Origin of the sequence: Micromonospora sp. WMMD1076 (genome assembly GCF_029581475.1) — a bacterium.
GTDB classification, from domain to species: domain Bacteria; phylum Actinomycetota; class Actinomycetes; order Mycobacteriales; family Micromonosporaceae; genus Micromonospora; species Micromonospora aurantiaca.
Genome location: NZ_CP120862.1, coordinates 1682741 through 1739668, shown reverse-complemented (window position 1 = coordinate 1739668; position 56928 = coordinate 1682741). Strand labels below are relative to the sequence as shown.

The window sequence follows — 56928 nt, the reverse complement described above, 5'->3', positions numbered from 1 at the left end:
AGCGCGACATCCGGGTCCGGACCACCGCCAGGTCGTACCCGACCAGGTCGGGGTTGGCCACCGCGACGGTGGCGGCCAGCGGCGTGCCCTCGACCAGGTGGGTGTCCCCGACGCCGAGTTCCAGCTCGGGCAGCGCGGCGGGGCGGCGGCGCAGCGCGTACGCGGTCCCGAGCGCGAACGGTGTGGCGAGCACCACCAGGTCGATGCGGCCGAGCAGGACGGCGGCGACGAGCAGCACACCGGTGAGCAGCACGGCCCGGCCGAGCGCCCACGTGGGCGCCCAGCCGCCTGCCGCGTCGGCCCGGTCCATCAGCGTCCGGCGGCGTAGCTGGGCAGCGCGCCGCTCGCCGGGGCGGGCGTGGACTCCAGCACCTCGCCGACCACGAACGAGGGGTCGACGCGGCGCAGCCACATCTCCGGCCGCAGCGTGATCCGGTGCGCCAGCGCGGGCGCCGCCACCGCCTTGACGTCCTCCGGCACCACGTAGTCCCGGTTGGCGAGCACCGCCCGCACCCGGGACAGCAGCAGCAGCGCCAGCGAGCCGCGCGGCGACGCGCCGACGAGCACCGACGGGTGCTCCCGGGTGGCAGCGGTGAGCGCCACGATGTACCGGCCGACCGAGTCCTCGACCACCACGTCCTCCAGCGCGGCCTGCATGGCGCGCAGCGTGGCGGCGTCCACCACCGGCTTGATCTCCGCCTCCTCGCGGCGGCGGGCGATCCGGCGGCGCAGCACGTCCCACTCCTCGTCGTGGGTGGGGTAACCGAACGACACCCGCAGCAGGAACCGGTCGAGCTGCGCCTCCGGCAGCGGGTACGTGCCCTCGTACTCGATGGGGTTGGCGGTGGCGAGCACGTGGAACGGCTCGTCGAGGCGGTAGGTCACACCCTCCACCGAGACCTGCTTCTCCTGCATCGCCTCCAGCAGCGCCGACTGCGTCTTCGGCGGCGTCCGGTTGATCTCGTCGGCGAGCAGCAGGTTGGTGAACACCGGCCCGGCCCGGAAGGCGAAGTCGCCGCTGCTCTGGTCGTAGAGGAACGAGCCGGTCACGTCGGCGGGCAGCAGATCCGGGGTGAACTGGAGCCGCCGGAAGTCCAGCCCGAGCGCCTGCGCGAAACAGCGCGCGGTGAGCGTCTTGCCCAGGCCGGGGAGATCCTCCAGCAGCACGTGACCACCGGCGAGGATGCCGGCCAGCACCAGCTCCAGCGCGTCCCGCTTGCCGACCACGACGGTGCCGACCGCCTCCAGGACGGCCCGGGCGAGCCGGCCCACCTCGGCGGGGGCCATGCTCCGGTCCACGTCGTTCATCAGATCTTCTCCAGTTCGGCGACGATCGCCGCGAGGTCGCGCGGCGACGGAGGGCGGCGGACGGGGGTGGCGAGGAACGTCCACAGTGGCTCGCCGAGCACCGCCCGGGCGCGGGCCGGGTCGGACTCACGGGTGACGCCGTGGCGCTGGCGCAGCCGTTCGTCGGCCAGCTCGCCGAGGCGGGGCAGGATGCGTTCGGCGAACCGCTCCTGGTTGCCGGCGCACCAGTCCAGCGGGCGCTCCCAGCCGTTGATCGCGGTGCGCAGCGCGTCCCGCGCGGACCAGTTCCAGGTGCCGGGCTCCTCACCGGCGGGCGCCCGGGCGCCCGCGCGGGGCGGTGGCGGGGGTGACAGCGCGGTGGTGACCCGGCGTACGGCGAGCACGGCGAGCACACCCGCCACGATGATCCAGATCGGCACCTTCAGGCCGACCGCGCGCAGCCCGACCACGACCACCACGACGACGGCGGCGGTGACCGCCGCGGTCCGCAGCAGCAGACGCGCCCGGCCGCCGCCCGAGGGGCGGACGTCCTCCCCGGCGGGCTCCTCGCCGAACGACAGCAGGTCGTCGATGCTGGTGCTCACGACGCCTCCCCCGCCAGGCTGGTCAGCTCACCGCGTAACCGGCGCAGCGCGGCGCGGGCCTGGTCCCGGGTGTGCTCGTCGACCGGGTGCGTGGCGTACCGGGCCTCCCGGTAGACGTGCGCGAAACCGTCGAGCACGTCGGCGCTGGCGATCGCCGGGATGCCGGCCGCCGGGTCGCCGCGCAGCAGCCGGCCGACCAGGTCGGTCGGGGTGTCACCGGTGTGCCGGGGCACACCCGCGTCCTCGGCGGCCTCCTCCAGGCGTACCCAGCAGGCGATCACAGCGGTCCGCGGGTCGGTGGAGCGGTCGTCCAGTTCGACGAGTCCGGCGTCGAGCGCGGCCACCACCTCGCGGGCGGTCCCCTCGGCGGTACGCCTGGTGCGCCGCACCGGCACCGCGCGAGTCGTGCGCCGCAGCGCGCCCCGCAGCACGTTCCACAGGACGTACCCGACGGCGCCCAGCACCACCGCGGACAGCAACACCACGGCGGCGGAGGCCAGCCAGCCCGGCACACCGCCCGAGGTGGACTCACCGACGGCGCGGGGTTCCACAGGGATCGACGGCACCGCCTCGGGCGACGGGTAGTCCGGCACGTACGGGATGGTGTCGGCGGCGGGCGGGATCCGGCTGGCCCCGATGGCGGAGTGACCGGCGGCGAACGCGGCGAGCGCGAGCAGCATCGTCACCGCGGCGACCGGCCACCACCTGCGCAGTACGCCGAAATCCATCCCACCGCCTCAGGTGCTCCTCAGTCCACCCCGGCCAGGTCCTTCGCCCGGGTGAACACGTCGTCCAGCATCGCCGGTGTGAGCCGGCCGGTGAACGTGTTCTGCTGGCTGACGTGATAGCAGCCCAGCAACGCCGGCACCGACTCGCCGGACCAGTGTGCCCCATGACCGAAGGCCGGTCGCGGTGTGGGCGGTCGCTGCCCGTACACCTGGCGTAGCACCGGCCACCACGCGGCCCACGCGAACGCGCCCAGCGCGACCACGACGCGCAGCGTGGGCCGGATCAACTCGACCTCGCGGTGCAGCCACGGCGCGCAGGTGTCCCGCTCGGCCGGGGTGGGTTTGTTGTCCGGCGGCGCGCACCGCACAGCAGCGAAGATGCGGGTGTCGTACAGCGTCAGGCCGTCGTCGGCGGACACGCTCGTCGGCTGGTTGGCCAGCCCGGCGCGGTGCAGCGCGGCGAACAGCACGTCACCGGACCGGTCCCCGGTGAAGATCCGGCCGGTGCGGTTACCGCCGTGCGCCGCGGGCGCCAGGCCGAGAATCGCGATCCGGGCGTCCGCCGGACCCAGGCCGGGCACCGGCCGTCCCCAGTAGTCCTGGTCGCGGAAGGCCGCCCGCTTGACCCGGGCGACCTCCTCCCGCCACGCCACCAGGCGCGGGCAGGCGAAGCAGTCGCTGACCGCGCCGTCGAGGTCGGCCAGGTCGGTCGCCCGCGCGGCGCGGGCGACCACGTCCTGCGGGGTACGCGACTCAGCCAAGCTTCGCCCGGAACAGTTCCAGCGTGCGGGCCCAGGCGGTGGCGGCCGCCCGCTGGTCGAAGTGCTCCGGCCGGTCCTCGTTGAAGAAGGCGTGCGCGGTGCCCGGGTAGTCGAACGTCTGGCAGGTGCCACCGGCGGACTCGATGGACCGGCGCACGCTCTGCACCCCGTCGGCGGCGGACAGGCCGTCCGCCTCGGAGCAGTGGATGAGCGCGGCCTTCCCGGCGTAGCCGGCCCAGTCGGTGCGGCCGGCGTTGTCCGCCGCGCCGACGGCCATGCCCTCCCAGGGCAGGCGCGGGTAGAACCCGGCCGTTGCCACGATGCGCTCGGAGAACGTGCCGGACCACAGCGCCAGGCTGGCGCCCGCGCAGAACCCGGCACAGCCCACCTTGCCGGCGACCTCGGACCGGCTCGCCAGGTATTCGGCGGCGGCGGCGATGTCGCTGGCCGCCTCGTCCATCTGGGAGCTGTTCAGCATCAGCCGCGGCTCGGTCGGCTTCACGGCCGGCCCGCCGTGCCGGAAGTCGGGCGCGAGGGCGACGAACCCGGCCTCGGCGAAGCGGTCCACCACGGCCCGGACGTGGGGCACCAGTCCCCACCAGTCCTGGATGACGATGACCGCCGGGCTGGCCGCACCGCCGGAGGGTATCGCGAGATACCCCTCGCTCGTCCCCCCGTTGCCGGTGAAGCTCACCATCTCGCCCATGGGCCCGTCCTCCTAGCGGTCAGTCATCATTGGCTGGTCGCCCAGTTGGCTGCTACGTGCCGGTAGCGTGCCACGCGGTCACCGGCGCGGGGAAGATGGAACAACAGTGGCATTCACCTCCTGTCGACCTCACAGACGACCGCCGGACGCCTCGTGGCGCAGGCCAGCGAGATCTTGGACGATTCCGGCCCCTACGAGGGACCTTTCGTACCAAGATCTCGCGGGATCGCGCGTGTTCTAGCGCGTTGACGTGGGTTCCGGGGAAGCGCTGGTGGTGGGCGCGGTCGGGGCGGGCGCGGTCGGGGCGGCACTGTCTGCGGGTGCGGGCGGCGGGGCGATCGACGGCGAGGCCGGCGCGCCGAACGGTGCCAGCTCGGGGCAGTACGGGTAGGCGTTGCGGGGTGCGGGCACGGCGCCGGACGAGTCGAGGCAGTTCGGCCAGCCGAGCCGGATCGGCACGCCGTTCTGGTCGAACAGTTGCGCGTCGCGGATCAGCCGCCCCTGCTGGTCGTAGACGAAGACGTCCTCGATCCGGTCGTACCGGTGGTCCACCGACGTCTGCTCGTAGCCGCTGTATACGTCGGTGTCGGCGCGTTCGTCCACCTGCGCCAGCACGGCGAACGAGAACAACAGCAGCGCGGCGGTGGCGATCTGGTGCAGTTGCCGCCGCCACCCGGTGATCCCGGCCGAGCGGCGACCCCACCACATCGACACGACGATCGCGCCCATGAGCAGCAGCAGCCCGCTGGAGCTGTTGCCGTCGAGCCGGGGCACCAGACCGGAGCGGCCGTCCACCATCCACGCCACGAGCAGGGCGGCCAGCCAGCCGCGCATCAGCCACCAGGCCGGGCGCAGCGGACGCAGGAAGTCGCTCACCGTCTCGTGCCCGAGCACCGGGCCGAGCTGACGATCCAGCAGACGTAGCTGAGTGGCCGCCTGAGCCCGGGCCTCGGCCAGGCGGTGGAAGCGCGCCGGTCGCCGACGCGGCTGGGCACCGGCGGCGGCGCGCAGCTCGACCGCGTACGCCTCGGGGGTGCCCAGCCGGTCCACGAGCGCGCCATCGCCCTCGGCGGCCACCTCGGCGAGGTGTTCCGGCAGGTCCTCGGTCAGCTCGTCGCGCATCTCGGGCGGCAGGTCGGCGAGCGCCGCGCGTACCCGGTCGACGTAGTCAGTGATCTCCTGCCCAGTGACGGTCATGCCGCCATCCCCCGATCGTCGAGCAGTGCGTCCATGGTGGTGGCGAACGAGCGCCAGGTCTTGCCGGAGCGGGTGAGCTGGTCACGCCCGGCCGTGTTCAGCGAGTAGTACTTGCGGTGCGGCCCGGACTCGCTGGGCACCACGTACGTGGTGAGCAGGCCTGCGGCGAACAGCCGGCGCAGCGTGCCGTAGACCGAGGCGTCGCCGACCTCGGTCAGGCCGGCCTCGCGCAGCCGCCGCAGGATGTCGTAGCCGTATCCGTCCTCGTCCTTGAGCACGGCGAGCACCGCCAGGTCGAGCACGCCCTTGAGGAGCTGCGTGGTATCCACGCTCCGCACACTAGTTCGCAATCCACACTACCGTCAATCACACAGCACCTACAGGCGGGCGGTCCACCCGATGAAACGGTCGAACAGGTCGGCCGGGTTCGGGTTGGTGCGCAGCAGGTCGGCGGTGGCGTCGAACAGGCAGCCCGCCATGTGGATCGACAGGGCGACGCGGTCACGGCGGTAGTCGAGGAGCAGCAACAACCGCGCCGGCTGGCACGGCCAGGGGGCCGCGCACACCCGGCACAACCACAGGGGCCGCATCGGTACGTGCGGCAGCACGGCCCGCCGACTGCGATCGGGTACGGGAGAACAGTTCCTCACGGTCATCCCCCGATCGTGCCGCTTTCTATTGTCACCGTCAATAGTCTCCGTAGTTGTCGCTGTTCGACGACGCCGACGCTGCCATCGTCAACGTGTGGAGCTGGTAGGCGTGTCGGAGATCCGGGCGATGCTCGGCAACGTGTCGCGTCAGCGCGCATCCGTGATCGCCAACCAACGCAACTTCCCGGAGCCGATCGCCGTGCTGGCGATGGGCAAGGTCTGGCGGAAGTCCGACGTCGAGAAGTGGATCAGGGAACACCGCCCCGACCTCGCGTCGGACTGACGCGGCCCTCGCCGTCGACCAAGGAGTTGGCGTCCCCGGAGGCGCCCGGATCAGGCACGAACTCCTTGATCACCGCCTGAGAAGACAGCGGGACGAGGCTAGGCGAGACTCCAGGCGATGCCGTCGAGGATGTCGTGCTCGGAGGCGACCACCGACGGCATTCCGGCCCGCTCCATGATGATCCGCAGCACCAGCGCGCCCGCGCCGATCACGTCGGCCCGCCCCGGGTGCATCACCGGGTACGCCAGCCGCTGCTCGCTGCTCTTGCCGAGCAGGTCGGCTGTCACCTCGGCCACCTGCTCGTACGAGACGCGGGCGTGGTGGATGCGGCTCGGGTCGTACTCTCGGAGCCCTTCGGCCAGGGCGACCACTGTGGTGACCGAACCGGCGAGCCCGACCAGCGTGGCGGCCTCGCGGCCGGGCACGGCGGCGAGCGCGCGGTCGACGGCGGCGGCGATGTCGGCCTCGGCGGCGGCGATCTGCGGCGCGGTCGGCGGGTCGTCGTGCAGGTGCCGTTCGGTCATCCGGACGCAGCCGATGTCCACCGAGATCGCGCCGCGCACCCCGTCGGCGCGGGTGCCGACGACGAACTCGGTCGAGCCGCCGCCGATGTCGACCACCAGGTACGGCGGTTCGGCGTCGGCGGGCAGGCCGCGCACCGCGCCGGTGAACGACAGGCGTGCCTCCTCGTCGCCGGTCACCACCTCGGGTGGTACGCCGAGCGTGCGCTCGACCATCGTGCGGAAGTCGGCGGCGTTGGAGGCGTCGCGGGAGGCCGAGGTGGCACACATGCGTACCCGGTCGGCGCCGGACTTCTCGATCTCTGCCGCGTAGTCGGCGAGCGCCACCCGGGTCCGCTCGACGGCCTCCGGCGCGAGCATGCCGGTCTGGTCGACGCCCTGCCCCAGCCGGACGATCTCCATCCGCCGGCTGACGTCGGTCAGCGGCGCCGAGGCCCCCGCGGATGCCTCCGGCAGGTCCGCGATCAGCAGTCGGATCGAGTTGGTCCCGCAGTCGATGGCGGCCACACGCGCACTCACGGCGCCCACCCTACGGCAGGCAGGGCGGGCGCGCGGTCAGAGGCGCAGCAGCATTCGGGTGTTGCCCAAAGTGTTGGGCTTGACCCGTTCCAAGTCCAGGAACTCCGCCACGCCCTCGTCGTACGAGCGCAGGAGCTGCTCGTACACCGGCTGCGGGACGGGTGCGCCGTCGATCTCGCGGAAGCCGAACGAGGCGAAGAAGCCGGTCTCGAACGTGAGCACGAAGATCCGGGCGATGCCCAGCTCCCGCGCCGCGTCGATCAGCCCGCCGACGATCCGGTGCCCGATCTTGTGGCCCCGGCAGGACGGGTCGACCGCCACCGTCCGGATCTCGGCCAGGTCCTCCCACATGACGTGCAGCGCGCCGCAGCCGACCACTGTGCCGTCCGACGTCACCGCGACCCGGAACTCCTGCACGTCCTCGTACAGCGTCACAGTCGCCTTGCTGAGCAGCCGCCGGTCGTCGGTGTAGGTGTCCACCAGCCGCCGGATGCCGCGCACGTCGGTGGTGCGGGCCCGGCGGACCGTTATCTCGTCGGCGCTCATCTCACTCCGCCGGCGGCACGTCCACGCAGGGGCCGGCCGCCCACCACTTCTCCACAAGCGCCAGCGTCTCGTCGCCGAACGGGTTGACCCCCGGCCCGGCCGCGAGCGCGTGCCCGAGGTGCACGTGCAGGCACTTCACCCGCCCCGGCATGCCGCCGGCCGAGATCCCGGCGATCTCCGGCACCTCCCCGATCGACTCCCGGCGGGTCAGGTAGTCCTCGTGCGCCGCCCGGTACCGCGCCGCCAGCTCCGGATCCTCCGCGAGCCGCTCGGCCATCTCCTTCATCAGCCCGGCCGACTCCAGCCGGCTGCACGCCGCCGTGGCACGCGGGCAGGTCAGGTAGAACAGCGTCGGGAACGGCGTGCCGTCGGCCAGCCGGGGCGTCGTCTCCACCACGTCGGGCAGACCACAGGGACACCTGTGGGCCACCGCGCGGGTGCCGCGCGGCGGGCGTCCGAGCTGCGCGGCCACCGCGGCCAGGTCGGCCTCGGTGGCCGGCTGGCGTTCCGGCGGGGGTACGGAGTCCGCCGCCGGCTCCTGCGGTGGTACGACGCTCAAGGAAGTGCCTTTCGTGTGGTGCTCTACTTGTCCCCGCGGTCGGCGTTGGCCGCCTGCACGCTCGACCACAGGGTGTCGTACCAGGGCTCGGGCGGCTTCGGCGCCCCCGGCTTCGCGTCAGTGCCGGCGTCCTTGGCGGCGCCCTCCGCGTCGGAGAGCACCACCAGCAGCGTCTCGCCGGGCTTGCCCATGAAGAACCGTTCCCGGGCCCGCGTCTTGACGTACTCCGGGTCCTTCCACTTGGCCGCCTCGGCGGTGAGCCGCTCGATCTCGGCCCGCTGGGCGGCCTGCGCTGCTTCCATCCGCTCGATGTCGGCCTGCTGGTCCAGGTAGAGCCGGACCGGATAGGTGTACGCCAGGGCGAGCGCGATCAGCACCGCGAACAGCACTGTGGCGCGCCCGGTGAAGCGCCGGGGTTGGGGTGCGGTGAGCCGCTTGACGGGGCCACCGGCGGCGGTACGCCGGGCCGCTGCGGGACGGCTCGCGGAGCGTACGCCGTCGGTGGCACGGGACGCGCCGGATGACCGGCCGGCGGCGCGCGCCTCCGCGCGGACGCCGTTGTCGCGTGCCGTGGACCGGACCCGGGCGCCGCCCGTCCGGCCGGGCTGACCCGGCCGGCGGGCGGGCCGCCGGCCATCCGGTGTGCGGCGCTGCTGCATCGTCACACCCCTCCCCCGGAGCGCTCGCTCAGGCCGAACGGTAGCGCGGGAACGCGCCCGCACCGGCGTACCGCGCCGCGTCGGCCAGCTCCTCCTCGATCCGCAGGAGCTGGTTGTACTTGGCCACCCGGTCCGAGCGGGCCGGCGCGCCGGTCTTGATCTGCCCGCAGCCGGTGGCGACGGCCAGGTCGGCGATGGTGGTGTCCTCGGTCTCGCCGGAACGGTGGCTCATCATGCACTTGAAGCCGGCCCGGTGGGCCAGGTCGACGGCGTCGAGCGTCTCGGTGAGCGAGCCGATCTGGTTGACCTTCACCAGCACCGCGTTGGCGGCCTGCTCGGCGATGCCCCGGGCGATGCGCTGCGGGTTGGTCACGAACAGGTCGTCGCCGACGATCTGGATGCGGTCGCCGAGCGCGGCGGTGAGGGTGGCCCAGCCGCTCCAGTCGTCCTCGGCCAGCGGGTCCTCGATCGACACGATCGGGTAGTCGCCGGCGAGCTTGGTGTAGTAGTTGCTCATCTCCTCGGCGCTCTTGGCGCTGCCCTCGAACGTGTAGGTGCCGTTGTCGAAGAACTCGGTGGCGGCCACGTCGAGCGCGAAGACGATGTCGGTGCCGAGCCGGTAGCCGGCCTTCTCGACGGCCTCGGCGATCAGGTCCAGCGCGGCGGCGTTGGTGGGCAGGTTCGGGGCGAAGCCGCCCTCGTCGCCCAGGCCGGTCGACAGGTCCTTCTTCTTCAGCACCGACTTCAGCGCGTGGTAGACCTCGGCGCCCGAGCGCAGCGCGTCCCGGAACGTCGGCGCGCCGATCGGCGCGATCATGAACTCCTGGATGTCGACGTTCGAGTCGGCGTGCGCGCCACCGTTGAGGATGTTCATCATCGGCACCGGGAGCAGATGCGCGTTCGGGCCGCCCAGGTAGCGGAACAGGCTCAGCTCGGCGCTGCCGGCGGCGGCCTTGGCCACGGCCAGGGAGACGCCGAGGATGGCGTTCGCGCCCAGCTCGCCCTTGTTGTCCGAGCCGTCGATGTCGATCATCTTCTGGTCGATCAGCCGCTGCTCGCTGGCCTCGTAGCCGATGAGCTGGTCGACGATCCGGTCCTCGATGTTGGCGACCGCCTTCTCGACACCCTTGCCCAGGTAGCGATCCTTGTCACCGTCGCGCAGCTCGACCGCCTCGAAGGCGCCGGTGGAGGCGCCGGACGGCACCGCGGCGCGGGCGATCGTGCCGTCGTCGAGCCCGACCTCGACCTCGACCGTCGGGTTGCCCCGCGAGTCCAGGATCTCCCGGGCGACGATTCCCTCGATGGTTGCCACTGAGTCGCTCCTCGTTTGTGTGGTTCCGGTCCGTATGGGCCGCGACGGTGCGGCTGAGGCAGGTGTTGAACGCAGCGTATCGGTCCCCGCCCTGCCGCACCCCGCTCGGGGCGGCCCCCGAGGCGCTTGCTGAGACGGACATTCCCGGATTACCGGTCGTCAACCGGCAACCGGTTTGCGAGACGTTGCGTCGATCGACAAGGCTGGGCATCATGCCTGCCGCCTCGACGACTCTCCGCGTGCTCGCCGCCTCGGTCATCGCGTCGCTCTCGGTCACCGGCTGTCAGGCCCTGGACGACGCGAACGTCGCGCTCGGTCGCGCCGACCTGGTCAACGACCTCGCCGCGCGGATGGACCGGGCACTGGAGCAGACCTGGGCCGCCGACTACCAGATCGACGGCGGCCGGACCGCCTCGATCGCGCAGACCACGAAGCCGCTGCGGTCCACGTACACCTGGCCCGGCGGCAAGATCACGGTGACCCAGGAGTCGGTGACCCGGTGCGCGAGCACGGCCGCCCGCACCTCCTGCACCGTCTCGCCGCCCGTGCTCACCGCCGGGAAGCCGTCGGTGATCGTCTACGACGAGGCACGCAAGCAGGGCCTGGTCACGCCGCCCGCGGTGATCCGGCTGCTCACCGAGGCGGCGCTGGCGCCGGAGGCGGTCATCGAGCAGAGCGACACCACGCTCGCCGGACGCCACGCCACCTGCGTCGACGTCACCCACGACGGGGAGCGCTTCAACGCCTGCGTGACGAACGAGGGTGTGCTGGGAAGCTTCTCCGGCACGCTCGACGGCAAGCCCGCCGAGGTGACGCTGAGCCGCTACACCGAGAGCGTCGAGGCGGCCGCGTTCGCGGTCCCGGACGGCGCCGGCGTGGTGGACCGCCGCCCGTCCACGTCGTGACCCCGCCCGGGTTCCGGCCTGCCGCCGATCACGAGCGGCCGCCGGAGCCGGACGACCTGGCGCTGCCGGTGGCCGGACGGAAGCTGCTGACCGGCCCGGACGAGCAACCGCTGCGGATCGGCGCGCTGCCCGGCGACCTCGCCTGGCCCCCTGGAACCCGTAGTCGACGGACCGAGCTGACCGAGGCGCGCTGGTTCCCGGCCGACGCGCTGCCGCCCGCGTACTCCCCTCCCTGTCCCGCTGGCTGATCGACGCGGTCGCCGCCGGGCGGTGATGCGGGCCGGGTCGCCGCCGGGGCGGTGGGCCGTCCGGCGGTGGGCGTCACACCCCCAGCAGCGTGCGCAGGTGGCGCGGCGGCGGGCAGTCGTGCGCCAGCATGGCGTCGTGCCAGTCGCGCACCGTCACGCCGTCCGGCCGGGCGGCGGCGATGTCGGCCATCTCGCTGTAGCCGACGAAGTACGTGGACAGTTGCGTCGAGGTGAGCAGCGCCCGCCGCCACTTGCCGGCCGCCTCGCCCTCCTCCTGGAAGCCCCGCCCGGTCATCAACGCCATCGCCTCGGACTCGGGCAGGTCGTCGCAGTGCACGAGCTGGTCCAGCAGAGCGTTGATGGTCATCCGGAGCTGCATCTTGAGCTGCTGCAACCGCACCGGCAGCCCGCCGAAGCCGAGCCCGGCCATCAGCTCCTCGGCGTAGACCGCCCAGCCCTCCACGAACACGCCCGACTCGGTGAGCGCGCGTACCCGGGTCGCGCCGTCGTAGCGGCGGGCGTGCGCGAGCTGGAGGAAGTGGCCGGGCATCGCCTCGTGCACGGTCAGGTTGCGGATCATGTGGTCGTTGTACTCGCGGTAGAACGACTCGACCCGCTGCGCCGGCCAGTCCGCCGGGGTGGGCGAGATGCAGTAGAAGGTCGGCACGTCGGCCGTCTCCAGCGGGCCCGGCGAGTCGCAGTAGGCCACCGCCACACCCCGCGCGAACTCCGGCATCTCCTGGATGACGCACGGGTCGCCGACCATGCTGACCAGGTCGTGGTGGTTGACGAAGTCACTCGCCTCGTCCAGCGTGACCGAGGCGAGGTCGACGATCGTGGCGTCGTCCGGGTGCTCGGCGGCGAGCAGGTCCAGCGCCCGGCGTACCGTCTCGTCGTCGGCCGGACCACCGACCAGCTCGACCGATGCCGCGCGGATCTCCTCGGTGACCCGGTCGAGGTTGGCCCAGGCGCGGCGCTGCACCTCGGCGGCGCTCAGCTCGGTGTCGAGCGTGTGCCACAGCCGCGCCTCCCACCGCCGCCGGCCCAGCCGCGGGTCGCGCCCCGGACCGGCGTCCGCGGCCAGGCCCTGCCGCAGCCAGGCCACGAACTCCTCCAGCGCGACGATCGCGTCGGTGGCCGCCGGACCGACCCGGTCACGCATCGCCGGCGCCTCGGCGAGCAGCCCGGGCACCTCGTCGCGGATCAGCGCCGCCGTGCCGGTGAACTGCCCGACCGCCGTCTCCGCGTGGACCCGCGGCATGTCCCGCAGCGTCGCGCGCGCCGTCGACAGCGCATCGGGTACGGCCGACAGGCGCCCGGCCAGGCTGGTCAGGCGCTCCTCGGCCGGGGCGAAGGGACGGGCCAGCAGGGCGTGCAGCAGCGGCCCAGGGTTGTGACGCAGCGGATCCCACTCGTGGCCGCGGATCTCGGTGGCCTCGAACAGTCCCCGGTCGACGAGGCTGGTGAGCAGCGCGTGGTCGACGCTCTCCGCCACGTCGAGCGCGTCCGGGTCGATCTCCGCGAGCGCGTCGGCGGCGTCCTTCAGCATCGCCTGGTCGGCGGCGAGGGCGTCGGCGGAGAGATCGGGCAGCCGGTCGTCGTAGCGGTGATCCCCGGCGGAGGTGGCCAGCCCGGGCCGGCTCTCCAGCAACGCCTCCACGATCCGCTCCGCAAGCGGCCCGAACGACTCCATCCCCCGACCCTACCGATCATCCCGCCCACTCTCCCGCCTCGCCGCCCCCGTTGATCAAGGAGTTCGTGTCCCGGCCGGAGCCCGCACCCGGCCCGAACCCCTCGACCACCGCCGCGAGTCCGCTGGAAGGCCGGTGCCTGCCCGGGTGCCGGTTGGTCGGCCCGCGAGCGCGCCTCCGCCCGAGGCCGGCGCAGATCGTGGACGGAAACGGCCCCTACCGGGACACCTTCGTACCAAGATCTACGGCGATCCCGGGATGCAGACGACGAATCTCGACCGTCGGGAGGCCGTGGCCGAGGAAGGCCGTGCTGGGCACGGCTGGGCTGGGCACGGCTGGCGAGGTCCGGCCCGCCAGTCGACTCGACGATCTTGCACTTTGCGCCCGGGCAGATGGGGCATTTGCGGCACCGCTAGGGCCGAAAGTGCAAGATCGCGGGGAGGGGGTGGGGGCAGGGTGGGGGCGCGGGGGGAGGGTCTGGAGGGCGGCGGGAGGGGCGTTAGGTGGGGGTGGGGCGTTCGGCGGCTCGGATCGCCTCGGCGTATGCCAAGGTGGCACGGCGCAGGGCGGCCTCCGGGTCGATGCCGGCCTGCCGGGCGGCGGCGACAGTGGCCAGCAGGCTCGCGCCGAGCCGGGCCTCCGGGTCCACCTGCGACTCGGCCAACGGCGGCGGTACGGCGAGGCCGACCCGACCGGCCCGGTCCAGGATCTTCGCGGCCAGGGAGAGCGCGGGCTGGCTCAGCGCGATGCCGTCCAGCACCGAGTCGCGGGTCTTCTCGGCCCGCTTGATCCGTTCCCAGTTCGCCTCGATCTCCTCGATCGAGCCGGCCGGCTCGCCGGAGAACACGTGCGGGTTGCGCCGCACCATCTTGTCGACCAGCGTGCCCGCGACGTCGTCGACGGTCCAGCTCTCGCCCTCCGGCAGGTTCTCCGCCAGCCGGGCGTGCAACAGCACCTGGAGCAGCACGTCGCCCAGTTCCTCGCGGAGCGCGTCGGTGTCGTCGGCGCTGATCGCGTCGTACGCCTCGTAGCACTCCTCCAGCAGGAAACCCGCCAGGCTGCGGTGGGTCTGCGCCCGCTTCCACGGATCGCCGCCCGGGGAGGCCAGCCGGTCCATCACCTCGACCGCGTCGAGCAGCCGGGCACCGGGCGGGTCCCACGAGCCGTACATCAGCTCCAGCTCGGCCAGGCCGGGCTCGCGGGCCAGCCGCAACCCCAGCTCACGGGCCAGCGTCTCGTCGCCGGCCGGACCTGCCAGCCACACCGCCCCGCCGTGCGCGGCGGCGGCATCGAGCAGCGCCTGGGTCGCACCCTCGGCCACCACGCTCACGTCGGCGCCGGCCATCCGGACCGCACGGGTCAGCTCGCTCTCCGCACCGGCGAGGACCGGGGCGGAGCGTACGGCGTCCCAGGCGGCCGAGGTCAGCAGGCCGGCGGGCAGCCGGGGTGAGGTGACGAGCAGGACGATCCGCGCGGTCATGCGGCTCCGGGAGCCGGGGAGCCGGAGGCCGGCGCCTCGGGCGTGGAGATGTCGGTGACCGGGCCGTCCTGGTCGACGTACGGCAGGGAGTAGAAGACGAGCGACTGGCCGGTGTTCACGAGCGACGGCACGCCCGTCACGCCGAACCGGGGGTTGACGGTGACGTCCGACTTCTCGGCCTGCTCCTGGAGCGCGTTGCTCAGCGCGGTCGCGGTGCGCACGAACCCGGCCTCGCCGAACGCCTGCCGGACCTGGTCGACGCTCAGGCCCGGCTGGATCGCCCCGGTCTTCTCGATGGCCTGGTAGACGGCCATCAGGGACTCGTCGCTGAGGTCGGCCGGGGGCAGGCTCTGCTGGAGCGCGCCGGAGAGGTCGACCCACTCGGCCCACAGCTTCGTGTACTCGGTGGTCGCCGGCATGCGGAGTTCCTGCTGGAGCTGCTCCGGGGACACCTGGTCGGTGACCTGGAGGCCCTTGTCGGCCGCCACGCGCTTACCCAGGTCGAGCGCCACCAGCAGGTTCAGCACGTCCTGCCGGGTCACCGAGGAGCGCAGCTCCTCCGGCGACGGCGTCTGCGGCGCCTGGGTGCGGACGGCGTCCGCGTACTGCCGCTGCGCGTCCTCGTAGATCGCGTCGACCCGGTCGACGGAGTACCGGGTGTCGCCGACGTAGGCGGCGACACCCGGGGCGGAGCGGCCACAGGCGGCGAGAGAGAGCGCGGCAAGGGCCGCGACGCTGACGGCGACGAGGGAACGGCGAGCACGCATGAGGGTCACTCTCTCACGCCGAGTACCGGCCTGTGACTCCGCCCACCTCATCGCACACCGCCCCGGACCGGGCGACACCGGCCAGTTCCTCGGGCTTGCTGTGTCATCGTCCGCTCGCCACTGCGGGGCTGGCGAGACCGGCCAGTTCCTCGGGCTTGCTGTGTCATCGTCCGCTCGCCACTGCGGGGCTGGCAACACCGGCCAGCTCCTCGGGCTTGCCGAGGACGTCGGCCAAAAGCTGCCCGCACCACTCCAGCAGCGCCTGGTCGCGCAGCGGTTCGCCGCCGATCCGCCGGGTGCTCGGCCGGGGCACGCTGACCTGGTCGAGCGCCTGCTTGTAGACCGAGTCCGGGTGGTAGCGCTTGAGCCGCATCTGCTTCGAGTCGGGCAGCGGCAGCGGGCCGAACCGGATGTGCTTGCCCTGCATCGACACGTCGGTCAGCCCGTAGCGGCGAGCAAGCAGCCGGAACCGCGCCACCGCGACCAGGTTCTGCACCGGCGCGGGCGGCTCGCCGTACCGGTCGGTCATCTCGGCGACCACCTCGCGCAGCCGCTCGGCGTCGCGGGCCTCGGCGAGCTTGCGGTACATCTCCAGGCGCAGCCGTTCCACCGCCACGTAGTCGTGCGGCAGGTGCGCGTCGATCGGCAGATCGATACGGACCTCGGTCGCCAGATCGCCGGGCTCGGTGCTCTCGCCCTTGAAGGCGGAGACCGCCTCGCCGACCATCCGGACGTACAGGTCGAAGCCGACGCCCTCGATGTGGCCGGACTGCTCGCCGCCGAGCAGGTTGCCGGCGCCGCGGATCTCCAGGTCCTTCATCGCCACGTACATGCCGGCGCCGAGTTCGGTGTGCTGCGCGATGGTCGCCAGCCGCTCGTGCGCGTTCTCGGTGAGCGGCTTCTCCGGCGGGTAGAGGAAGTACGCGTACGCCCGCTCCCGGCCCCGGCCGACGCGGCCGCGGATCTGGTGCAGCTGGGCCAGGCCGAGCAGGTCGGCCCGCTCGACGATGAGCGTGTTGGCGTTCGGGATGTCGATGCCGGACTCGACGATCGTGGTGCAGACGAGGACGTCGAACTCCTTCTCCCAGAAGCCGACCATCACCTTCTCCAGCGCCTCCTCGCCCATCTGGCCGTGCGCCACCGCGACCCGGGCCTCGGGGACCAGCTCCCGCAGCCTGCGGGCCGTCTTCTCGATCGACTCGACCCGGTTGTGCAGGTAGAAGACCTGACCGTCACGCAGCAGCTCACGGTGGATGGAGGCGGCCACCTGGCGGTCGTCGTACGCCCCGACGAACGTGAGCACCGGGTGCCGCTCCTCCGGCGGGGTGGCGATGGTGGACATCTCCCGGATGCCGGTGATCGCCATCTCCAGCGTGCGGGGGATCGGGGTGGCCGACATGGCGAGCACGTCGACCGAGGCGCGGAGCGTCTTCAGGTGCTCCTTGTGCTCGACCCCGAACCGCTGCTCCTCGTCGATGACGACCAGCCCGAGAGACTTGAACCGGGTGGACGCCTGGAGCAGCCGGTGGGTGCCGATGACGATGTCGACGGTGCCGGCGGCGGCCATCTCCAGCGTCTGCTCGGTCTCCTTCGGCGTCTGGAACCGGGACAGCTGCCGGATCGACACCGGGAACTGGCTCATCCGCTCGGCGAACGTGTTGTAGTGCTGCTGCACCAGCAGCGTCGTCGGCACCAGCACGGCCACCTGCTTGCCGTCCTGCACCGCCTTGAACGCCGCCCGTACCGCGATCTCGGTCTTGCCGTAGCCGACGTCGCCGCAGATCAGCCGGTCCATCGGGACGGTCTGCTCCATGTCCCGCTTGACCTCCTCGATGGCGGCCAGCTGGTCGGGCGTCTCCTGCCAGGGAAAGGCGTCCTCCAACTCGCGCTGCCACGGGGTGTCGGGGCCGAAGTTGTGCCCCTTGGACGCCTTGCGCGCGGCGTAGAGCTGGATGAGCTGCGCGGCGATCTCGCGGACCGCCTTGCGGGCCCGGGCCTTGGACTTCTGCCAGTCCGAGCCGCCCATCTTGTGCAGCGTGGGCTGCTCGCCGCCGACGTAGCGGGAGAGCTGGTCGAGCTGGTCGGTGGGGACGAACAGGCGGTCGCCGGGCTGGCCGCGCTTGCTCGGCGCGTACTCGATGACCAGGTATTCACGGCTGGCGCCGTTCACCGTGCGCTGCACCAGCTCGACATACCGGCCGATGCCGTGCTGCTCGTGCACCACGAAGTCGCCGGCCTTCAGCTCCAGCGGGTCGATGGTGTTGCGCCGCCGGCTGGGCATCTTGCGCATGTCGCGGGTGGAGGTGCCCCGGCCGCCGGTGACGTCGTTGCCGGTGAGCAGCACGAACTTCGACGCCTCGTCGACGAACCCGGCGGTCAGGCAGCCGCAGGACACGAGCAGCTCGCCCGGTGCCGGTGCGGCGGGCACCTCCTCGGTGAGCCGGGCGCCGAGACCGGCGTCGCGGAGCACCTCGACGGCCCGCTGGGCGGGGCCGTGCCCCTCGAACACGAGCGCGATCGACCAGCCCTCACCGGCCCAGCGCTTCAGGTCGTCGACCACCCGGGAGGTCTCGCCGTGGTAGAGCGGGGCCGGCTGGGCGGCCAGGCTCACCGCGATGGCGTCGTCGGGTGTGACGTCGACAGCGGCCGGCTCGTCCTCCCAGGGCTGCCGGGCCGGCGCCGCGTCCGCCTCGACCAGGCCGAACGGCGCGAGGGTCCACCAGGGCTGGCGCAGGGCGCGGGCTGCCGTGCGTACCTCGGCCAGGGTCTTGAAGGCGGCGGCGCCGAGGTCGACAGGTGCCTGGCCGCCGACGGCGGCTGCGGCCCAGCTGGCCTGGAGGAACTCCGCCGAGGTACGGACCAGGTCGTGCGCGCGGGTGCGGATGCGCTCGGGGTCGCAGAGGAGTACGTGGGTGCCGGCCGGCATGCGGTCGACGAGCAGTTCCAGCGCGTCCGCGCCGATCAGGGCCGGAGCGAGCGACTCCATGCCCTCGACCGGGATGCCCTCGGCCAGCTTGTCCAGGATCTCGGCCAGCTCGGGGTGCTCGGCGGCCAGCGCGGCGGCCCGCTCCCGCACGCCCGGTGTCAGCAGCAGTTCCCGGCACGGCGGCGCCCACATCTGCGCCACACCCTCGATGGTGCGCTGGTCGGCCACCGCGAAGGTGCGGATCTCCTCCACCTCGTCGCCCCAGAACTCGACCCGGGAGGGATGCTCGTCGGTGGGCGGGAAGACGTCCAGGATGCCGCCGCGGACGGCGAACTCGCCGCGCTTGGTGACCAGGTCCACCCGGGCGTACGCCATGTCGGTGAGCCGGCGGGCGACCTCCTCCAGGTCGGCCTCGTCCCCGGCGGCGAGCTGCACCGGCTCCAGGTCGCCGAGTCCCTTGAGCTGCGGCTGGAGCAGGGAGCGGACCGGCGCGACGACGACCCGCAGCGGCCCGGTGCGGCCGTGCGCGTCGGCGGCGTCCGGGTGGGCGAGGCGGCGCAGCACGGCGAGGCGCCGCCCGACCGTGTCGGATCGGGGCGACAGGCGTTCGTGCGGCAACGTCTCCCAGGACGGGAAGACCGCCACCTGCTCCGGCGGCAGGAGGCTGCTCAGCGCGGAGGCCAGGTCGTCGGCCTCCCGGGTGGTGGCGGTGACCGCGAGCACGGGGCGGCCCGCGCCGCCGGCCGGCTCGTCGGCGGCGACCGCTGCCACCGCGAACGGGCGCAGCGCGGCCGGGGCGGTGAGGTCGAGCCCGTCGACCTGCGCGGCACCGGAGCGCGCCAGGTCACGCGCCCGGGCCAGCCCCGGGTCGGCCAGGGCGGCGGAGAAGAGTCCGGTGAGCATCAGTGATCACTTCCAGCGGATCGACACACGACGACGACCCCGCGTCCAGCCGGACGAGGGGTGCACCGTTCGAGCCTATCCCCCTCCACCGACGAACCAGGCCCACCCGATGTTGGATCTTGACCGGCTGCGACCGGGCGTGGTGCGGTAGGCGGATGGTCGAGTATCGGACGGTCTTCGACGCCGAGGTGGTTTTCTCCAACGGCGGCGGCCTGCGCACCGACGGGTTCCGGCTGGACGTGCCGCACCCCGACGTCACCGACGACGAGGTGGCCGCGCTGCTGGTCCGGCACCTGGGGCTGCTCATGGTCGGCGAGGTACGGATCACCAACCGGACCGTCGTCGAGGAGCCGCACAAGGGCGGGCGCGGGGTGGCCGCCCCGGCCACGGGCGGCGGGCGGAAACTCGTCGAGCTGAGTCACGTGATCACCGACGACCTGGTCACGCTGCCCGGCTGGCCCGCACCGGTGATCACCGAATGGCTGACCCGGGAGGCGTCCCGGGGCCGGTACGCGCCCGGTGTCGAGTTCCAGGTCGGGCGGATCGACATGATCGCCAACACCGGCACGTACGTGGACACGCCGTCGCACCGCTTCGCCGACGGCCCGGACCTGACCGGGGTGCCGCTGGACCGCCTCGCCGACCTGCCCGGCCTGGTGGTACGCGTGCCCGCCGGTACGCGGGCGGTGGACCGGCTGACGCTCGCCCCGTACGACGTGGCCGGGTGCGCGGTGCTGCTGCACACCGGCTGGGACGCGCACTTCGGCACCGACGAGTACGCCGCTCCGGAGGCGCCCTACCTGACCGGCGACGGTGCCCAGTGGCTGGCCGAGGCGGGCGCCGCCCTCGTGGGCATCGACTCGATCAACATCGACGACATGACTCCGGCGGCGGCCGGCCGGCGCCCCGCGCACACCGGCCTGCTGGCCGCCGGTGTGCCGATCGTGGAGCACCTGACCGGCCTGGACGCGCTGCCCCCGACCGGCTTCCGGTTCACCGCCGCCCCGCCGCGGATCGCCGGCATGGGCACGTTCCCGGTACGAGCCTTCGCCGTCGTCGACGCCTGACCGCGCCGCCGTCAGTAGCGCACCGAGATGCGGCGCTCGGCCGCGTCCACCCGGATCTCGCCGCCGTACGGGATGACCACCTGCGGGTCGGTGTGACCCAGGTCGACGTCGAAGACCACCACCGGATCGGCGGCGTAGGGGGCGAGTGCCGACAGGATCGCCGCCCGCTGGTCGGCGGCCCACGCCAGCCGCTCCGCGACCGAGTGCGGCCGGTCGAAGTCCCACGCCTTGGGGCGGCCCACCACGATCGCCGGGACGGCGGCGAGCAGACCCCGCTCGCCCATGTTCCGCATGATCCGGAAGACCTCCTGCGCGGGCGGCAGCTCCTCCGACGTCTCCAGCACCAGCACCGAGCCGGCCAGGTCGGCGGCCGACGGAACCCGGTCGGTCGCCATCAGCCAGTGCACGATCTCCAGGCAGCCGCCCCACGTCCGGCCCTGCACCACCTCGGCCGGGCCGTGCCAGCGCCAGCCCTCGGACGGGTACATCGGCGGCTCCTCGGCCAGCGTGGCCGGGTCACGCCAGTCGCGCGGCTCGTCACCCCACTCGGGGGCAGGGGTCAGCTCGTACCAGCCGGTGGTGAACAGCGCGGCGCGCAGCGAGTCGAGCGTGAGCGGGTGCGGCCTGCCGGAGCGCCCGAGGTGCACGAGCACCGAGCCGCCGTGGTAGCCGACGACGCCCAGCCGGTACAGGTGGTTCAGCACGTTCGTGTTGTCCGAGTAGCCGAAGTACGGCTTCGGGTTGGCCCGCAGCACGTCGTCGTCCAGGTGCGGCGTGACGGTGATCAGGTCGTCCCCGCCGACCGTCGCCAGCACGGCTGTGATCGTCGGGTCGGCGAACGCGGCGGTCAGGTCACGCGCCCGGTCGCGCGGGTCGGCGCCCATGACCCGGGTGGTCGGATACTCCACCGGTTCCAGCCCCAGCTCGTCGCGGAGCCGGCGCAGCCCCAGCTCGTACACGTGGGGAAAGAGACCCGGCAGGCCGGCGGAGGGGGAGACGACCGCGACCCGGTCGCCCGGCTGCGGTTTGGGGGGATAGACAGGCACCGTCATGGGCCGACGCTATCGGCCGGGACCAGCGGTTTTCACACGACGAAACCCCATCAGCCAGGCAATTGCCCGCAATAGGCTGAGGCGGTGGACGACGAGCCGGAGCTGCGTACCCGGGACTGGCTGCCCCGCACGGCGGCGCTGCTCCTCGGCACCCTGGCGCTGGCGAGCGCGTTCATCGCCGCCTACGTCGGCGCGCTGCACAAGCCGGACCCGCGCGACGTGCCGGTCGCCGTGGTCAGGAGCGACCAGCAGGCCCAGGCCGTGATGTCCGCCGTCCGCGCCCGCACTGACACGATCAAACCCGTGGGGTACGACAGCCGCGGCGCCGCCCAGGACGGCCTCACCGACCGGTCGGTGTACGCGGTGCTCAGCTCCGCCCCGGGCGGCGGCCTGACGCTCGCCACCGCCAGCGCGGGCGCGCCCGCCGCCACCGAACTCGTCAGCGACGTGTTCAGCGAGGCGGCCCGGCAGGCCGGGGTGCCACTGGAGGTCACCGACGACGTGCCGGTCTCCGCCGACGACCCGCGCGGCCTGGTCCCGTTCTACCTGGCCGTCGGCGTGGTGCTCGGCGGCTACCTGGCGTCCACGGCGCTCGGCATCTCGCTCGGCACCAGCCCGCGCGACCTGCGCGGGGCCGGGCTGCGGATCGCCACGCTCGCGGTGCACGCGATCCTGCTCGGCGTCATCGGGGCGATCCTGGTCGGGCCGGTGCTCGGCGTGTTCCCCGACCACGTGGCGACGGTGGCCGTGGTCGGCGCGCTCGCCGCGTTCGCGGCCGGGATGGTCGCCGCCGCCGTCCAGGGCTGGCTCGGGTTGCTCGGCACCGGCATCGTGATCCTGCTGCTCGTGGTGCTCGGCAACCCCGGTTCCGGCGGCATCTACGCGCCCGAGTTCCTACCGCCGTTCCTGCGCGGGATGCACCGCTGGAACGTGCCCGGCCTCGCCACCGACCTGTTCAAGTCGGCCGTCTACTTCGACTGGCGCGGCGGCGGCTGGGCGCTGACCGGGCTGCTGGCCTGGGTGGTCGCCGGGCTGGCCGGTCTGTTCACCGCGACCATGTTCCGGGCACGCCGCCGGCCGAAGACGGGACGGCACGCCGTCGAGCGGGGCTGACCGGCGGGCCGTCCCAGGGTGCAGATCATCACGCCGTCCCCCTCCTGTCCGCCGGGGCCGCGCGGATACCATCCAGAGGAGTCGGACAGCGCTGTCCTTCGTCCTCGCGTAAGGAGCGCAACCGTGACCGACCAGCACGACCACGACGGCCCCGACGCCGCTCTCCGGGCCGACATCCGCCGCCTCGGCACGCTGCTCGGGCAGACCCTTGCCCGTCAGGAGGGCCGCCCGCTGCTCGACCTGGTCGAGGAGATCCGCGCCCAGGTCCGCTCCGACGTGCCGGCCGCGGCCCAGCGCCTCGCCGGGCTCGACGTCACCACCGGCACGAAGCTGGCTCGTGCCTTCTCCACCTACTTCCACCTGGCGAACATCACCGAGCAGGTGCACCGCGCCCGGGACCTGCGCCGCCGCCGCGCCACCCACGGCGGCTGGCTGGACCAGGCGGCCAAGATGATCGCCGAGCGGGGCGTACCGGCCGAGGAGATCGCCGCCGCGGCCCGCCGGCTGGCCGTACGCCCGGTCTTCACCGCCCACCCGACCGAGGCGGCCCGCCGGTCCATCCTGTCCAAGCTGCGCGCCGTCGCCGACGAGCTGGACACCGAGACCGCGAACGCGATCCTGTACGGCGCCAGCGACGAGGGCCCGGCGAACCGCCGCCTGGCCGAACTGCTCGATCTCATGTGGCAGACCGACGAGCTGCGGCTGGACCGGCCGGACCCGACCGACGAGGCGCGCAACGCGATCTACTACCTGCGCGACCTGTACGCCGAGGCCGCGCCCCAGGTCCTCGACGACCTCGCCGACACGCTGCGCACGCTCGGCGTGGAGACGTCGCCGACGTCCCGCCCGCTGAGCTTCGGCACCTGGATCGGCGGCGACCGCGACGGCAACCCGTTCGTCACGCCGGTGGTCACCCGCGAGGTGCTGCGCATCCAGCACGAGCACGGCATCGCCGCCACCGAGAAGGCGATGGACGAGCTGATCACCGAGGTCAGCGTCTCCCGGCGGCTGCGCGCGGTGTCGCTCGACCTGTCCGCCAGCCTGGCCAAGGACCTGGACGCGCTGCCCGAGGTGGCGCCCCGGTTCCGCCGGGTCAACGCGGAGGAGCCGTACCGGCTCAAGGCGCGGTGCGTGAAGGCGAAGCTCGCCAACACCCGGGAGCGGCTGCGCGCCGACACCCCGCACGTGCCGGGGCGCGACTACCGGGGCTCGTCCGAGCTGATCGCCGACCTGGAACTGCTGCGCGCGTCGCTGGCCCGCAACTCCGGCCAGCTCACCGCCGTCGGGCGGCTGGCCTCGGCCATCCGTACGGTGTCCGCGTTCGGCCTGCACCTGGCCACCATGGACATCCGGGAGCACGCGGAGAAGCACCACGAGGTGCTGGCCCAGCTCTACGAGGCGGTCGGCGAGGTCTCCGACTACCCGGCGCTGTCCCGGCTCGAGCGCACCAAGCTGCTCGCCGACGAACTGACCGGCCGGCGCCCGCTCTCCACCCAGGACAGCCCGCTCACCGAGTCGGCCCGCAAGACGTTCGACGTGTTCGCGGCCGTCCGCGAGGCGCAGGACCGGTTCGGTCCCGAGGTGATCGAGTCGTACATCATCTCGATGACGCTCGGCGTGGACGACGTGCTGGCCGCCGTGGTGCTGGCCCGCGAGGCCGGCCTGGTGGACGTGCACTCCGGGCGGGCCCGCATCGGCATCGTGCCGCTGCTGGAGACCCCGGCCGAGCTGAACGCCGGTGGCGAACTGCTGGACGAACTGCTGTCGCTGCCCGCGTACCGGGCGCTCGTGGCGGCCCGGGGCGACGTGCAGGAGGTGATGCTCGGCTACTCCGACTCCAACAAGGAGGCGGGCATCACCACCAGCCAGTGGTCCATCCACCGGGCGCAGCGCGCGCTGCGGGACGTGGCCGCGCGGCACGGCGTGCACCTGCGGTTGTTCCACGGCCGGGGCGGCACCGTCGGCCGTGGTGGCGGCCCCACCCACGACGCGATCCTGGCCCAGCCGTACGGCACGCTCGACGGCGCGATCAAGGTGACCGAGCAGGGCGAGGTCATCTCCGACAAGTACACGCTGCCGGCGCTGGCCCGGGAGAACCTGGAACTGACGGTGGCCGCGGTGCTCCAGGCCACGCTGCTGCACACCGCGCCCCGGCAGCCGGCCGAGATGCTGGAGCGCTGGGACGCGGCGATGGACGTGGTGTCCGAGTCCGCGTTCCGGTCGTACCGGTCGCTGGTCGAGGATCCGGACCTGCCCGCGTACTTCTGGGCCTCCACCCCGACCGAGCTGCTCGGCGCGCTGAACATCGGCTCCCGCCCGGCGAAGCGCCCGAACACCGGCGCCGGCCTGTCCGGCCTGCGCGCCATCCCGTGGGTGTTCGGCTGGACGCAGACCCGGCAGATCGTGCCGGGCTGGTTCGGCGTGGGTTCCGGGCTGGCCGCCGCGCGGGCGGCCGGGCTGGCCGACGTGCTCGCCGAGATGAACCGGAACTGGCACTTCTTCCGCACGTTCCTGTCGAACGTCGAGATGATGCTGACCAAGACCGATCTGACCATCGCCCGGCGGTACGTCGAGACGCTGGTGCCGAAGAAGCTGCACCCGATCTTCGACAAGATCGAGCAGGAGTACGAGCTGACCAAGCAGGAGGTGCTCGCGGTCACCGCGTCACCGGCGCTGCTGGACAACTCGCCGGTGCTCCAGCGCACGCTCGCCGTGCGGGACACCTACCTGGAGCCGCTGCACCACCTCCAGGTGGCGTTGCTGCGGCAGTACCGCGAATCCGGCGCCGCCGGGCGTGCGGTGGTGACCGCGCCGGGTGGGCGGCGTGCCCCGAACGACGGTACGGCGCTGGAGCGGGCGCTGCTGACCACCGTCAACGGCATCGCCGCCGGCATGCGCAACACCGGCTGACGTGTAAGGAAGGGCCCCCTCTTAACGCCTCGCGCATAAGAGGGGGCCCTTCTTAACGCGTGCGCCCGACGCGCCGCGAGCAGCGCCCGACGCACGGCGCCCGACGCGGCGGCGCCGGCTAGAAGTCGCCGCCGCCGAAGTCACCGCCGAAGTCCCCGCCGCCGAAGCCACCGAAGTCGCCGCCGCCGTAGTCACCGCCGCCGCCGAAGTCGCCACCGGCGTAGTCGCCGCCGCCCATGTCACCGCCCTGGTCGCCGAAGTCCTGGCCGTCGCCGAAGCCCTCCTGGTAACCGGCGTCGTACCCGGGGTCGGCGAACGCGGGTGAGAACAGCGCGTCCGCGATCAGGAGACCGCCGACCACGCCGACGCCCGCGCCGAGCGCGGTCTTCCACCAGGGCGTGGAGTACCAGCCGGCCGGCACCGGCCGCCCCTGGAACCGGCCACCCGGGTAGTAGTAGGGCGTCGCGTTCCCCGGCTGCGGACCGGCCCGGAACGTCTGCCCCTGCACGTCGACCTGGCGCTCCTTGGTGAGCGCGCCGGTGCCCTGGGCGGCGGCGAGCGGCGGCAGCTCCGGGCCCGGGTCGATGCCCATCGCGGTCCGCGCCGCCCGGATGTACGCCAGCCCCTCCAGCGCGGTCTCCCGGGCCAGCCCGAACTGGCGCGGCGTGGTCGCCTGCTCCAGCTGCGAACCGGCCGCGTTGTACCGCTCACCCGCGTCGGCGAGCGCCTGCCGGACCGCCGGGGCGTCGCCGTGCAGGTTCATCAACTGGCCGCCGAGCCGCTCGTACCAGCGCTGCGCCTCGGCGCGGGCGTCGGCCAGCTCGTTGGACCGCCGCGATCTGCTCCCCCTCCGCCAGAACACGAACGCACCTCCGAGCAGCAGGATCAGGACCAGCCACAACGCGAACTCCATGACTCGAACGTACCCAGCGCGCGCTCGTCGTACCCGTTTGGCAAGCTCTTGGCCATGAGCTTTGCGACGCTGGCCGTGGTGGTGCTCTGCCTCGCCGCGGGCGGCGCGGTGGGCTGGCTGGCCGCGCGGGCGCGCGCGGCGGCGGACATCGCCCGCCTGGAGGCGACGCTCGCCGCCACCCGGGCCGGCGAGGGCCGGCTGGAGCAGTCCATGCGGGCGCTCAGCTACGAGGCGACGGCGCAGTCCCAGGAGGCGGTGGCCCGCGCGGTCGCGCCGCTGCACGACACGCTGCGCCGCTACGAGCAGCGGGTGGCGGAGCTGGAACGGGACCGCGTCGACGCTTACGCCGAGCTGCGCGAGCAGGTGCGGTCCATGAGCGCCGTCTCCGGCGAGCTGCGCACCGAGACCAAGCAACTGGTCGCCGCGCTGCGCGCGCCGCAGGTGCGGGGCCGCTGGGGCGAGCACCAGCTCCGCCGGATCGTCGAGGCCGCCGGCATGCTCGAACACTGCGACTTCAGCGAGCAGGTCACCGCCGCGACCGACCACCAGGGGGTACGCCCCGACCTGGTGGTACGCCTGCACGGCGGGCGGACGGTGGTGGTGGACGCGAAGGCGCCGTTCGACGCGTACCTGACCGCGATGGAGGCGCGCGACGAGCGCGGGCGCGACACCCACCTCGACGCGCACGCCCGGCACCTGCGCGCGCACGTGGACGGCCTGGCCGCCAAGTCCTACTGGTCGGCGTTCGACCAGACGCCCGAGTTCGTGGTGCTGTTCGTGCCGGCGGACCCGTTCCTCGACGTGGCGCTGCAACGCGACCCGTCCCTGCTGGAGCACGCGTTCGCCCGCAACGTGGTGCTCGCCACCCCGGCCACGCTGGTGGCGCTGCTGCGCACGGTGGCCTACTCGTGGCGGCAGGAGGCGCTGGCGCGTAACGCCGCCACAGTCCACTCGCTGGCCCGCGAGCTGTACGGGCGGCTGTCCACACTGGGCGACCACGTGGGCAAGCTCGGTAGTTCGCTGAGCGGTGCCGTTACCGCGTACAACCGGGCGGTGGGCTCGCTGGAGGCGCGGGTGCTCGTCAGTGCCCGCAAGCTGGCCGAGCTGGGCGTCTCCGGCGACGAGCTGGCCGCGCCGGCGCAGGTCGAGCTGGCACCGAGGCAGCCGCAGGCACCGGAGCTAATGGGCGCGCCGTCCACATCGGCCGAGAGGTCGACGGACATCGACGTCTAACACGCTGCACGTGATGACGTAGACCGATTCTTGTCACGGACTGGTCACAAACCCAGGCCGGGTAGTGACACATGTCGTCGCGACACGCAGGATCACCGTCACACGTGCCCTGCCCCTTCGAGGGCCCTGTTCTCTGGAGGAAGAGAACGTTGAGTAGACCCCGCACGCGCAGCCGGCGACCGTCCGCCGCGCTTCTGGCCTCGGTCCTCGCGGCCGGCGCCCTGACCGTGGGAGGTGGCGCCGGTACCGCGAGCGCCGCCCCCGCCACCCAACCCTCGCAGCCGACCGCCGCGAAGGCACTGGGCGCACACGACGCCAAGCTGCTCGACGAGGCCGAGGCGAAGAACGCGCCGACCGTCACGATGATCATCGCGGTGAAGAAGGGCTCGGCCAAGAAGGTCGTCGACGGCCTGACCGGCCTGGGCGCCACCGTCAGCCAGCGGTACGACCAGATCGGCTACGTGCTGGCGAAGGTCCCCACCGCCAAGGCGCTCAAGGCCGCCACCCTGCCCGGTGTCGCCGCCGTCGACCTGGACGAGACCATCAAGCTCCCCGACCCGGCGCCCGAGGCGGCGCCGAAGGGCGCCAAGACCGCTTCGCAGGCCCAGGCGCTGGCCGGGCCGGGCGGTGACACCGGTGCGGTTAACCCGTACATGCCGACCAACGAGACCGGTGCGGAGGCCTTCAAGGCCGCGAACCCGCAGTGGGACGGCCGCGGCGTCACCATCGGCATCATGGACTCCGGTGTCGACCTCGACCAGCCGGCGCTCCAGACGACCACCACCGGCGAGCGCAAGATCGTCGACTGGGTCACCGCCACCGACCCGCTGGAGGACGCCTCCTGGCGGCCGATGCTGACCGAGGTCAGCGGCCCGGAGTTCACCACCTCGCTGGGCACCTGGACGGCGCCGGCCGGCAACTACCGGTTCAACGTCTTCCGCGAGAACATCACCGCGAACAGCGACGCGCGGGGTGACCTCAACCGCGACGGCGACACCACCGACTTCTGGGGCGTGCTCTACAACCCCACCACCGGTGACGTGCGCGTCGACGCGAACCAGAACAACGACTTCACCGACGACGAGGTGATGCGGCCGTACAAGGAGAAGTTCCAGGTCGGCCACTTCGGCACGGACAACCCGGCCACCGCTGTGCGGGAGCAGATCCCGTTCGTGGTCGAGTACCGGCGCGACGTGAACACCGCCCCGGTCGGCGGCCCCGGCCTGGTCGACTACGTCAACATCGGCATCATCGAGAGCACCCACGGCACCCACGTCGCCGGCATCACCGCCGCCAACGACATGCTGGGCAACAGCGCCTTCGACGGCGCCGCCCCGGGCGCCAAGCTGGTCTCCGCCCGCGCCTGCTCGTGGGGTGGCGGCTGCACCGCGGCGGCGCTCACCACCGGCATGGCCGACCTGGTGATCAACCGCAAGGTCGACGTGGTGAACATGTCGATCGGCGGCCTGCCCGCGCTCAACGACGGCTCGAACGCCCGCGCGGTCCTCTACAACGACCTGATCAACACCTACGGCGTGCAGCTGTTCATCTCGGCCGGCAACTCCGGTCCGGGCGTGAACACGGTCGGCGACCCGTCGGTCGCCACCGACGTGGTGAGCGTCGCGGCGAGCATCAGCAAGGACACCTGGCTGGCCAACTACGGCTCGGTGGTCCGCAAGGACAACGCGCTGTTCAACTTCTCCTCGCGCGGCCCGCGTGAGGACGGTGGCTTCAAGCCGAACATCACCGCCCCCGGCTCGGCCATCTCCACCGCACCGACCTGGCAGCCGGGCAACCCGGTTCCGGAGGCGGGCTACCCGCTGCCCCCGGGCTACCAGATGCTCAACGGCACCTCGATGGCCGCCCCGCAGGCCACCGGCGCCGCCGCGCTGCTGCTGTCGGCCGCCAAGGCGACCGGCAAGGGCGTCACCCCGGCCGCGCTGCGCCGGGCCGTCTACACCGCGGCCGAGCCGATCACCGGCGTCCCGACGTACGCGCAGGGCTACGGCATGTTCGACGTCCCGGGCGCGTGGAGCCTGCTCGCCGAGGGCGTGCAGACCCGCACCTACACCTCCGAGGCGCCGGTCTGCACCGAGCTGTCGCCGAACCTGACCCGCTACGACCGGGCCTCCGGCACGTTCGTGCCGAACCCGAACGTCGGTACCGGCCTCTACAACCGCTGCGCCGCCGACCGTGGTGGCCAGAAGGTCAAGGAGAGCCGCCACTACGAGGTGAAGCTGACCCGTACCAGCGGCCCGAACAAGGGCGTCAAGCACGAGGTCGCCTTCCGCGGCAACGACGGCACCTACAGCGCCCCGAAGGTGGTCTGGCTGCCGCTGAACAAGACCGTCACCGTCAAGGTGAAGGCCAAGCCGATGACCGCCGGCGCGCACGGCGCCATCATGACCGTCGACGACCCGGCCACCTCCGTGGTCGACTTCGAGGTCGCCACCGTCGTGATCGCCTCGAACCCGGTCGCCGCCCCGGCGTTCTCGTTCTCGGCCGAGGGCTCGGTCGAGCGCAACGGTTTCCGGTCGTACTTCGTGACCGTCCCGCCGGGTGCGGGCGCGCTCCAGGTCAACCTGTCCGGCATCGCGACCGGCTCGCAGACCCGGTTCATCGCCATCAACCCGTACGGCGTGCCGGTCGAGAGCACCGCCAGCACCGCCTGCTACACCAACTTCTCCGACGCCGCGGTCTGCAAGCCGCAGGAGCGGGACTACCAGAACCCGCTGCCGGGCGTGTGGGAGATCGAGGTGGAGGCGCGTCGCACCTCGCCGGCGCTGGACAACCCGTTCCGGCTCCAGGCCCGCGTGCAGGGCGTCAAGGTGGAGCCGGCCGTGGTCCAGCTCCCGTCGGTCACCGCTGGTACCCCGGCCCCGGTGAGCTGGAGCCTGACCAACACCTTCGGCCCGGTCCAGGTGACCGGCGTCGGCGGCCCGCTGGCCAGCGTCCGGACCGAGCGGCCGAGCATCACCGAGGGCGCCAGCCAGGAGTACGTGGTGGAGGTGCCCGCGGGCGCCACCTCGTTCACCGCCCGGATCGGCAACCCGTCCGACCTGAGCGCCGACCTGGACCTGGCCGTCTTCCTGGGCGCGACCCGGGTGGGCCAGTCGGCGGACGGCGACTCCGAGGAAGCGGTCACGCTGACCAACCCGACGCCCGGCACCTACCGGGTCGTGGTCGACGGTTACTCGATGAGTGACCCGAGCACCGCGTACGACTACCGGGACTCGTTCGCGTCCCCGGCGCTGGGCACGCTCTCCGCCCCGTCCACGCCGCTGTCCCTGGCCAACGGCGCCACCGCCACCCTCACCGGTGCGGTGACCGCCCTGTCCACCCCGGCCGCCGGCCGGGAGCTGTACGGCGACATGGCCGTCACCACCACCGAGGGCGCGGTCGTCGGCCGCGGTTCGGTGGAGATCGTCTCGGTCGGCTGATCCGCTGACACGACGGAGCCCCGTCCCCTCTCGTCGGGGGCGGGGCTCCGTCGTGTCGTCAGGCGGGGCGGGCGGACTCGACCACGAACGGGGTGCCCTGCTGGCAGGTGGTCATCATGCCCGGCTCGGGACGGCCGGTGACCTCGACCCGGGCGCCGGCCTTGAGCACGTCGCGCGGGCCACCGACGAGCAGGTGGCCGTCGAGCAGCAGGCAGTTCGGCTCGACGCCGGCCTGCACCGTGCCGCTGATGACGGTGCCGCCGACACCCGGCGGGGTCGACGGGCCGCCCTTCCAGGAGGGGTCCGGACGGCTCGGGCTGGTACCGGGGTCGGGCTGGCTGGTCACCGGGGCGGCTCCCGTCGTACTCGGGCTCGGGTCGGAATCGGCGGACCCGTCGCCGGGTGCGGCGCAGGCGGTCAGCGCGAGACCGGCGAGCAGTGCGACGAGCACCGTACGAGGAGTCTTCATGGTTGGTTGGACGCGGCCGACGGCCGATCCGTTCCCGGTCAGCCGCGGGCCGCGGCGGCGGCCTTCATGTCGCGCTTGAGCTCCTGCGGCAGCGAGAACGTCAGCCGCTCGTCGGCGGTGGTGATCTCCTCGACGTCGCCGAAGCCGCGCTCGGCGAGGTGCGCGAGCACCTGCTGGACCAGTTCGTCCGGCACGCTCGCGCCGGAGGTCACACCCACGGTCCGGACGCCGGTCAGCCAGGCGTCCTCGATCTCGTGCGCGAAGTCGACCAGGTAGCCGGCGCGGGCCCCGGCGTCGAGCGCCACCTCGACCAGCCGGACCGAGTTCGAGGAGTTGCGCGAACCGACCACGATCACCACGTCGCACTCGGGGGCGATCTCCTTGACCACGTGCTGGCGGTTGGAGGTCGCGTAGCAGATGTCGTCGCTGGGCGGCGACTGGAGCAGCGGCAGCCGCTTCTTGAGCCGGGCCACGGTCTCCAGCGTCTCGTCCACCGACAGCGTGGTCTGGGACAGCCAGACCACCTTCTCCGGGTCGCGCACGGTGACCTTGTCGACCCCGTCCGGGCCGTCGACGAGCTGGATGTGGGCGGGAGCCTCACCGGCGGTGCCGATGACCTCCTCGTGCCCCTCGTGGCCGATGAGCAGGATGTCGTAGTCCTGCGCGGCGAACCGCCGGGCCTCGTGGTGGACCTTCGTGACCAGCGGGCAGGTGGCGTCGATCGCCCGCAGCGAGCGCTGCTTGGCCTGCTCGTGGACCTCGGGGGCGACGCCGTGGGCGGAGAAGATGACTGTGGCGCCCTCCGGCACCTCCTCGTTCTCCTCCACGAAGATCGCGCCCTGGGCCTCCAGCGTGCGCACCACGTGCTTGTTGTGCACGATCTGCTTGCGCACGTAGATCGGCGCGCCGTAGAGCTTCAGCGCCTCCTCGACGGTCTGCACCGCCCGGTCCACGCCCGCGCAGTAGCCGCGGGGGTTGGCCAGGAGCACGCGCTTGCCGGTCCGGGGAGTCGTCTCAGCGTCAGTCACCCGCCCATCGTACGTGCCGCCCTCCCGCGCGGCAGCGGCCGCGAGGCGCACGCGGGCGCTGTCGGTCCCGGGCCGTAGGGTGGGCGGGTGAGCGCGGGCGAGGAGGGGCAGAGCAAGTCTGACGGGCGGAGCACCGCCGAGGAGCCGTGGCCGGTCCGGGTGGTCAGCCAGAAGGTCGGTGCCTGGGTCGCCCGCCTGGGCTGGGTCTGGGTCGACGGCCAGGTGGCGCAGATCAGCCGCCGCCCCGGCGCGAGCACCGTCTTCCTCACGCTGCGCGACCCGTCGGCCGATCTCAGCCTGACCGTCACCACCAACCGCGACGTGCTGGACGCGGGCGCGCCGGAGCTGCGCGAGGGCGCCCGGGTGGTGCTGCACGCCAAACCCGAGTTCTATGCCGCGCGGGGCACGCTCAGCCTGCGGGCCGACGAGATCCGCCAGGTCGGCCTCGGTGAGCTGCTGGCCCGGCTGGAGAAGCTCAAGAAGCTGCTCGCCGCCGAGGGCCTGTTCGACCGGTCCCGCAAGCGGCGGCTGCCGTTCCTGCCGGGCCGGGTCGGCCTGATCACCGGCCGCGCCTCGGCGGCCGAGCGGGACGTGCTGACCAACGCCCGCCGCCGCTGGCCCGCCGTCGACTTCCGCACGATCAACGTGGCGGTGCAGGGGCCGAGCGCCGTGCCGGACATCGTCGGGGCGCTCAAGGTGCTCGACGCCGACCCGGCCGTCGACGTGATCGTCATCGCCCGGGGCGGCGGCGGCATCGAGGATCTGCTTCCTTTCTCCGACGAGGCGCTGTGCCGGGCCGTCTTCGCCTGCCGCACACCGGTGGTCAGCGCGATCGGCCACGAGACGGACGCGCCGCTGCTCGACTACGTGGCCGACGTGCGCGCCTCCACGCCGACCGACGCGGCGAAGCGCATCGTGCCGGACCTGACCGAGGAGGTCCGCCTGATCGGCCAGGCCCGGTCCCGGCTGGAACGGGCCGTTCGTCACCTGGTCGACCGGGAGCAGCACCGGATCGACCTGCTGCGCTCCCGCCCGGTGCTGGCCCGGCCGCAGGTGATGGTCGAGCAGCGGTCGGTGGACGTGTCCGCGCTGCGCGACCGCGCCGGCCGGTCCCTGGAGCACCGGCTGCGGGGCGCCACCGACGACCTGCGGCACACGCTGGCCCGGCTGCGCGCGCTGTCCCCGGCGGCCACGCTGGAGCGCGGCTACGCGATCGTGCAGCGCGCCGACGGCCACGTCGTCCGCGCGGCCTCCGAGGTGGCCAAGGGCGATCCACTGCGGGTACGCCTCGCCGAGGGCGAGCTGACCGCCACCGTCGACGGCTGAGGGAAGAGAGACGATGACCGGGACGAAGCAGGACGAACAGCTCAGCTACGAGCAGGCCCGCGCCGAGCTGGCCTCGGTGGTGGAGAAGCTGGAGGCGGGCGGCACCTCGCTGGAGGAGTCGCTCGCCCTCTGGGAGCGCGGCGAGCAGCTCGCCGGGGTGTGCCAGCGCTGGCTGGACGGCGCCCGCGCCCGCATCGACGCCGCCCGCCAGCGCGCCGAGGACTGACCCCGAAGACGGATCCTGGGCAGTTCTCGTCCGAGCGAGAACTGCCCAGGATTCCGGGAACTGTCAGTTGAACAGGTTGTACAGCTCGGCCGGGGCCTCGACGACCTGGTCGGCCGGGGGCTTCTGGGCCGCCGACGCGTTACCGTAGTCGGTGTAGGTGATCTTCAGGTCCTGCGCGGCGCTCTGCCCGGCGGCCGGGATCTTGAGCACCATCTCGCTGAGCCGGCCCTGGGTGTCGACCTTGGCGGTGAACGGCACCGACTGGGCCTGCGCCCCGAGCGCGGTGATCACGGCCGGGTCGAGCGAGCCCGCCTCGGCGGCCTTCGACACGTCGACGGTGCCCTCGTACGCGCCCTCGCCGGTCTGCCGTACCTCGGTGATGCCCTGGGTGAGCACGGCGCTGCCGGCCGGGTCGAGCTTCTCGAAGTCGAAGCCCAGCGCCCGGTTGCCCTTGACCCGGTTCTGGTCGAGGTGGTGGTACTTGCCGGTGTTGAGGTTCTTCACGCCGGGGATCTGTGCGGCCGCGGTGCCGCCGAGTTCCAGCTTGACCCAGCTGTCCGGTTTGGCATGGATCAGGTCCAGCTTCATCATCAGGTCCGACGACGGGTCGCCGATTGTCATCCGCATGTCGGCGCTCTGGCTCGCCTCGTGCACCTGCCCTTCGGCGGTGGAACCCGCGCCGGTCATGGAGAACTTGAAGTTCCCCTCACGGATCGCGTTCGTGGAGTCGAGCAGAGCCTGCTTGGCCGCGCTGCTGGACGCCGTGGCGCTCGGTGCGACGCTGCCGGAGGCGCTCGGGGTCGCGGAGGCGTCGGACGTCGTCCCGTTGCCGTTGCAGGCCGCCAGGCCGGGAATGAGCAGCGCCGCGGCGAACGCGGTGGCGCTGAAGCGTCGTATCTTCACGTCAACCTCTCCAGGTGGGTCGTCCGGGCTCGATGTCCCTTCTGTTCCCGGGAGCGGGGTTCCGCAATCCCGTCTCACCCGGTCGGAGGACGTCAGCGCAGCGACGTGGCGAGCCTGCGCAGCTCCGCCTCCCCGGCGTCACCGACCACGATCACCGTGCGGTTGGGCTCCAGCAGGACGAGCGCCTGCTCGTTGCCGCGTGCCGTGTAGCGCTGCCAGCTCAGCCCGCCGGGCAGGTCGGCGGCGCCCTGCGGCTGCCCCTCGGTCAGCTCGACGGGCAGCAGCTTCTCCGCCGGGACGTTGCTCTCCACGAGCTGCGCGCCCCGGCCCTCCGGGGTCACGTACCCGATCCGCAGCGTCGAGCCGTCCGCCTCGGTCCGGAAGCGGGCGTTGACCGTGCGCCAGTCGTCGCCCAGCCCGGTCGGCTCGCCGACCGGGAAGGCGTTCGCGGAGCGGGCCTGCTCCAGCGCGGGCGCCGGGTCGACTGTGACCGGCGAGTCGCCGCCGAGGAAGCCCCGGTAGAAGGCGAGCAGCAGCGCGATCGGGACCAGCAGGATCAGCAGGGACAGCGCCATGTCCTTCGGCGACCGCTCGGAGCGGGCCTTCTCCTTGCCCGCCGGCGGCGCGGGGGTGGGGGCCGGCTCCCCCCGGTCCGCGACGAGCGCGGGCTGACCCTCGGACGGGGCCGGGGCGCCGTCCGGTCGGACCGGCGGCTGGCCCTCCGGCGGGGTGGCGTCGGTCGGTGTGCGGTCGGCAGGCTGTGCGGCTTCCACAGGGCCATTGTCGCAGCCCACCGGGTGACGTGATCCTGGCCTCCTCCGCCCCGCCGGGACGGCGAACCTGAGATCGTGTGAGGATCAGCGACAAAACCGGCGGCGGTGGCCGCCGGTCCCACCCCGCAACGTCGCGAGGAGGCCGCCATGACAACCACCAGGACGCGGACGCCCCAGGATCTCGACCGCAACCTCGCCCTCGATCTGGTCCGGGTCACCGAGGCCGCGGCGATGGCCGCCGGCCGCTGGGTCGGCCGGGGCGACAAGGAAGGCGGCGACGGCGCAGCTGTCGACGCCATGCGAAAGCTGATCAACTCGATCCCGATGCGCGGCGTCGTGGTGATCGGCGAGGGCGAGAAGGACAACGCCCCGATGTTGTTCAACGGCGAGGAGGTCGGCGACGGGACCGGCCCCGAGGTGGACGTGGCGGTCGACCCGATCGACGGCACCACGCTGATGAGCAAGGGCATGCCGAACGCGCTCGCCGTGCTGGCGGTGGCCGAGCGCGGGGCGATGTTCGACCCGAGCGCCGTCTTCTACATGGAGAAGCTGGCGGTCGGCCCGATGTACGCCGACGTGGTGGACATCAACGCCGGGGTGGCCGAGAACATCAACCGGATCGCCAAGGTCAAGGGCACCGACGCCGCCGAGGTGACCGTGTGCGTGCTGGACCGGTCGCGCCACGACGACCTGGTCAAGCAGATCCGGCGTACCGGTGCCGGGATCCGGTTCATCTCCGACGGCGACATCGCGGGCGCCATCGCGGCGGCCCGCGGCGAGTCGGACGTCGACGTGCTGATGGGCATCGGCGGCACCCCGGAGGGCATCACCGCCGCGTGCGCGCTCAAGTGCATGGGCGGCATGATGCAGGCCAAGCTCTGGCCGAAGGACTCCGACGAGCGCCGCAAGGCCCTGGACGCCGGGCACGACCTGGACCGGGTGCTGTTCACCGACGACCTGGTCACCGGTGACAACTGCTTCTTCGTGGCCACCGGTGTCACCTCCGGCGACCTGCTGCGCGGCGTGCGCTACCGCTCCGGCGGCGCGTACACCCAGTCGATCGTGATGCGCTCCAAGAGCGGCACCATCCGGGTGATCGACTCGTACCACCGCCTGGAGAAGCTCGCCCTCTACTCGGCTGTCGACTTCGACGGACGCCCGCTGGCCGAGCAGGAGTGAGCCGGACCGGGACGGCGGCACCACCGGCACCGCCGACGCTGTCGACCGGGCGACGTGTCGCCGGTGTCGGGTTGGCCACCGCCTCGGGCGTGATGGTCGCCGTGCAGTCCCGGATCAACGGTGAGCTGGGCGTACGCCTGGCCGACGGGATCGCCGCCGCTGTGGTCTCGTTCGGCGTGGGCCTGCTGATCCTGCTGGTGCTGGTCCCCGCCACCCCCGGTGGCCGGCGGGGACTGGCCGCCCTGCGCGGCGCACTGCGCGCCGGCACGCTGCGACCGTGGCAGTGCCTGGGCGGCGTCTGCGGCGCGTTCCTGGTGGCGACGCAGGGGCTGACCATCGGCGCGCTCGGCGTGGCGGTGTTCACCGTCGCGGTGGTGGCCGGGCAGTCCGGCAGCAGCCTGCTCGTCGACCGGGCCGGCATCGGCCCGGCCGGCCGGCAGCCGGTCACCCCGAACCGGCTGATCGGCGCGGTGCTCACAGTGCTCGCCGTCCTGCTGGCGGTGGGCGACCGACTCGGCGACCCGGACGCGCTGGCGCTGGCCCTGCTGCCGCTGGCGGCCGGGGTGGGCATCGCCTGGCAGCAGGCGGTCAACGGGCGGGTCCGGGCGGCGGCGGGTAGCGCCATGACCGCCACGCTCGTGAACTTCACAGTCGGGACGGCGGCGCTGCTCGTCACTCTCGCGGTGGACCTGGCGGTGCGCGGGCGGCCGGCCGGCGCTTTCCCGGACGAGCCGTGGCTCTATCTCGGCGGCCCGCTCGGGATCGTGTTCATCGCGCTGGCCGCCGCCCTCGTCCGGTTCACCGGCGTGCTGCTGCTCGGGCTGGCCACGATCGCCGGGCAGATCGTCGGCGCGGTGCTGCTGGACCTGGTGCTGCCGACCGCCGCCTCGCATCCCGGGCTGGACACGCTGCTCGGCGCGGCGCTGACCATGGTCGCCGTACTCGTCGCCGCGTTCGGCCCGACCCGCCGCCCCTAACGGGCGGCGGGTGCGGGGGCACGCAGGCCGCTGATCATCTCGTCGACCACCCGGTCCAGCGGCGTCCCCTCGATCCCGAACGTCTCGCTGGCGGCGGTGGAGTCCATCACGAACGGTCCGGCGAACTGGTGCGCGGTCTCCCGCAGCTCCCGGGCGAACGGGTCGGCCACGCCACCGAGCCAGAGCATCGGGTAGGGCATCCGGATCAGCCGGGGCGCCGGCGCCCCGGTCCGCTCCGCCGCCCGCTCGGCGAGCGCCCGCATGGACATCGGGGGCGCGCTCGGCACGTGCCAGGCCCGTCCCCAGGCCCGCGGGTCGGTGGCGGCGGCGACGAGGGTACGGGCGACGTCGCCCACGTATGTCCAGGTGTGCGGCGCGTCCCAGGCCACCGGCAGGAACACCCGCTGCCCGGCGAGCACCTTGGGCAGCACCATCATGGGCAGCGAGTTGCCGCCGAGGCCGATGTAGTCGGAGCCGCGTACCTCGGTGGTCCGGGCCCGGCCGGCGCGGTGGGCGGCCAGCGCGTCGGCCCACATCCGGTTGCGGACCCGGCCCTTGACGCCGGTGGCGGCGAGCGGGGTCGCCTCGGTCATCGGGGCGTCGACCGGGCCGTACCCGTAGAGGTTGCCGACTGTCGTGAGCACGGCGCCGCTGCGCTCGGCGGCGGTGAGCAGGGCGGCGGCCAGCGGCGGCCAGTCCGTCCGCCACCTGTGGTACTGCGGGTTGGCGCAGTTGTAGAGCGCATCAGCGCCCTCGGTCAGCACGGCGAGCCGGTCCGCGTCGGCGGCGTCGGCGGCCACCCGCTCGATCGCCTGGTGCTCGGGGCCGGTGCCGCGCCGGGTCACCACGCGCACGCGCTCGCCGCGCTCGGCGAGGAGGCGGGCGGTGGCGGTGCCGACGGGGCCGGCGCCGACGATCACGTGTAGTGCCATGACAGGTCCACCTTCACTGAAGCAGTTGTCCGAATCGAGAGCACCGCTCTCACAACAGAGCATGACTCATGGAGGCGGCCCAAGTCAAGAGCACTGCTCTCTCTTTTGATTGCTGCTCTCATCCGTGGCAGAGTGGGGAGATGGTCGCTCCCTCGCTCCGCGCCCGGGTCCGCGCCGGGATGATCGAAGAGATCAAGACGGTCGCCCGCCGCCACCTGGACACCGACGGCGCGAACCTCTCCCTGCGCGCGGTCGCCCGCGACCTCGGCATGGTCTCCTCGGCGATCTACCGCTACTTCCCCAGCCGCGACGACCTGCTCACCGCGCTGATCCTGGAGGCGTACGACGCGCTCGGCGACGCGGTGGAGGCGGCCGACGCCGCCGCCGACCAGGCCGACCTGCGCGGACGCTGGCTCGCCGCCTGCCGGGCCGCCCGCGCGTGGGCGCTCGCCCACCCCGCCGAGTACGCGTTGCTCTACGGCAGCCCGGTGCCCGGGTACGCGGCCCCGGACGACACGATCGCGCCCGCCCAGCGCCCGCCGGTGACACTGGTCGGCATCCTGCGCGACGGGCTCGCCTCCGGCCGGCTCGCCCCGCCCGACGAGGATCTGCCCGAGCCGTTGCGCGGCGACGTGGCCGAACTGGTCGAGCTGATCGGGATGGACGTACCGCCCGCGCTGCTGGCCCGCGGCATGGCCGGCTGGACCCAGTTGTTCGGGCTGATCAGCTTCGAGCTGTTCGGCCGGATCAACCGGGCGCTGCCGCACCGCGACGAGTACTTCGACCACCAGATCGGCCTGATGGCCGACCTGGTCGGCCTGCCCTGACGCGATCGGCGTCAGGTGCCGTCGGAGGAGTGACCAGGGAACAGGTGCGCGGTCGGGTCGATGACGACAGCCGCGTTGTTGACGGCGGTGGCGGCCTCACCGAAGCCGGTGGCGATCAGGCGGACCTTGCCCGGGTACTCGGTGATGTCCCCGGCCGCGAACACCCGGGGCAGGTTGGTGGCCATCGCGCTGTCCACCACGATGTGCCGCCGGTCGAGGTTCAGCCCCCACTCGCCGAGCGGGCCGAGGTCGGCGGTGAAGCCCAGCGCGGCCACGACGGTGTCCACCGGCAGCGTCTCCACCTCGCCGCCGCGCACGGTCAGCTCGGCGCCGGTGACCGTCTCCTCGCCGTAGAGTCGGCTCACCTCGGCGTTCACCACGATCCGCACCGGCAGCGCCCGGACGCGCTCGATGGTGGCGGCGTGCGCCCGGAAGCGGTCCCGCCGGTGCACCAGCGTCACCGACCGGGCCAGCGGCGCGAGCGTGGCCGCCCAGTCGAACGCCGAGTCGCCGCCGCCGACGATGAGCACGTGCCGGTCGGTCAGCTCGGCCGGCTGCGGCACGAAGTAGACGATCCCGCCGCCGGTGAAGCTCTCCGCGACCGGCAGCGGCCGGGGCGTGAAGCTGCCGAGCCCGCCGGTGACCAGCACCGCACCGCAGCCGAGCTGCTCGCCGCCGGCGAGGCCGAGCACCGGCCGGCCGTCGAGGTAGGACAGCTTCTCCGCGCGTACGCCGAGCCGGTAGTCGGGGTGGAACGGCGCGGCCTGGGCGACCAGGTTCGTGACCAGCTCGCGGCCCTTGATCGCGGGGAAGCCGGCGACGTCGAGGATCAGCTTCTCCGGGTACATCGCGGTGACCTGACCGCCCGGTTCGGGCAGCGCGTCGATCACCGACACGGAGAGTCCACGGAAACCGGCGTAGTAGGCGGCGAAGAGGCCGACGGGACCGGCCCCGATCACGGCGACATCGACCTCGCGCATGGCGTACCGTCACTTTCCGCCTCGGGATCGCCCCGTGCTGATGCGGAAACGGTAGGCGGGCAGGTGGCCGCGGGCAAGGACGTCGCGCGGTTCGATCAACGCGCCGTCAGGGCAGCGTCATCCTCGGTGAGCCGAGGCGGCCGGACTCGCCGGTGTCGTTGCGGCGGCGGAACAGGATCGCCGCGACCACGCCGCCGAGCAGCCCGAACAGGTGGCCCTGCCAGGAGATGCGCTCGTCGGTCGGCAGGATGCCGAGCAGTTGCCAGCCGTAGAGCAACCCGACCAGCAGGCCGACGGCGAAGTTCCACCAGCTCCGCTCCACCACGCCCCGGGTGAGCAGGATGCCGAGGTAGCCGAAGATCACGCCGCTGGCGCCGACCACCACCGAGTCGGGTGAGCCGGTGAACCAGACGCCCAGACCGCTGACCACGATGATGACGGCGGTGGACCAGAGGAACCGGCGGGTGCCCGCAGCGAGCACGAACGTGCCGAGCAGGATCAGCGGGATGCTGTTGCTGTAGAGGTGGTTCCAGCCGGCGTGCAGGAACGGCGAGAAGAAGACGCCGTCCAGGCCCTGGAGCCGCTGCGGGACGATGCCGGCGGTGTAGTCCAGGCCGAGTCGCAGGCCGACGTCGAGCGCCTCGATGAGGAACAGCACCGGGACGACCGCGCACATGGCGACGAAGGCCCGGCCGAGCGCCGCATAGAACGCGTCGGTGCCGAACCGGTAGGGGTCGCCACTGGGGCCGCCGTGCCAGGTCACCTACCAAGAGCTATCAGCAAATGCGGCGGGCCGCCAGTCGGACGGCGGTACGACGACGGCGGGACACCCGGGTCTGCCCGCGTGCCCCGCCGTCGTGGTGAGGTCAGTACCAGCCCGAACTCTGCGACTTCTGCCAGGCGCCGCAGGGGGTGTCGTACCGGCCCTTGATGTAGCCGAGACCCCACGTGATCTGGGTCGCCGGGTTGGTCTTCCAGTCGTCGGCCACCGAGGCCATCTTGCTGCCCGGCACGGCCTGCGGGATCCCGTACGCCCCGGAGGAACTGTTGGATGCCTTCGGGTTCCAGCCGCTCTCCTTGCTCCAGAGCTTGTCCAGGCAGGGGAACTGGTCGATGCCGAAGCCCTTGTCGAGCATGATGGCGCAACCGATCTTCCGGTTGCCGCTGTACTCAGCGCACGAGGACGGGATCGGGCCGTCGTACGGCTTGGCCTTCGCCTCCGCCTCCTCCTCGGCCGCGGCCCGCTCCTTCTTGCGGGTGGCGGCGGCCGCCTCGGCCTTCCTGGCCCGCTCGGCGGCCTCCTTCGCCGCCGCGGCGGCACGCAGCTTCGCCTGGTACTCGGCCGCACGCTGCCGGGACGAGTCCACGCGGTGGTCGGACAGCCGGTCGCGCTGGTACGCGTACTCCGTCTGGTCGACCTCCAGACCGACCTGTGCGGTCAGGCCCTGCTGCTGGGTCTGTCGATCCTCGCCCAGATAGAAGCCGCCGGCGACACCCACGGAGAGCAGTGCGACAGCGGCCGTACGGGCGCCGAACCGGCTCCAGAGCCGACTCACGAAGTTTCCCTTCGTCGGGGGCAGGGACACGGCACGCGCGTGGCCGGGTCGGGTCACGCCGGTGCCGTGAGCGCACCGGTACCGGTGTGACCCCGGGCCGTGTCCGGGCTCCCGAGTGGTAGGTGACGCTCGATGGACACCATTGCGCACAGTGAGGCCGGTGGGAAACGGCCGGGCCTAAAAGTGATCTGCGTCACCCTAAAAATGCGGACAAAATGCGGCAAAAGCGGCAGTCAGCCGGGGATGTCCTCCAGTAGGTCGGTGACCATGGCGGCGATCGGAGAACGCTCCGATCGGCTGAGCGTGACGTGCGCGAAGAGGGGATGTCCCTTCAGCGCCTCGATCACCGCCGTCACCCCGTCGTGCCGGCCGACCCGCAGATTGTCCCGCTGGGCCACGTCGTGGGTGAGCACCACCCGCGACCCCTGGCCGATGCGCGACAGCACGGTGAGCAGGACGCCCCGCTCCAGCGACTGCGCCTCGTCCACGATGACGAACGCGTCGTGCAGGCTCCGGCCGCGGATGTGGGTCAGCGGCAGCACCTCCAGCAGCCCGCGCGAGGTGACCTCCTCCAGCACGTTCTCGTGCACCACCGCGCCGAGCGTGTCGAAGACGGCCTGCGCCCAGGGCGACATCTTCTCCGACTCCGACCCGGGCAGGTAGCCGAGTTCCTGGCCGCCGACCGCGTACAGGGGACGGAACACGATCACCTTCTTGTGCCGGCGCCGCTCCATCACCGCCTCCAGACCCGCGCAGAGCGCCAGCGCGGACTTGCCGGTGCCGGCCCGCCCGCCGAGCGACACGATGCCGATGGACTCGTCCAGCAGCAGGTCGAGCGCGATCCGCTGCTCCGCCGAGCGCCCGTGCACGCCGAACGCCTCCCGGTCGCCCCGGACCAGACGGATCGTCTTGTCCGGCAGCACCCGCCCCAGCGCCGAGCCCCGCCCCGAGTGCAGCACCAGGCCGGTGTGGCAGGGCAGCCCAGCCGCGGCGTCGACGTCGAGCGCCTCGCCCGCGTACAGCCGGCCGATCTCCTCCTCGGCCAGGTCCAGCTCGGCCATCCCGGTCCAGGTCGGGTCGCTGGCCTGGCCGTGCCGGTACTCGTCGGCGCGCAGGCCCACCGAGGCCGCCTTCACCCGCAGGGGCATGTCCTTGCTGACGAGCGTGACCTCACGCCCCTCGGCGGCCAGGTTGAGCGCCACGGACAGGATGCGGGCGTCGTTCGACTCGTTGCGGAAGCCGGGCGGCAACACCCCGTCGTCGGTGTGGTTCAGCTCCACCCGCAGCGTGCCGCCCTGGTCGTTGGCGGGCACCGGGCGGTCCAGCCGGCCGTGCCGCACCCGCAGCTCGTCCAGCATGCGCAGTGACTGGCGGGCGAACCAGCCCAGCTCGGGGTGGTGTCGCTTGCCCTCCAGCTCGGAGATCACCACCAGCGGCAGCACCACCTCGTGCTCGGCGAAGCGGTGGAACGCCGCCGGGTCGGACAGCAGGACCGAGGTGTCCAGGACGAAGGCCGGGCCGGCTGGTCGGGGCTCCTCGGCCTCGGCGGCGGCGCCGCGGCGGCTGCGGGTGGTCCGGCGGGTCGGGGCGGTCGAGGCCGGGGTCTGCTCGGCTCCGGCGGGGGTACGGCGAGTGGTCACAGGCCTGCTCCGCGGATGGGCACCCGGCCACCCGAGTTCCGCCTCTTCCGGTGCCCGGAGGACACGGGGTCGGATGCGGGCCCCGTGCGCGAGGACGCAGGTCCGGGCTGTCCGGCTGGCCCGGGAGAACCCCGTGCCATGCCTAGACGCTAATCGCACCGGGGCCGCGCGGCTAGAGGTGCGCGTGGATCATCGCGCGGTCGTCGCTGGACGTACGCCCGTTCGAGTGACCGGCGGACCGGAACCGGCCGGGATGCATGCCCCCTGCGCGCACCCCGGCCGGTCGTCCACTGCGGCGCCGCGACGCGGCGCGGGCCTCAGCCCTGGCGGCGCACCAGCATGCCGGTCCGCGGTCCGGCGCCGGCCGCGCCGAACGACGATCCGGTGTACGTGGTGCCCACCCGCCCGACGGCGCCGAGCCGGCCGGTGGCGGTGACGCGGACGGCCGGGGCGGAGCCGGGCCGGGCGGCGACCGCCGCGGGTACGGAGGTGCCGGCGAACGGCACGGCCGAGCGCCCGGCCGAGGTCACCACCGTCGGGCCGGGACCGGACAGCGCGGAGGCGATGGCCGCCTGGGCGTCGCGCCGGCGGCGGTTCCAGGCGCCCCGGTCACCGTCGAAGTAGCCCTGGCGGTAACCGAACCGGTAGCCGATGCGGTAGCTGAGCTGGCCGTGCAGGCGGCCGGCCGCGTAGCAGGTGGAGCCGAGCAGGAGCACGAGCACCACGGCGAGAAAGGGGGTCATCGCTCGTCCGTCCCGGGCAGCGGGTCGACCACCAGCAGCCGCTCCAGGTCGTCGGTGCTGACCTCCTCGACCAGCTCGACGCTGATCCGGCAGCCGTCGAGGATCACCTCGGCCACCGACGCCCGGCGGATCTCGCCGCCGGAGTCGTAGACCCGCACGCTCAGCTCCGGGCAGCCGAGGTGGGTCCGCCAGGCGTCCCACTCCCCCCGGTCGCCGACGCTGAGTGAGAGATACCGGCACCCGCGGGCGAGATAGAGACGCCAGGGGGCGCTCAGCCCGGCGGACACTCCGTCCGCGATCAGCCCGAAAGCCTGGGCACGGGTCGCGAGCTCGGTCACGAAACCCCCTCGGAACCCGCGGAGTGACGCATGTGAGCACTCGTCGTCTCAAGCACGTGACACACCGTAAGTTGTCTCATGAGCGTGACAGTATCAGCTTTTCAGACCTTTGCCGCCGTACTGGCGTCCATCTATTCTGGCCGGGTGACACCCCTCAGGAGCAGCACTGGATCGTTTACCGGAAATCCACTGCCAGCGTCACGTCGGCGTGACAGCAGCGTGCCGAGCCGCCCTCCCGGGACCGACTGGCCGTACCGTCACGGGGTGACCGAGACGACCAACGCACGGAAGATCGCGTTCGCCACCTTCGTCCGGCGCGCGCTCGACGACGCCCGCGCGCTGCGGGCCTGGAGCGGCACCGAGGTCTCCCGGCGCACCGGCGTCTCCCGGCAGACCATCAACCGATGGGTACGCGGCGACTGGGCCAGCGACCCGGAGGCGGAACGGGTGGTCGCCTTCTGCGAGGGGCTGGGACTCGATCCGGCCGCCGCGTTCACCGCGCTCGGCTGGGACCGGGCCGCCGGACCGCGTACCGCGCCGGCCCCGCCCCCGATGGACCCGGACGTGGAGGCGCTGCTGCGCCGGCTGGTCGACCCGAACGTCTCCGACGCGGAGAAGTTCCACATTCGAGAAACCATTCGTTACCTCGCATATCGCCCGACTCTGCCGGGCGGTGTCCGAAATAGGGGGAAACAGGCGGGGTAGTTCCTCAGATGGCGAAAGAATGGAAGGTCGGGCCCGATCGTTTCGCCTCGGGGACGGATCGGACCCGCTAGCGTCCACGTTTGTACTGCTAGGGGCTCGTCATCGGCGGGGGGACGGGACACAGCCGAACCCAGCCCTGCGGGACAGAAGGAGGGGTCTGTCCATGACCCTGAAATGGTTGGCAGTCGTGGTCGCGGTGGTGTCGCTGACATCGTGCGTGACCGGCAACGTGGTGGTCGGCGTACTGGACGGCGGGCAGCTTCCCCTGGTCGTCAACCTCTTCGCGCTCACCACGGCCGGCACCGCGGTGATCCTCGCCGTCGTCGCCGAGCTGCACGATCGGCTCAACGACCGGGTCAGCGCGCTCACCGAGTTCCTGGTGGCGCGGCTCAACGAGATCGAGGCACACACCGGCGACCGCAACACCGGCTTCGTGGAGGGCTACCTGCTCAGCCACGGGCAGGAGGCGGCAGTGGTGCCGTTCGGTCGCCGGGGACGAGGAGCCGCCGAACGCTGATCCCCACGTCGTTCCGACGTCACATCTCGGCCACGAATACGCCGCCCGGCGCGGGGTACGCTGACGCGCGTGCCGCCGTTGAATCTGGGCAACCAGCAGCCGAAGACCCCGTTGAACGCGGAGCACGCCTGGCGTGCGACCGCTGACCGCGCGGGTGACGTCGTCCTCTTCTTCGACTTCGACGGCACACTGGCGCCCGTCGACGACGACCCCACGGCCGTACGGCCCGCGCCCAACGTGCTCACCGCACTGGAGGCGCTCGCCCCGCACGTCCGCCGGATCGCCATCGTGTCCGCCCGCCCCGTGGACTTCCTGCGTGACCACCTCGGCGGCCTCGCCGGCATCGACCTGTACGGGCTCTACGGCCTGGAGCACAGCCACTCCGGCGGCGAGACGATCACCGAGCCGGCCGCCCTGCCGTGGGTGCCGACCATGTCCGAGCTGGCCGAGCAGGCCCGCGCCGAGCTGCCGCCCGGCGCGCTCGTCGAGTTCAAGCGGCTCTCCGTCGCGCTGCACTGGCGTACCGCCCCGCAGCTCGGCGACCTGGTGCAGGAGTGGGGCCGGGCCCAGGCCGAGCGGCTGGGCCTGCGCGCCCAGCCGGGCCGGATGGTGCTGGAACTCAAGCCCCCTGTCGACCGGGACAAGGGCATGGTGATCGGCGAGACGGTCCGGGACGCCGGTGGCGCCTGGTACTTCGGCGACGACGTCTCCGACATCAAGGCGTTCGCCGCGCTGCGCGCCCGCGCCGCCGCCGATCCCGACTTCCTCGGTGTCTGCGTCGCCGTCGCCAACCCGGAGACCGGTCACGAGGTGGCCGACGCCGCCGACCTGACCCTTGACTCCCCCGCCGCGCTGGCCGACTTCCTCACCGCCGCCCTGCCCCACCTCCGCTGACGCACCTCCCTTCCTACCCCGCGATCTTGCACTTGCCACCCCGGCAAAGCCGGGCAAAAGCCGCACTCTCGGAGCTCAAAGTGCAAGATCGCCGGGGCGGGACGGGGGCGGAAGGGCGGCGGGGGCGGGTCAGGTGCCGAAGCGGCGTTGGCGGGTGGCGTAGGAGCGCAGGGCGCGCAGGAAGTCGACCTTGCGGAAGTCGGGCCAGTTCAGCTCGCAGAAGTAGAACTCCGAGTGCGCGCTCTGCCAGAGCATGAAGCCGGAGAGCCGCTGCTCGCCACTGGTCCGGATGATCAGATCCGGGTCCGGCAGCCCCTTCGTGTAGAGGTGCTCGGAGATGTGGTCGACGTCGAGCGAGGTGGCCAACTCCTCGATCGTGCCGCCGTTCGCCGCGTGCTCCAGCAGCAGCGAGCGGACCGCGTCGGCGATCTCGCGCCGCCCGCCGTACCCGACAGCGATGTTGACCTGAGCCCCGCCGTCGCGGTCGCGGGTGCGCTCCTCGGCGGCCTTGAGCGCGGCGGCGTGCTGCGCGGGCAGCACGTCGAGCGCGCCGACCATCCGCAGCCGCCAGGGGTTGCCCTCCTCGGCCAGCTCGGTGCTGAGGTCCTCGATGATCTGGAGCAGCGGGTCCAGCTCGGCGGCCGGGCGGGACAGGTTGTCGGTGGAGAGCAGCCAGAGTGTGACGTGCCCGACGCCGGCCGCGTCGCACCAGCGGAGCAGCTCCTTGATCCGCTCGGCGCCCATCCGGTGGCCGTCGTTCGGGTCGACGAAGCCCATCTCCCGGGCCCATCTGCGGTTGCCGTCGCACATCACGCCGACGTGTGCGGGTACGGGCTTGCCCGCGAGCTTCGCCGTCAGCCGGCGCTCGTACACGGAGTAGAGGAGTTTCCGCAGAGTCATCACCTTGCAGGGTAGCGACCCACGGGAGAGATCAGTGTCTCGGTGGCATATCACCTGACTGTGCGCCGGTCCGGCGCGGTCGCGGCAGGTCCGCCCCGATCGCCATCAGGGTGCGCGCGTCCAGCCGGCCGTCGCCGAGTCCCAGCTCCACAACGGTGCGGTAGACCCGCTCGTCCCGCCGTGCCGCGCCGACCGCCGCGTCGACCACGCGGCGCCGCCGGGCCAGCCACGCCGCGACCGAGCTGTGCCGCAGGTGGGTGCCGAGCCGGGCGCGCAGCGCGGTGGCGTACGCCCGGGCGGCCTCGGCGGGAGGGCCGGCCGCCGCCGCGCCCGCGAGCGCCCCGGAGCGCAGCGCGTAGAAGATGCCCTCGCCGGTGAACGGGTTGATCAGCGACAGTGCGTCCCCGGCCAGCACCACCCGTCCGCGGCCGGGCGCGGGCCGGTGGGTGGACAGCGGCAGGTGGTGCGCCCGCAGGCCGGTCACAGTGCCCGGTTCGACGTCCGGGAGCAGCGCGGCCATCCGGTCCAGCAGGTGCGCGCGGCTGAGCGGTTCGCCGCGCAACACCTCCCCGTACCCGACGTTCGCGCGCCCGTCGCCGATCGGAAAGGCCCAGGCGTACGCGGGCCAGCGCGCCGCCGACGTCACGATGAGCTGTTCCGGCGGCCCGGCCGGCGCGGGCGCATAGCCCCGGATGGCGAGCGCCAGGTGCCGGTCCGGGTTGACCGGGTGACCGAGCGCGCGTCGTACCACCGACCCGGCGCCGTCGGCGCCGACCACCGCCCGCGCGGACAGCTCTCCGTCGAGCACCACCCGGTCGGCGCCGATCTCCACCCGGCGTACCGTGTGCCGCCGCAACTCCGCGCCCACAGCCACCGCCGCCGCCACCAGGCGTGCGTCGAACACCTGGCGGGGCACCGTGTACGCGGGCCGGGGCAGCGTCCGGGCGACGGTGCCGCCACCGGGGCCGACCAGGCGCAGCGCGGGCAGCGGCGCATAGCCGTCGACCGCCCCGTTCACGCCCAGCTCGGCGAGGACGTCCAGCGCGTGCGCGGCGATGCCGTCTCCGCACGCCTTGTCGCGGGGGAAGTCGGACCGGTCGAGCAGCAGCACCCGCGCCGCCCCGGCCCGCCGCGCGCCGAGCGCGGCGGCGGCTCCGGCCGGCCCCGCCCCCACCACCACGACGTCCCACACCCCCTCATCCTGCCCCGCCGCACCGCACCACGGGCGACGATCATGAAGTTGACGGCGGCGAAGGAGATCGAATTCGCCGCCAACTTCATGATCAACCGAGTGGAGGCGGAGTGCGGGTGGCGCGGTTCAGGGAGTAGAAGCAGAGGGCCGCGGCGGTGACCAGGGGGGCGCCGTCTCGGATCAGGCCGTCGGCGCCGAGCAGCCACCAGCACAGCGGCAGGTCGATCGCCAGGACGCCGAGTGTGACCACCGCCAGCGCCCGGCGCGCCCACGCCCTGTCGCGCAGCAGGAAGGCGGTGCAGAACAGCACGGCGTAGCTGACCGCGATGCCCGCGCCGAACCAGAGGATCAGTGCCGGTACGGCGGCCAGCCGCCCGTCCAGCACCGCGCCGGTCGCCACCAGCGCCGGCACCAGCATCAGCGGGCTGTAGGTGAACGCCGCGACCCGGGCGGTGAGCAGCCAGCCGTTCGCCTGCGGGCGCTTCGGCGCCATCTCCCGCCAGGCGATCGTCCCGCCCTCGACGACCAGGCCCTTGCGGTGCCGGACCAGGTGCGCGCGGATCGCCTCGGAGCGATAGAGCAGCACCACCACCGCGACGCAGAGCGCGGTGAGCACGGCGAACCCGACCAGGCCCGGCAGCGCGGGCACCCCTTGCCGGGGCACGATCAGCCGCCCGACCGCGAAGATCGTGGTCACGGCCAGGATCAGCCCGAACGGCCGTGCACCCACCCGGCCCTTGTTCACCTGCCCGATCAGCAGCAGGAAGCCGAGCGACCGGAGCATCGCCCAGCCGGTGCGTACGGCCAGACCGAACTCCTGCTCCGGGGCGTACCAGTAGTTGAGCAGCTCGACCACGACGGTGGCCGCCGCGGTCACGGCGAGCAGTGTGGTGAGCGCCCGGACGGCGGACGGCCGCCGGACCTCGACAGGTTCAGCGGCCGTCCTCATGGCATCCGATGTTGCCCGGCGGGGGCAACAGGCACACCTGTTACCTCTGCGGCTCCGCGTCGAGCCGGGCGCGCAGCGCGTCCAGCTCGGCCCAGAGCACGCCGGGGAGCTTGTCCCCGAACTTCTCGAACCACTCGGTGACCAGCGGCAGCTCGTCGCGCCACTCGTCCGCGTCGACCTTCAGCGCGATCCGCACGTCCTCCGGGGTCATGTCCAGACCCTCGACGTCGAGCGCGTCCTGCGCCGGGATCATGCCGATCGGCGTCTCCACGGCCTCGGCCCGGCCCTCCAGCCGCTCGATGACCCACTTGAGCACGCGGGAGTTCTCGCCGAAGCCCGGCCAGAGGAAGTTGCCCTCGGCGTCCTTGCGGAACCAGTTCACGTAGTAGATCTTGGGCAGCTTGGCCTCGTCGCCGTCCGCACCCTTGCCCATCTCGATCCAGTGCCGGAAGTAGTCGCCGGCGTGGTAACCGATGAACGGCAGCATTGCCATCGGGTCGCGGCGGACCACGCCGACCGCGCCGGAGGCGGCGGCGGTCGTCTCCGAGGAGAGCGTGGCACCCATGTAGACGCCGTGCACCCAGTCGCGCGCCTCGGTGACCAGCGGGATGGTGTCCCGGCGGCGGCCGCCGAACAGGATCGCGTCGATCGGCACGCCGTTCGGGTCGTAGTAGTCGTCGGCCAGGATCGGGCACTGCGTGATCGGGGTGCAGAAACGGCTGTTCGCGTGCGAGGAGAGGTTCTCGCTCTCCGGCGTCCAGTCGTTGCCCTTCCAGTCGATCAGGTGCGCCGGCGGCTCACCCATGCCCTCCCACCAGATGTCACCGTCGTCGGTGAGCGCCACGTTGGTGAAGATGGAGTTGCCCCGGTCCAGCGTCCGCATGGCGTTGGCGTTGGTCTTCCAGTCGGTGCCGGGAGCGACGCCGAACAGGCCGTACTCGGGGTTGATCGCGTAGAGACGGCCGTCCGCGCCGAACCGCATCCAGGCGATGTCGTCGCCGATGGTCTCGACCTTCCAGCCCGGGATGGTCGGCTCCAGCATGGCGAGGTTGGTCTTGCCGCAGGCCGACGGGAAGGCGCCGGCGATGTGGTAGACCTTGCCCTCCGGCGAGGTGATCTTGAGGATCAGCATGTGCTCGGCCAGCCAGCCCTCGTCGCGCCCCATCACGCTGGCGATACGCAGCGAGTAGCACTTCTTGCCGAGCAGCGAGTTGCCGCCGTAGCCGGAGCCGTACGACCAGATCTCCCGGGTCTCCGGGAAGTGCGAGATGTACTTGGTCTCGTTGCACGGCCACGCCACGTCCTGCGCACCCGGCGCGAGCGGGGCGCCGATGGAGTGCAGCGCGTGCACGAAGTCGGCGTCGTCGCCCATCGCCTCCAGGATCGACGACCCCATCCGGGTCATGATCCGCATCGAGGCGACGACGTACGGGCTGTCGGTGATCTCCACGCCGAACATGGGGTTCTCGGCCTCGACCGGGCCCATGCAGAACGGGATGACGTACATGGTGCGCCCGCGCATGCTGCCGCGGTACAGCTCCGTCATCGTCCGCTTCATCTCGGCCGGCGCCATCCAGTTGTTGGTGGGGCCGGCGTCCGCCTCGTCGACGGAGCAGATGAAGGTGCGCTCCTCCACCCGGGCGACGTCCGTGGGGTCGGTACGCGCGTAGAACGAGTTGGGCTTCTTCTCGGGATTGAGGCGGATCAGGGTGCCGTTGGAGACGAGTTCGTCGGTGAGGCGGCGCCACTCCTCATCAGACCCGTCCACCCAGACCACACGGTCCGGGGTGGTCAGTTCCGCGACCTCACGTACCCAGGCGAGCAGCTTGGGGTGGGACGTCGGGGCCTGATCGATACCCCGAACAGCAGCCGGAGCAACCATGTCACTTCTCCTTGTGGTCGACGCTGACCGATCTATGGGGTGCACGAGTTCCGGCGGGCTGGTACGCCGCCTCGTGGAAACCTGGGATTGGGCTCAGCGTAAACCGGACTGCCTCGTCAGTCAGTGGGACTGGTTGTGAAGAACTGCACAAGGTACGGCCACGCTGCGGCATCGCGATCTGATACCCGCTTTCGCGCGCAGTTTCACGCAAATCCTGCGGTGAACCTTCGGCGGCCGGGTCCGGCACCGAGTGACCGCGGCGCCCGATCGCGGGGAAGCGTACGAACATGTCGCGAAAGACGATTCCGTGATGCGCTCCACAGATTCGCACAGCGCGTTACGCTCTGCTCACGGACATCGAGAACGGGCGACGCCTCTCCGACCCCGGCGGGCCGAGCGCGGCGGCCGCGGCGAAGCCGTCGTGGCCGACTCGCCGTTGCAGTCCGCCCGGTTACCGCGCAACCGGTACTCTCGGCGGGTGGCCGCGACGATGACCGGAGACCAACCGGGGGCTCCGCAGACCCGCCGGGGTCCGATCGGAGCACTGCTCGACCGTTTCGGTCACCTCATCCACGAGCTGAGCAAGTTCGCCACCGTCGGCGGCTTGGCCTTCGTGGTGGACTTCATCCTCTTCAACTACCTGTCCAGCGGCCGGGACATGCCGCCGCTGGCCGCGAAGACCATCTCCACTGTGATCGCCGCGACCGTCGCCTTCCTCGGCAACCGGTTCTGGACGTGGCGGCACCGGCAGCGGTCGAACCCGGCCCGCGAGTACGCGCTGTTCTTCTTCTTCAACGCGGTCGGCCTCGGCATCGCGGTGGCCTGCCTGGCGATCAGCCACTACGGGCTGGGCGCGATCTGGCCCGCGGTGTTCCAGACCCCCCTGGCCGACAACATCGCCAGCTTCGTCGTCGGCACCGGCCTGGGTACTCTCTTCCGGTTCTGGTCGTACCGACGGTTCGTCTTCGTCGAGGCGGGAACACCTCCCGTTCCGGCAACGAGCCACGACCGAGAGTCCGGGGCGTGACGAACCGCCCATCCCGACCCGCCGGGCCCAGCCGGCCCAGCCAACTGCCTAAGGTGTTCCGCATGCCTGGAGTCCGTCTGCTGCCCGAGCGCTGGCAGAAGTTCATCCACGAGGCGCTCAAATTCGGCGTCGTCGGCGGCATCAACACCGTCATCAATTACGCGGTGTTCAATGCACTGGCACTCACGCTTTTCCGTGACGGTCAGCTCAAGGCGACGGTGATCGCGACGATTGTCGCCACGATCACGTCGTATCTGATGAATCGTCACTGGACGTACCGTGATCGACCGAAATCGGCACTCCGGCGCGAATACGTCCTGTTCTTCCTCTTCAACGGCGCGGGTCTGCTCATCGAACTCGGCGTCCTGGCCCTGGCCAAGTACGGCCTCGGCGTACACGGCCTGCTCGCGCTGAACGTCGCCAAGACCATCGGTGTCCTGCTGGCCACGCTGTTCCGCTTCTGGTCGTACCGCACGTTCGTCTTCCAGCCGGTACCCAAGCACGCCCAGGAGACCTGGCACTCGGTGCCGCGTGACGAGTGGGACAACGTCGCCGAGATGGACCCGGTGGCCGAACTGGCCGAGTCGGTCAGCGAACTGGAGGAGGAGGAACCAGCTCCGGGCGCCGGCCGGGCGGCCGACTTCCCACCACCGCGTGGCCGCCCCGCACCGGCGGACGCCGGGCTGGGTGGCGCGCTCGGCGCCGACCTGGACGCCGAACTCGCCGCGGAACTCCAGCCTCGCCGCGCCCGCCGCTGAACGACGAAGGCCGGCACCCCTGACACGGGGTGCCGGCCTTCTCCGTCGGTCGACGTCAGGGCTGGTCGCGCAGGGACTTACCCTCGGTCATGTCGGCCAGGATCTCGCGCATCTCGCCGTCACCCAGGCTGTGCTTGTCGTGGTGCGCCTCGACCAGCTCGTAGAGCTTCGTCTGGACCCTGTCCACGCCCGGCACGTCGTGCAGCACCGACTGGCCGCGCTCACCCGCCGACTCGATGGTCAGCGTCCCGCAGCCGAGCAGCCGCTCCACGAAACGCTGGTGCATGGCGTGGTCGTTGATCCGGGTCAGCGGCAGGTCCCGCCGGTTACGCGACAGCACCCCCTGCTGGAGCAGCACCCGCTCGTTGGTGAACAGGTAGTGCGTGGTGCGCCAGACCAGGAACGGCCACAGGCCCAGCCACAGCACCAGCAGCAGGCCGACCACCGCGATCGCGTAGAGCGCGATCGTGCCGCCGCTGCCGTCGGGCAGCAGGAGCCACCCGGCGACGACCGCCGCGACGGCGAGCACGAGCACCAGGACCGGCCGGATCAGGGCCTTCCAGTGCGGGTGCAGGTGCAACACGACATGCTCGTCCTCGGTGAGCACGTCTTCGGGGAACGCCACGGCGGAACCTCCTCGCAGAACCGGACGCGCTGACCGTAACCGGTCGGCGCATCCGGCCGGCATCGGCCGCGCGGACGGCTACCCGTGGTTGTTGAAAGGGGCCCCTCCTCTACCGGAGGCGTTAACCGGGTGCCCTTCCTTTCACCGCACGTGCAGCACGTCGCCTGCCGCCAGCCGCAGCGTCCCGGTGCCCGTCTCCACCAGGAGCTGCCCGTCGGCGTCCACGCCGGTGGCGGTGCCGTGCGCCTCGCCGCCGTCGGGCAGCAGCACCCGCACCCGGCGGCCGACGGTGGCGCACCCGGCCAGGTACGCCTCACGCAGCCCACTCGCCTCCGCGTCGCCTCCAGCGTCACGCCAGCGCTCGTACCAGTCGGCGAGCGAGCGCAGCAGCGCCCGCAGCAGCGGATCCCGGTCGGTGGCGGTGGCACCGGCGAGCTGGAGCGAGGTGGCGGGCAGCCCGGCCGGGTTCTCCGGCAGCTCGTCGGCGCGCAGCGTCACGTTCAGCCCGACACCGACCACGATCGCGGGGGGCCTGTCGTTCTCCCCCGGTACCGCCTCGGCCAGCACCCCGGCGCACTTCGCGCCGTCCACCAGCAGGTCGTTGGGCCACTTCAGCCGCGCGTCCAGCTCGGCCAGCAGCCGTACCGCCTCGACCAGCGCGACACCGGCGAGCAGCGGCAGCCAGCCGTACCCGGTGGTGGGCACGGGCGACCAGCCGCGCTCCGCGACCGCCTCGCCGGGCCGCAGCAGCACGCTCGTCGCGAGACCGGCGCGCGGCGGCGACTGCCAGACGCGGCCCCGCCGGCCGCGGCCGGCGGTCTGCCGCTCGGCGACCACCACCAGGCCCTCCGGCTCGCCGGCCCGCGCCGCGGCCACCGCGTCCGCGTTCGTCGAGCCGGTCTCGGCCAGCAACTCCAACCGGCGCCAGGGCCCGTGCGGCGCGACGAGCGCGCGCCGCAGCCGGGCCGCCGACAGCGGCGGTCGGTCCAGATCGGTGTACGGCGAGCCGGGCATCCCGCCAGCCTACGGCCACCCGGGCCGCCGGTCGCCGCGAAGCGGTGAGGCGCACTGCACAGCCTCGGACACCTGAACCATCGTTATATTCCACGGGTGACTACCGAGACCGGGTTCAACATCCACACGACCGCCGGCAAGCTGGCGGACCTGGAGCGACGGCTCGACGAGGCGGTGCACGCCGGGTCGGCACGCGCGGTCGAGAAGCAGCACGCGCGGGGCAAGAAGACCGCCCGCGAGCGGATCGAGATGCTCCTCGACGAGGGCTCGTTCGTCGAGCTGGACGAGTTCGCCCGGCACCGCTCGACCAACTTCGGGCTGGACAGGACCCGCCCGTACGGCGACGGCGTGGTGACCGGCTACGGCACCGTGGACGGCCGGCAGGTCTGCGTCTTCTCGCAGGACTTCACCGTCTTCGGCGGCTCCCTCGGCGAGGTCTTCGGCGAGAAGATCGTCAAGCTGATGGACCTCGCCATGAAGATCGGCTGCCCGGTGGTCGGCATCAACGACTCCGGGGGCGCGCGGATCCAGGAGGGTGTCACCTCCCTCGGCCTCTACGGCGAGATCTTCTTCCGCAACGTACGGGCCAGCGGCGTCATCCCGCAGATCTCGCTCATCATGGGCCCGTGCGCGGGTGGCGCCGTCTACTCCCCGGCGGTCACCGACTTCACCGTCATGGTCGACCAGACCTCGCACATGTTCATCACCGGTCCCGACGTGATCAAGACGGTCACCGGCGAGGACGTCGGCATGGAGGAACTGGGCGGTGCCCGCACCCACAACACCCGCAGCGGCAACGCGCACTATCTCGGCAGCGACGAGGAGGACGCGATCGAGTACGTCAAGGCGCTGCTGTCGTACCTGCCGTCGAACAACCTGGACGAGCCGCCGGTATTCGACGCGCCCGCGATCCTCGACGTCACCGATTCCGACCGGGAGCTGGACACGCTGATCCCGGACTCGGCGAACCAGCCGTACGACATGCACCGGGTCATCGAGCACGTGCTCGACGACGGCGAGTTCCTCGAGGTGCAGCCGCTGTACGCGCAGAACATGGTGGTCGGCTTCGGCCGCGTCGAGGGGCGCCCGGTGGGCGTGGTGGCGAACCAGCCGATGCAGTTCGCCGGGACGCTCGACATCGCGGCGTCGGAGAAGGCGGCCCGGTTCGTGCGCACCTGCGACGCGTTCAACGTCCCGGTGCTCACCTTCGTCGACGTGCCCGGCTTCCTGCCCGGCACCGGCCAGGAGTGGGACGGCATCATCCGCCGCGGCGCGAAGCTCATCTACGCGTACGCCGAGGCCACCGTCCCGAAGGTCACAGTCATCACCCGCAAGGCCTACGGCGGCGCGTACGACGTGATGGGCTCCAAGCACCTCGGCGCGGACCTGAACTTCGCCTGGCCGACCGCGCAGATCGCGGTGATGGGCGCGCAGGGCGCGGTGAACATCCTCTACCGCTCGGAGCTGGCGAACGCCGAGGACCCGCCCGCCGTCCGCGCCGAGAAGATCGCCGAGTACGAGGACACGCTCGCCAACCCGTACATCGCCGCCGAGCGCGGCTACGTGGACGGGGTGATCCCGCCGCAC

56 protein-coding genes and 1 pseudogene (2 of these 57 only partly in view) are annotated in these 56928 nt (G+C 72.5%); 20 read left to right on the top strand and 37 right to left on the bottom strand.

The features are described 5' to 3' along the window. The 9 genes from O7622_RS08615 to O7622_RS08575 form a co-directional block, all read right to left on the bottom strand. Positions 1–310: the 5' end (the start) of a DUF58 domain-containing protein gene (locus O7622_RS08615; RefSeq protein ID WP_282312746.1), read on the bottom strand. The gene continues 1052 nt to the left of window position 1, outside the view; 310 of the gene's 1362 nt are visible here — the first part of the coding sequence; its start codon is at positions 308–310; the stop codon falls past the left edge of the window. Further along, entirely contained in the window at positions 310–1308 is a 999-nt protein-coding gene (locus O7622_RS08610) for a MoxR family ATPase (protein WP_282312745.1), read from the bottom strand. The genes O7622_RS08615 and O7622_RS08610 overlap by 1 nt, the downstream gene beginning before the upstream one ends. Continuing rightward, positions 1308–1892, bottom strand: a complete 585-nt coding sequence (locus tag O7622_RS08605; RefSeq protein WP_282312744.1) for a hypothetical protein — start codon at positions 1890–1892, stop codon at positions 1308–1310. Before O7622_RS08605 ends, O7622_RS08610 begins: the two co-directional genes overlap by 1 nt. After that, positions 1889–2620, bottom strand: a complete 732-nt coding sequence (locus O7622_RS08600; RefSeq protein WP_282312743.1) for a DUF4129 domain-containing protein — start codon at positions 2618–2620, stop codon at positions 1889–1891. The genes O7622_RS08605 and O7622_RS08600 overlap by 4 nt, the downstream gene beginning before the upstream one ends. A 20-nt stretch (positions 2621–2640) precedes the next feature. Continuing rightward, positions 2641–3354, bottom strand: coding sequence for a uracil-DNA glycosylase (locus O7622_RS08595; RefSeq protein ID WP_282314089.1), 714 nt, complete (start codon positions 3352–3354; stop codon positions 2641–2643). 19 nt (positions 3355–3373) lie between these two features. Beyond that, positions 3374–4087, bottom strand: coding sequence for a dienelactone hydrolase family protein (locus O7622_RS08590; protein WP_282312742.1), 714 nt, complete (start codon positions 4085–4087; stop codon positions 3374–3376). 237 nt (positions 4088–4324) lie between these two features. Continuing rightward, positions 4325–5284, bottom strand: a complete 960-nt coding sequence (locus O7622_RS08585; protein WP_282312740.1) for a hypothetical protein — start codon at positions 5282–5284, stop codon at positions 4325–4327. Then, positions 5281–5613, bottom strand: a complete 333-nt coding sequence (locus tag O7622_RS08580) for a PadR family transcriptional regulator (RefSeq protein WP_041798804.1) — start codon at positions 5611–5613, stop codon at positions 5281–5283. Before O7622_RS08580 ends, O7622_RS08585 begins: the two co-directional genes overlap by 4 nt. A 48-nt stretch (positions 5614–5661) precedes the next feature. Then, positions 5662–5814 (bottom strand): hypothetical protein, encoded by a 153-nt coding sequence (locus tag O7622_RS08575; RefSeq protein WP_282312739.1) that lies wholly within the window; start codon positions 5812–5814, stop codon positions 5662–5664. A 214-nt stretch (positions 5815–6028) separates the two neighbouring features. Here O7622_RS08575 and O7622_RS08570 point away from each other — a divergent pair, with 214 nt between their 5' ends. Beyond that, positions 6029–6217, top strand: coding sequence for a hypothetical protein (locus O7622_RS08570; RefSeq protein ID WP_282312737.1), 189 nt, complete (start codon positions 6029–6031; stop codon positions 6215–6217). Between the two features lie 98 nt (positions 6218–6315). Here the strand turns inward: O7622_RS08570 and O7622_RS08565 are convergent, their stop codons facing one another. Genes O7622_RS08565 through eno form a run of 5 tightly spaced genes read right to left on the bottom strand, consistent with a single transcriptional unit; the run spans position 6316 to position 10333 of the window. Then, a complete protein-coding gene (locus tag O7622_RS08565; protein ID WP_282314088.1) occupies positions 6316–7245 on the bottom strand; it encodes a Ppx/GppA phosphatase family protein in 930 nt (309 codons plus the stop codon). 48 nt (positions 7246–7293) lie between these two features. Beyond that, complete coding sequence (locus O7622_RS08560) at positions 7294–7803, bottom strand: amino-acid N-acetyltransferase (protein WP_282312735.1); 510 nt, start codon at positions 7801–7803, stop codon at positions 7294–7296. A 1-nt stretch (position 7804) separates the two neighbouring features. Further along, positions 7805–8362 (bottom strand): DUF501 domain-containing protein, encoded by a 558-nt coding sequence (locus O7622_RS08555; protein ID WP_282312734.1) that lies wholly within the window; start codon positions 8360–8362, stop codon positions 7805–7807. A gap of 23 nt (positions 8363–8385) precedes the next feature. Then, positions 8386–9021: a septum formation initiator family protein gene (locus O7622_RS08550; protein WP_282312733.1), complete on the bottom strand. Its 636-nt coding sequence runs from the start codon at positions 9019–9021 to the stop codon at positions 8386–8388. A gap of 28 nt (positions 9022–9049) precedes the next feature. Continuing rightward, positions 9050–10333 (bottom strand): phosphopyruvate hydratase, encoded by a 1284-nt coding sequence (eno, locus tag O7622_RS08545; protein ID WP_013284093.1) that lies wholly within the window; start codon positions 10331–10333, stop codon positions 9050–9052. Between the two features lie 212 nt (positions 10334–10545). On the opposite strand from eno, the gene O7622_RS08540 reads away from it, so the two are divergent. Both O7622_RS08540 and O7622_RS08535 read left to right on the top strand, forming a co-directional pair. After that, positions 10546–11238 carry a hypothetical protein gene (locus O7622_RS08540; RefSeq protein WP_282312732.1) on the top strand — a complete coding sequence of 231 codons (693 nt, stop codon included), beginning with the start codon at positions 10546–10548 and terminating at the stop codon, positions 11236–11238. Continuing rightward, entirely contained in the window at positions 11235–11486 is a 252-nt protein-coding gene (locus O7622_RS08535) for a hypothetical protein (RefSeq protein ID WP_282312730.1), read from the top strand. Before O7622_RS08540 ends, O7622_RS08535 begins: the two co-directional genes overlap by 4 nt. A 73-nt stretch (positions 11487–11559) precedes the next feature. Here O7622_RS08535 and O7622_RS08530 read toward each other — a convergent pair whose 3' ends face one another. From O7622_RS08530 to mfd, 4 genes are all read right to left on the bottom strand, one after another. Further along, positions 11560–13179, bottom strand: a complete 1620-nt coding sequence (locus O7622_RS08530) for a DUF885 domain-containing protein (RefSeq protein WP_282312729.1) — start codon at positions 13177–13179, stop codon at positions 11560–11562. Positions 13180–13676: 497 nt separating this feature from the next. Further along, the gene (locus tag O7622_RS08525) at positions 13677–14657 is read right to left on the bottom strand and encodes a nucleoside triphosphate pyrophosphohydrolase (protein ID WP_282312728.1); all 981 of its coding nucleotides are present in this window, start codon (positions 14655–14657) and stop codon (positions 13677–13679) included. Continuing rightward, a complete protein-coding gene (locus tag O7622_RS08520; protein ID WP_282312727.1) occupies positions 14654–15424 on the bottom strand; it encodes a SurA N-terminal domain-containing protein in 771 nt (256 codons plus the stop codon). The genes O7622_RS08525 and O7622_RS08520 overlap by 4 nt, the downstream gene beginning before the upstream one ends. Positions 15425–15587: 163 nt before the next feature. Next, positions 15588–19253: a transcription-repair coupling factor gene (gene mfd / locus O7622_RS08515; RefSeq protein WP_282312726.1), complete on the bottom strand. Its 3666-nt coding sequence runs from the start codon at positions 19251–19253 to the stop codon at positions 15588–15590. A 155-nt stretch (positions 19254–19408) separates the two neighbouring features. Here mfd and O7622_RS08510 point away from each other — a divergent pair, with 155 nt between their 5' ends. After that, complete coding sequence (locus tag O7622_RS08510) at positions 19409–20320, top strand: cyclase family protein (RefSeq protein ID WP_282312725.1); 912 nt, start codon at positions 19409–19411, stop codon at positions 20318–20320. Between the two features lie 11 nt (positions 20321–20331). On the opposite strand, the gene O7622_RS08505 is transcribed toward O7622_RS08510, so the two are convergent. Further along, the gene (locus O7622_RS08505; RefSeq protein ID WP_282312724.1) at positions 20332–21372 is read right to left on the bottom strand and encodes a S66 peptidase family protein; all 1041 of its coding nucleotides are present in this window, start codon (positions 21370–21372) and stop codon (positions 20332–20334) included. Between the two features lie 84 nt (positions 21373–21456). Here O7622_RS08505 and O7622_RS08500 point away from each other — a divergent pair, with 84 nt between their 5' ends. Together O7622_RS08500 and ppc are read left to right on the top strand one after the other, a co-directional pair. Beyond that, entirely contained in the window at positions 21457–22485 is a 1029-nt protein-coding gene (locus tag O7622_RS08500) for a hypothetical protein (RefSeq protein WP_282312723.1), read from the top strand. A 123-nt stretch (positions 22486–22608) separates the two neighbouring features. Continuing rightward, positions 22609–25395, top strand: a complete 2787-nt coding sequence (gene ppc, locus O7622_RS08495) for a phosphoenolpyruvate carboxylase (RefSeq protein ID WP_282312722.1) — start codon at positions 22609–22611, stop codon at positions 25393–25395. A 118-nt stretch (positions 25396–25513) separates the two neighbouring features. On the opposite strand, the gene O7622_RS08490 is transcribed toward ppc, so the two are convergent. Then, on the bottom strand, positions 25514–26308 hold the full coding sequence (locus O7622_RS08490; protein ID WP_282312721.1) for a hypothetical protein: 795 nt from the start codon (positions 26306–26308) through the stop codon (positions 25514–25516). A 54-nt stretch (positions 26309–26362) separates the two neighbouring features. On the opposite strand from O7622_RS08490, the gene O7622_RS08485 reads away from it, so the two are divergent. After that, positions 26363–27541 (top strand): DNA recombination protein RmuC, encoded by a 1179-nt coding sequence (locus O7622_RS08485; protein WP_282312720.1) that lies wholly within the window; start codon positions 26363–26365, stop codon positions 27539–27541. Between the two features lie 149 nt (positions 27542–27690). Beyond that, entirely contained in the window at positions 27691–30981 is a 3291-nt protein-coding gene (locus O7622_RS08480) for a S8 family serine peptidase (RefSeq protein WP_282312719.1), read from the top strand. Between the two features lie 58 nt (positions 30982–31039). Here the strand turns inward: O7622_RS08480 and O7622_RS08475 are convergent, their stop codons facing one another. Then, positions 31040–31450, bottom strand: coding sequence for a hypothetical protein (locus O7622_RS08475; protein ID WP_013474028.1), 411 nt, complete (start codon positions 31448–31450; stop codon positions 31040–31042). 38 nt (positions 31451–31488) lie between these two features. Then, positions 31489–32478 (bottom strand): 4-hydroxy-3-methylbut-2-enyl diphosphate reductase, encoded by a 990-nt coding sequence (locus O7622_RS08470; protein WP_282312718.1) that lies wholly within the window; start codon positions 32476–32478, stop codon positions 31489–31491. Positions 32479–32565: 87 nt separating this feature from the next. Here O7622_RS08470 and xseA point away from each other — a divergent pair, with 87 nt between their 5' ends. Both xseA and O7622_RS08460 read left to right on the top strand, forming a co-directional pair. Beyond that, on the top strand, positions 32566–33804 hold the full coding sequence (xseA, locus tag O7622_RS08465) for an exodeoxyribonuclease VII large subunit (RefSeq protein WP_282312717.1): 1239 nt from the start codon (positions 32566–32568) through the stop codon (positions 33802–33804). A gap of 13 nt (positions 33805–33817) precedes the next feature. Then, a complete protein-coding gene (locus O7622_RS08460; protein ID WP_120571616.1) occupies positions 33818–34030 on the top strand; it encodes an exodeoxyribonuclease VII small subunit in 213 nt (70 codons plus the stop codon). 63 nt (positions 34031–34093) lie between these two features. Here the strand turns inward: O7622_RS08460 and O7622_RS08455 are convergent, their stop codons facing one another. Both O7622_RS08455 and O7622_RS08450 read right to left on the bottom strand, forming a co-directional pair. Then, entirely contained in the window at positions 34094–34933 is an 840-nt protein-coding gene (locus O7622_RS08455; RefSeq protein WP_282312716.1) for a hypothetical protein, read from the bottom strand. Between the two features lie 92 nt (positions 34934–35025). Continuing rightward, positions 35026–35706, bottom strand: a complete 681-nt coding sequence (locus O7622_RS08450) for a DUF4245 domain-containing protein (protein ID WP_282312714.1) — start codon at positions 35704–35706, stop codon at positions 35026–35028. Between the two features lie 147 nt (positions 35707–35853). Here O7622_RS08450 and glpX point away from each other — a divergent pair, with 147 nt between their 5' ends. Beyond that, entirely contained in the window at positions 35854–36885 is a 1032-nt protein-coding gene (gene glpX, locus O7622_RS08445; RefSeq protein WP_091415773.1) for a class II fructose-bisphosphatase, read from the top strand. Positions 36886–36923: 38 nt separating this feature from the next. Next, on the top strand, positions 36924–37862 hold the full coding sequence (locus tag O7622_RS08440) for a DMT family transporter (protein WP_282314087.1): 939 nt from the start codon (positions 36924–36926) through the stop codon (positions 37860–37862). On the opposite strand, the gene O7622_RS08435 is transcribed toward O7622_RS08440, so the two are convergent. Then, positions 37859–38794, bottom strand: a complete 936-nt coding sequence (locus O7622_RS08435) for an NAD-dependent epimerase/dehydratase family protein (RefSeq protein ID WP_282312713.1) — start codon at positions 38792–38794, stop codon at positions 37859–37861. The two genes, O7622_RS08440 and O7622_RS08435, sit on opposite strands and share 4 nt — an antisense overlap. Positions 38795–38934: 140 nt before the next feature. On the opposite strand from O7622_RS08435, the gene O7622_RS08430 reads away from it, so the two are divergent. Continuing rightward, on the top strand, positions 38935–39621 hold the full coding sequence (locus O7622_RS08430) for a TetR/AcrR family transcriptional regulator (protein WP_282312712.1): 687 nt from the start codon (positions 38935–38937) through the stop codon (positions 39619–39621). Positions 39622–39632: 11 nt separating this feature from the next. On the opposite strand, the gene O7622_RS08425 is transcribed toward O7622_RS08430, so the two are convergent. From O7622_RS08425 to O7622_RS08400, 6 genes are all read right to left on the bottom strand, one after another. Further along, entirely contained in the window at positions 39633–40601 is a 969-nt protein-coding gene (locus O7622_RS08425; RefSeq protein ID WP_282312711.1) for an NAD(P)/FAD-dependent oxidoreductase, read from the bottom strand. A 106-nt stretch (positions 40602–40707) separates the two neighbouring features. Further along, entirely contained in the window at positions 40708–41364 is a 657-nt protein-coding gene (locus O7622_RS08420; protein ID WP_282312710.1) for a rhomboid family intramembrane serine protease, read from the bottom strand. Between the two features lie 103 nt (positions 41365–41467). Continuing rightward, entirely contained in the window at positions 41468–42157 is a 690-nt protein-coding gene (locus O7622_RS08415) for a transglycosylase SLT domain-containing protein (protein WP_282312709.1), read from the bottom strand. 233 nt (positions 42158–42390) lie between these two features. Next, on the bottom strand, positions 42391–43797 hold the full coding sequence (locus O7622_RS08410) for a PhoH family protein (protein ID WP_282312708.1): 1407 nt from the start codon (positions 43795–43797) through the stop codon (positions 42391–42393). 317 nt (positions 43798–44114) lie between these two features. Continuing rightward, entirely contained in the window at positions 44115–44540 is a 426-nt protein-coding gene (locus O7622_RS08405) for a hypothetical protein (RefSeq protein WP_282312707.1), read from the bottom strand. Continuing rightward, the gene (locus tag O7622_RS08400; RefSeq protein WP_064447658.1) at positions 44537–44878 is read right to left on the bottom strand and encodes a hypothetical protein; all 342 of its coding nucleotides are present in this window, start codon (positions 44876–44878) and stop codon (positions 44537–44539) included. The genes O7622_RS08405 and O7622_RS08400 overlap by 4 nt, the downstream gene beginning before the upstream one ends. Before the next feature lie 264 nt (positions 44879–45142). Here O7622_RS08400 and O7622_RS08395 point away from each other — a divergent pair, with 264 nt between their 5' ends. From O7622_RS08395 to otsB, 3 genes are all read left to right on the top strand, one after another. After that, positions 45143–45583: a helix-turn-helix transcriptional regulator gene (locus tag O7622_RS08395; protein WP_135243333.1), complete on the top strand. Its 441-nt coding sequence runs from the start codon at positions 45143–45145 to the stop codon at positions 45581–45583. 163 nt (positions 45584–45746) lie between these two features. After that, positions 45747–46100, top strand: coding sequence for a hypothetical protein (locus tag O7622_RS08390; protein WP_013284062.1), 354 nt, complete (start codon positions 45747–45749; stop codon positions 46098–46100). Between the two features lie 69 nt (positions 46101–46169). Continuing rightward, positions 46170–46994 (top strand): trehalose-phosphatase, encoded by an 825-nt coding sequence (gene otsB / locus O7622_RS08385; RefSeq protein WP_282312706.1) that lies wholly within the window; start codon positions 46170–46172, stop codon positions 46992–46994. A gap of 129 nt (positions 46995–47123) precedes the next feature. Here otsB and O7622_RS08380 read toward each other — a convergent pair whose 3' ends face one another. From O7622_RS08380 to O7622_RS08365, 4 genes are all read right to left on the bottom strand, one after another. Beyond that, positions 47124–47894 (bottom strand): isoprenyl transferase, encoded by a 771-nt coding sequence (locus tag O7622_RS08380; protein WP_282312705.1) that lies wholly within the window; start codon positions 47892–47894, stop codon positions 47124–47126. 31 nt (positions 47895–47925) lie between these two features. Further along, complete coding sequence (locus tag O7622_RS08375) at positions 47926–49086, bottom strand: geranylgeranyl reductase family protein (RefSeq protein ID WP_282312704.1); 1161 nt, start codon at positions 49084–49086, stop codon at positions 47926–47928. Between the two features lie 91 nt (positions 49087–49177). Continuing rightward, positions 49178–50035: a hypothetical protein gene (locus O7622_RS08370; RefSeq protein WP_282312703.1), complete on the bottom strand. Its 858-nt coding sequence runs from the start codon at positions 50033–50035 to the stop codon at positions 49178–49180. A 40-nt stretch (positions 50036–50075) separates the two neighbouring features. Further along, entirely contained in the window at positions 50076–51917 is a 1842-nt protein-coding gene (locus O7622_RS08365; protein WP_282312702.1) for a phosphoenolpyruvate carboxykinase (GTP), read from the bottom strand. Positions 51918–52052: 135 nt separating this feature from the next. On the opposite strand from O7622_RS08365, the pseudogene O7622_RS29190 reads away from it, so the two are divergent. The 3 genes and pseudogenes from O7622_RS29190 to O7622_RS08355 all read left to right on the top strand — a co-directional run. After that, positions 52053–52148, top strand: a pseudogene (locus O7622_RS29190) (GtrA family protein); the annotation flags it as partial. Positions 52149–52407: 259 nt separating this feature from the next. Then, positions 52408–52944, top strand: coding sequence for a GtrA family protein (locus tag O7622_RS08360; protein WP_348774071.1), 537 nt, complete (start codon positions 52408–52410; stop codon positions 52942–52944). 62 nt (positions 52945–53006) lie between these two features. Continuing rightward, positions 53007–53702, top strand: coding sequence for a GtrA family protein (locus O7622_RS08355; RefSeq protein ID WP_282312700.1), 696 nt, complete (start codon positions 53007–53009; stop codon positions 53700–53702). A gap of 55 nt (positions 53703–53757) precedes the next feature. On the opposite strand, the gene O7622_RS08350 is transcribed toward O7622_RS08355, so the two are convergent. Together O7622_RS08350 and O7622_RS08345 are read right to left on the bottom strand one after the other, a co-directional pair. Beyond that, positions 53758–54327 carry a PH domain-containing protein gene (locus O7622_RS08350; protein ID WP_282312699.1) on the bottom strand — a complete coding sequence of 190 codons (570 nt, stop codon included), beginning with the start codon at positions 54325–54327 and terminating at the stop codon, positions 53758–53760. Between the two features lie 141 nt (positions 54328–54468). Beyond that, positions 54469–55341 carry a biotin--[acetyl-CoA-carboxylase] ligase gene (locus O7622_RS08345; protein ID WP_282312698.1) on the bottom strand — a complete coding sequence of 291 codons (873 nt, stop codon included), beginning with the start codon at positions 55339–55341 and terminating at the stop codon, positions 54469–54471. 96 nt (positions 55342–55437) lie between these two features. On the opposite strand from O7622_RS08345, the gene O7622_RS08340 reads away from it, so the two are divergent. Beyond that, positions 55438–56928 carry the 5' portion of an acyl-CoA carboxylase subunit beta gene (locus tag O7622_RS08340; RefSeq protein ID WP_282312697.1) on the top strand. The gene runs 93 nt beyond the window's last position, so 1491 of the gene's 1584 nt are visible here — the first part of the coding sequence; it begins with the start codon at positions 55438–55440; its stop codon lies beyond the right edge, outside the window.

Coding starts and splice junctions, on each gene's coding strand:
- O7622_RS08390 (WP_013284062.1), top strand. CDS start 45,747: ATGACCCTGAAATGGTTGGCAGTCGTGGTCGCGGTGGTGTCGCTGACA.
- O7622_RS08505 (WP_282312724.1), bottom strand. CDS start 21,372: ATGACGGTGCCTGTCTATCCCCCCAAACCGCAGCCGGGCGACCGGGTC.
- O7622_RS08460 (WP_120571616.1), top strand. CDS start 33,818: ATGACCGGGACGAAGCAGGACGAACAGCTCAGCTACGAGCAGGCCCGC.
- O7622_RS08540 (WP_282312732.1), top strand. CDS start 10,546: ATGCCTGCCGCCTCGACGACTCTCCGCGTGCTCGCCGCCTCGGTCATC.
- O7622_RS08610 (WP_282312745.1), bottom strand. CDS start 1,308: ATGAACGACGTGGACCGGAGCATGGCCCCCGCCGAGGTGGGCCGGCTC.
- O7622_RS08360 (WP_348774071.1), top strand. CDS start 52,408: ATGACCGGAGACCAACCGGGGGCTCCGCAGACCCGCCGGGGTCCGATC.
- O7622_RS08520 (WP_282312727.1), bottom strand. CDS start 15,424: ATGCGTGCTCGCCGTTCCCTCGTCGCCGTCAGCGTCGCGGCCCTTGCC.
- O7622_RS08560 (WP_282312735.1), bottom strand. CDS start 7,803: ATGAGCGCCGACGAGATAACGGTCCGCCGGGCCCGCACCACCGACGTG.
- O7622_RS08510 (WP_282312725.1), top strand. CDS start 19,409: ATGGTCGAGTATCGGACGGTCTTCGACGCCGAGGTGGTTTTCTCCAAC.
- glpX (WP_091415773.1), top strand. CDS start 35,854: ATGACAACCACCAGGACGCGGACGCCCCAGGATCTCGACCGCAACCTC.
- O7622_RS08475 (WP_013474028.1), bottom strand. CDS start 31,450: ATGAAGACTCCTCGTACGGTGCTCGTCGCACTGCTCGCCGGTCTCGCG.
- O7622_RS08525 (WP_282312728.1), bottom strand. CDS start 14,657: ATGACCGCGCGGATCGTCCTGCTCGTCACCTCACCCCGGCTGCCCGCC.
- O7622_RS08490 (WP_282312721.1), bottom strand. CDS start 26,308: ATGGAGTTCGCGTTGTGGCTGGTCCTGATCCTGCTGCTCGGAGGTGCG.
- O7622_RS08365 (WP_282312702.1), bottom strand. CDS start 51,917: ATGGTTGCTCCGGCTGCTGTTCGGGGTATCGATCAGGCCCCGACGTCC.
- O7622_RS08425 (WP_282312711.1), bottom strand. CDS start 40,601: ATGCGCGAGGTCGATGTCGCCGTGATCGGGGCCGGTCCCGTCGGCCTC.
- O7622_RS08485 (WP_282312720.1), top strand. CDS start 26,363: ATGAGCTTTGCGACGCTGGCCGTGGTGGTGCTCTGCCTCGCCGCGGGC.
- mfd (WP_282312726.1), bottom strand. CDS start 19,253: ATGCTCACCGGACTCTTCTCCGCCGCCCTGGCCGACCCGGGGCTGGCC.
- O7622_RS08380 (WP_282312705.1), bottom strand. CDS start 47,894: ATGACTCTGCGGAAACTCCTCTACTCCGTGTACGAGCGCCGGCTGACG.
- O7622_RS08370 (WP_282312703.1), bottom strand. CDS start 50,035: ATGAGGACGGCCGCTGAACCTGTCGAGGTCCGGCGGCCGTCCGCCGTC.
- O7622_RS08345 (WP_282312698.1), bottom strand. CDS start 55,341: ATGCCCGGCTCGCCGTACACCGATCTGGACCGACCGCCGCTGTCGGCG.
- O7622_RS08600 (WP_282312743.1), bottom strand. CDS start 2,620: ATGGATTTCGGCGTACTGCGCAGGTGGTGGCCGGTCGCCGCGGTGACG.
- O7622_RS08405 (WP_282312707.1), bottom strand. CDS start 44,540: ATGACCCCCTTTCTCGCCGTGGTGCTCGTGCTCCTGCTCGGCTCCACC.
- O7622_RS08435 (WP_282312713.1), bottom strand. CDS start 38,794: ATGGCACTACACGTGATCGTCGGCGCCGGCCCCGTCGGCACCGCCACC.
- O7622_RS08585 (WP_282312740.1), bottom strand. CDS start 5,284: ATGACCGTCACTGGGCAGGAGATCACTGACTACGTCGACCGGGTACGC.
- O7622_RS08530 (WP_282312729.1), bottom strand. CDS start 13,179: ATGGAGTCGTTCGGGCCGCTTGCGGAGCGGATCGTGGAGGCGTTGCTG.
- O7622_RS08590 (WP_282312742.1), bottom strand. CDS start 4,087: ATGGGCGAGATGGTGAGCTTCACCGGCAACGGGGGGACGAGCGAGGGG.
- O7622_RS08550 (WP_282312733.1), bottom strand. CDS start 9,021: ATGCAGCAGCGCCGCACACCGGATGGCCGGCGGCCCGCCCGCCGGCCG.
- O7622_RS08355 (WP_282312700.1), top strand. CDS start 53,007: ATGCCTGGAGTCCGTCTGCTGCCCGAGCGCTGGCAGAAGTTCATCCAC.
- O7622_RS08430 (WP_282312712.1), top strand. CDS start 38,935: ATGGTCGCTCCCTCGCTCCGCGCCCGGGTCCGCGCCGGGATGATCGAA.